We start from the raw sequence: 56,812 nt of genomic DNA, 5'->3' as shown, positions 1-56,812 counted from the left end.
TCTCGGTGCTGGAGCTGATCGGCGAGAAGATGCCCGTCTCCATCTCCCTCGGCCTGTGGATGACGCTCATCACATATCTCATCTCCATCCCGCTCGGCATCGGCAAGGCCATGCGCGACGGCTCGCGCTTCGATGTGTGGACCTCGGCGGTCATCATCGTCGGCTATGCCATCCCGTCCTTCCTGTTCGCTATCCTGCTCATCATCCTGTTCGCCGGCGGCTCCTTCCTCGATCTGTTCCCGCTGCGCGGCCTCACCTCCGAGAATTTCTGGCAGATGAGCTGGCCCGAGCGCATCGCCGACTATGCCTGGCACCTCGTGCTGCCGCTCACCTCCATGGTGCTCGGCGCCTTCGCCACCATGACGCTGCTCACCAAGAACTCGTTCCTGGAAGAGATCCGCAAGCAATACGTCACCACAGCGCGCATGAAGGGCCTGTCCGAGAGCCGGGTGCTCTACGGCCACGTGTTCAGGAATGCCATGCTGATCGTCATCGCCGGCTTCCCCAGCGCCTTCATCGCCGCCTTCTTCTCCGGCTCGCTGCTGATCGAGACCATCTTCTCGCTGGACGGCCTCGGCCTGCTCGGCTTCGAGAGCGTGCTCAACCGCGATTATCCCGTCGTGTTCGCCACCCTCTATATCTTCTCGCTGGCGGGGCTCATCGTCGGCCTCATCTCGGACCTCACCTACATGCTGGTCGATCCCCGGATCGACTTCGAGACGCGGGAGGTCTGAGCCATGGATGCCGTCCCCGTGCTCCAGCCCGGCGCGCCCACCGATGTGCCCGCCGCCCGCGACACCGCCCATGGCCCGCTGCCGCCTCCGGGCGAGAGCAAGCCGAAGGGCCGCTTCGCCCTCTCGCCGCTCAACCGGCGGCGGCTGGCGAATTTCCGCGGCAATGGGCGCGGCTACTGGTCGTTCGTGGTGTTCATGGTGCTGTTCGTGCTCAGCCTGGGCGCCGAGTTCATCGCCAACGACAAGCCCATTCTCGTCTCCTATGACGGCGGCTATTACTTCCCCGTTTTCCGCGCCTATCCGGAGACCGCGTTCGGCGGCGACTTCGAGACGGACGCGGACTATCGCGACCCCTTCCTTCAGAAGCTGATCGCGGAGAAGGGCGGCTGGATGGTGTGGCCCTTCATCCGCTTCTCCTATTCCACCCACAATCTGGACCTGCCCACCCCCGCGCCCTCGCCGCCCACCTGGATGCTCACCGAGGCCCAGTGCAAGGCGGCGGCGGAGAAGAAGGGTGTGTCCGGCTGCGCCGGGCTGGAGATGAACTGGCTCGGCACGGACGACCAGGGCCGCGACGTGGTGGCCCGCCTCATCTACGGCTTCCGCATCTCCGTGCTGTTCGGCCTCGCGCTCACCATCGTCTCGTCCGTGGTGGGCGTGGGGGCGGGCGCGGTGCAGGGCTATTTCGGCGGCTGGGTGGACTTGCTGTTCCAGCGCTTCATCGAGATCTGGACGGCCATCCCCTCGCTCTATCTCCTGCTCATCATCTCCTCGGTGCTGGTGCCCGGCTTCTGGGTGCTGCTCGGCATCCTGCTTTTGTTCTCCTGGGTGTCGCTGGTGGGGCTGGTGCGCGCCGAATTCCTGCGCGCGCGCAATTTCGAATACGTGCAGGCGGCGCGGGCGCTCGGGGTCGGCAACCTCACCATAATGACGCGGCACATGCTGCCCAACGCCATGGTGGCGACGCTGACCATGCTGCCCTTCATCCTGTCATCCTCGGTGATGACGCTGACCGCGCTGGACTTCCTCGGCTTCGGCCTGCCCCCCGGCTCACCCTCGCTGGGCGAGTTGCTCTCGCAGGGCAAGAACAACATCCAGGCGCCGTGGCTCGGCCTCACCGGCTTCTTCACCGTGGCGGTGATGCTAAGCCTGCTCATCTTCGTCGGCGAGGCGGTGCGCGACGCCTTCGATCCGCGCAAGACGTTCGGGTGAGGGGGAAACCATGACCGCTGAACCCCTCCTCTCCGTCCGCGACCTCTCCGTCGCCTTCCGCCGTGGCGATGGCGCGCCGCCGGCGCTGGCGGTGAAGACCGTGTCGTTCGAGCTCGCCAAGGGCGAGACTTTGGCCCTCGTGGGCGAATCCGGCTCCGGCAAGTCCGTCACGGCGCTGTCGGTGCTGAAGCTTCTGCCCTATCCCTCGGCGAGCCACCCTTCGGGCGAGATCCTGTTCAAGGGGCGCGACCTCCTCACCGTCTCCGAGAGGGAATTGCGCGGCATCCGCGGCAACAACATCACCATGGTGTTCCAGGAGCCCATGAGCTCGCTGAACCCGCTCCACACCATCGAGCGGCAGGTGGGGGAGATGCTGATCCTCCATCGTGGCATGTCCGGCCATGCCGCCCGCGCCCGCACGCTGGAGCTGCTCGCCGAGGTGGGCATCCCCCAGCCGGAGGAGCGGCTCTCCGCCTATCCGCACCAATTGTCCGGCGGCCAGCGCCAGCGCGTGATGATCGCCATGGCGCTGGCCAACGAGCCGGACCTGCTCATCGCGGACGAGCCCACCACGGCGCTGGACGTGACCGTGCAGGCGCAGATCCTGAAGCTGCTGAAGGAGCTTCAGGCGCGGCTCGGCATGGCCATGCTGTTCATCACCCATGACCTCGGCATCGTGCGCAAGATCGCCGACCGGGTGTGCGTGATGCAGAAGGGCGAGATCGTGGAACAGGGCGGGGCGGAGGAGACCTTCCAGCATCCGCGCCACCCCTACACGCAGGCGCTGCTAAAGGCCGAGCCCAAGCCCGACCCGGCCCCCATCGCGCCCGACGCCCCCCTCGTGATGGAAGCGAACGACCTCAAGGTCTATTTCCCCATCAAGCGCGGCATCCTGCGCAAGACGGTGGGGCATGTGAAGGCGGTGGACGGGGTGTCCATCGCCATCCGCCGCGGCGAGACGCTGGGCGTGGTGGGCGAATCGGGCTCGGGCAAGACCACGCTCGGACTCGCGCTGCTGCGGCTCATCTCCAGCGCCGGGCCCATCGCCTTTCTCGGCAAGCCCATCGATGCCCTGAGCTTCAAGGCCATGCGGCCGCTGCGCTCGGACCTCCAGATCGTGTTCCAGGACCCCTTCGGCGCGCTCTCGCCGCGCATGTCGGTGGCGGAGATCGTGGGGGAGGGGCTACTGGTCCACCAGCGCCAGCTCTCGGCGGACGAGCGGGACGCGCGGGTGGTGGCAGCACTCGCCGACGTGGGGCTCGATCCCGAGACGCGGCACCGCTATCCGCACGAATTCTCCGGCGGCCAGCGCCAGCGCATCTCCATCGCCCGCGCCATGGCGCTGGAGCCCTCCTTCGTGGTGCTGGACGAGCCCACCAGCGCCCTCGACATGATCGTGCAGGCGCAGATCGTCGACCTGCTGCGGGCGCTGCAGAAGAAGCGCGACCTCACCTTCATGTTCATTTCCCACGATCTGCGCGTGGTCTCGGCGCTGGCGAGCCGCATCCTCGTCATGCGCAACGGCAAGATGGTGGAGGAGGGGCCGGCGCACGACGTGTTCGAGCATCCCCGGGAGGATTACACCCGCGCCTTGTTCGCGGCCGCCTTCAATCTCGACGCCACCGGCCACGGCGTGGTGCGCCAGTGACGGTGATGGAAGATCGCCCCGCGCGCGTGGACGTGGAAGGCCCCGAGCTGCTGGCCAAGGGCTTCCGCCCCTATGAGCGCTACCGCCTTGTGCTGCACCATGCGGACGGCACCAGCGACCATCAGGTGCGCGACATCGTGCGCGGTGGGAAGGTGATTGCCGTGCTGGGTTACGATCCCGAGCGCGACCTGGTGGTGTTGATCCGCCAGTTCCGCCTGTCCGCGCACCTTTCCAGCAACCGGGGCGATCTGGTGGAGATCGTCGCCGGCATGGTGGAGCCGGGCGAGGCGCTGGAGGACGCGGCCCGGCGCGAATGCGTGGAGGAGGCGGGCGTCGCGCCCCGCGCGCTGCTCCCCATCCTGACCTTCACGCCCAGCCCCGGCATCACGGACGAGCTGGCCTTCATCTTTCTCGGCGTCCTCGATGCCTCCCGCCTGCCGGAGCGGGCGGGGTCGCGGGAGGAGACGGAGATGACGCAGCCCTTCGCGCTGCCAGTGGACGAGGCCCTCGCCGCGATCGCCGAGGGGCGCTGCCTCAACGGCGTGCTGATCCTCGCCTTGCAGTGGCTGGCGCTCAACCGCGCGCGGCTGCCGGAGTTGATCAAGGCGGCTCAGTGATAGGTCGCCAGTCGGCGCGCCTTTTTCGCCGTCATGCCCGGGCTTGTCCCGGGCATCCACGTCGAGCCGCTGGTGCACCGGCTTGGAAGGGGGCTCCCGGCCCAACCACGTGGATGGCCGGGACAAGCCCGGCCATGACGGTCTGTGTGGGCTGGAGAAGCAAACGCGGGTCTCAGGGATGGTTTCCGCGCATCCCCCACCCTCACGCATGCGGCTCCAGCCGCGCCAGATCGAACGCCGCCACGTCCTTCAGCAGCTCCACGAAGGCGCGGGAGCCGTATTCGAAGGCGGCCTCGCCCTTCAGCGCGGTGGCGTGGGTGGCGTCGCCCATGGCGCCGTCGGGGCTGAGATCCTCCGCCAGCCAGCCGAAGCCGACGGGGTGGTTGGCGCGCAGGCGCTGGAACTCGCTCTCCATGGCGATGGAATAGGGCGGGAACGGCCCGGCGTGGCTCATGTCCACCAGTTCGGGGCGGAAGGCCAGCATCAGTGAGGTCTCGATCTCCCCGCCATGGATGCCGTGCGCCCGCTCGTGGTCGGAGAACAGGCCCACGGGGTAGCCGAAGCGGTGCATGGAGCAGGTGACGGCCAGCATCTTGTGGTCCACCCGCAGCGTGCGCGCCACGAGGTCGATCACCGGCACGTTTCCGCCATGGGTGTTCATGAGCACGAGGCGGCGCACGCCGGCGCGGGCGAGGCTGCGGCCCAGATCCACCCAGGCGGCGATGGCGGTGGCGGGCGAAAGCGTGAGCGTGCCGGCGAACGAGATGTGCTCGTCGGACTTGCCCACCGCCTGGACCGGCAGGAACACCGCATCCACCTCGCGCGGCACCATGAAGGCGATGCGCTCCACATAACCCTCGGCGATGAACAGGTCGGTGCCCAGCGGCAGATGGGGGCCATGCTGCTCCACGGCGGCGACGGGCAGGACGGCGACCATGCGGGTCTTGTCGAGCGCTGCGAGTGCCGGTGAGGAAAGTTCAGCCCATTTCAGAAACACCGTCCGCCTCCACGCCCCCCGGCGCGTGCTGCCGCGCCACCCTACCTCCATGGGAAGGAAAAGCCGCATGATGTCAAGGGTCTGGGAGGTGGCGCCGGCGGCGCGGGCGCCCAGCAGGGGAACGGCCCGTGAACCGCGGCCGCGACGTGATTCGGTCTCGCCCCGTTCGCCGATTGTCCGCCGGCCCCCTTTCGCCATGGCCCTCCCGTCCCGATATGATACAGGACACCTCCTTTAAGTGGATTGCGCCTGAGCCGATGGACGACGTCACCCGATGGGCCGTGCTGCCGCGCAATCTGAGGGCGCGGGGGGTGAGCGCGGTTCTTGGCCCGACCAATACGGGCAAGACCCACCTCGCCATCGAGCGGATGCTCGGCCATGAGAGCGGCATCATCGGCCTGCCGCTGCGCCTGCTCGCGCGCGAGGTCTACCAGCGCATCGTCGACCGTGTGGGCGCGGAGAACGTCGCCCTCATCACCGGCGAGGAGAAGATCAAGCCCAAAGGGCGCCACGGGGCGGGCCCGCGCTACTGGGTCTCCACCGTGGAGGCCATGCCGCGCGATCTCGACGTGGCCTTCGTCGCCATCGACGAAATCCAGCTCGCCACCGACCTCGACCGCGGCCATGTCTTCACCGACCGCATCCTGAACCGGCGCGGCCGGCACGAGACGCTGCTGCTCGGCTCGGCCACCATGCGCCCGCTGGTGGAAAAGCTCATTCCCGGCGTGAACGTGGTGGTGCGCCCGCGCCTCTCCACCCTCACCTTCGCCGGTGAGCGCAAGATTTCCCGCCTGCCGCGCCGCTCGGCCATCGTCGCCTTCTCGGCGGACGAGGTCTATTCCATCGCCGAGTTCATCCGCCGCCAGCGGGGCGGGGCGGCGGTGGTGATGGGCGCGCTCTCGCCACGCACCCGCAATGCCCAGGTGGAGCTCTACCAGTCCGGCGACGTGGACTATCTGGTGGCCACCGACGCCATCGGCATGGGCCTCAACCTCGACGTGGACCATGTGGCCTTCGCCTCGGACCGGAAGTTCGACGGTTGGCAGTATCGCAAGCTCAATCCCTCCGAGATGGCGCAGATCGCCGGGCGCGCCGGGCGCGCGACGCGGGACGGCACGTTCGGCACGACGGGGCGTTGTCCACCGTTCGAGGAGGAACTGGTCTCGCGGCTGGAGGAACATGTGTTCGACACTGCGAAGGTGTTGCAATGGCGCAACGCCGTCGCGGATTTCCAGTCTCCCACCGCGCTCCTCGCCTCCCTTTCGCGCCTGCCGAAGGAGGAGGGCCTGACCCGCGCGCCCACCGCCGATGACGTTGCGGTGCTTGAAATCATGAGCCGGGACATGGAGGTGACGGGTCGTCTCGACGGCGCTGCCGACGTGGAACGGCTGTGGGATGCCTGCCAGGTGCCGGACTATCGCAAGGTGTCCCCGGGCGCCCATGCGGAGCTGGTGGGAACCCTTTTCGGGCACATAAAAGGGGGTGGCCGCATCCCCGATGACTGGTTCGCGCGTCAAATCGCCTTGACCGATCGCGCAGAAGGCGACATCGACACGTTGTCGAACCGGATTGCGCAGGTGAGGACCCTCACCTTCGTTGCGAACCGGCCCGACTGGCTCAGGGATCCGGAGCACTGGCAAGGCGTCACGAGAGGGGTCGAGGACAAGCTGTCGGATGCGTTGCACGAAAGGCTAGCCCAGCGTTTCGTGGATCGGCGGACCAGCGTGCTCATGCGGCGCCTGCGAGAGAACACGATGCTCGAAACTGAAATCAGCAAGACCGGTGACGTTACCGTCGAAGGCCACGTCATCGGCCACCTCCACGGCTTCCAGTTCGCACCCGACCCCGCAGCCGCGGCCGGGGGCGAGGAGGCCAAGGCATTGCGCGCCGCCGCCCAGCAGGCACTGGCCGGCGAGATCGAGCAGCGCGCCCAGCGCCTGTCGCAGGCGGTGGACGAAGCCTTCGTCCTCACCTTCGATGGCACCATCCGCTGGACGGGCGAGGCGGTGGCCAAGCTCATCCCCGGCGACGAGGTGCTGAAGCCGCGCTTCAAGATCATCGCCGACGAGCATCTCACCGGCCCGGCCCGCGACCAGGTGGAGGCGCGCCTCACCCTGTGGGTGGCCGCCCATATCGAGAAGCTACTCGGCCCGCTGATGAAGCTCGGCACCGCCGAGGACATCACCGGCATCGCCCGCGGCATCGCCTTCCAGATCGTCGAGAGTCTCGGCGTGCTGGAGCGCGCCCGCGTCGCCGACGAGGTGAAGGGGCTGGACCAGGCCGCCCGCGCCACGCTGCGCGGCCATGGCGTGCGCTTCGGCGCCCATCACATCTATCTGCCGGCTTTGCTGAAGCCCGCCCCGCGCGCGCTGGCGGCGGAGCTTTATGCGCTGAAGCACGGCGGCCTCGCCCAGAAGGGCCTCGACGAGCTGCCCCACCTCGCCGCCTCCGGCCGCACGTCGATCCCGGTGGACCACGAGGTGCAGAAGGGGCTCTATCGTGCCGTCGGCTTCCGCGTGTGCGGCGAGCGTGCGGTGCGCGTGGACATTCTGGAGCGGCTTGCCGACCTCATCCGTCCGGCGCTGGCGTGGCGGCCCAACTCCCCCGGCCCCAAGCCGGCCGGGGCGGTGGATGGTCGTGGCTTCACTGTCACCGTGGGCATGACCTCGCTGGCCGGCTGCTCGGGGGAGGATTTCGCCTCCATCCTGAAGTCGCTGGGCTACCGCATGGAGCGCCGCCTCCCGCCGCCGCCGGAGGCCGAGGCCCCCGCCGCCGCGCCGGAAGCGGCCCCTGCGGAACTCGCCCCGCTGCCGGAAGGCGCCATCGAGGCCGACCTGCTGTTCGACGCCCCCGCGGAAGCGCCGGCGGCCGAGCCTGTCGGCGAGGATGCCGATGCGCCGGCCGAATCGGTGGACGAGGCCCCCGCTGACGAAGTGGCTGCTGATGAGGCGCCCTCTGACGAGGCGCCCGCCGACGTGGTTCTTGCCGATGCGGCCGAGGCCGAGGCTGCCGCCGAGGCGGTCGAGGTGTCCGGCGATCCCACCGCGGCGGAAGTCGCGGCCGAGGTGGAGACATCTGCTGCCCCCGGTGGCCCCGAGGCCATCGAAGGTGCCGTCGAGGTGTTGGCCGAAGCTGCCGAGGCTGCTGCCGCCGATGCCGCTCCCGCCGAGCCCGAGATGATCGAGGTGTGGCGTCCCGGCCGTCCGCCCGGCGCGCCGCGTCGCGAGCGTCCGGCCGGCGAAGGCCGCCGCTTCGGCGATCGTCCCGGCGGCGAGCGTGGCGAGCGCGGTGGCGAGAAGGGGGGTGGTCGCGGCGAGCGTCGCGATGGCCGTCCGCCCCACCGCCGTCCCGAGCATGCCCCCGCCGAGGCCGGTGCGCCCGAGGGCGAGCGCGCGCCGCGCCCGCCGCGCGGTGATCGTCCGTTCCGCGGGCCGCGCGAGAACGAGGGCAACCGCGAGCATCGCGGCCCCCGTCCCGAGCAGCGCGCCGACAATCGTCCGGCCCATCAGGAACGCCGCCGCGAGAAGCCGGCCGATCCCGACAGCCCCTTCGCCGCCCTCGCCGCGCTCAAGGCGCGGATGGAGGCGGAGAAGAAGGGCGGCTGATCCAAGGGCGCGCCATGTCCGATCCGGCGGAGCGACAGAGGCTCGACCGCTGGATCTGGCATGCCCGGGTCGTCCGCAGCCGGGAATCGGCCGCGGACCTCGTGCGCTCCGGCCATGTGCGGCTCGACGGCGCACGGGTCACCAGCCCCGGCCACATGGTGCGGGCGGGGCAGGTGCTCACCATCGCCCTCGACCGGCAGGTGCGGGTGCTGCGGGTGACAGCCTTTGCGGAACGCCGGGGAGATGCTACATCCGCCCTCGCGCTTTTCGAAGAAATAACAGAAGCGTGACGGGGATTGGGGGCTGCGGCGCGCGCAGTTTTAACGGCCTGTGACCTGCCGCCGCTTGCGTGGCGCGTGCGCGTGCGCTACCCGAGCCCCTCGAAAGGGATTGCCCATGACCTACGTCGTCACCGAGAACTGCATCCGCTGCAAATACATGGATTGCGTGTCCGTGTGCCCGGTGGACTGTTTCTACGAGGGCGAGAACATGCTCGTCATCCACCCCGACGAGTGCATCGACTGCGGCGTCTGCGAGCCGGAATGCCCGGCCGAGGCCATCAAGCCGGATGCCGAGCCGGGGCTGGAGAAATGGCTCGCGCTCAATGCCGAATACGCCAAGACCTGGCCCAACATCACCCTGAAGCGCGACGCCCCCGCCGACGCCAAGGAATGGGACGGCAAGCCCGGCAAGGAAGAGCTGTTCTCCCCGGAACCCGGCCAGGGCGACTGAGCGGACGTGCGGCGGGACGGCCAGAGTGCGTCCCGATCCTGTCCGGTCGACATACAATGCGAGCGATACCCAACCGCGGCCACAACGGTGGTCGCCACGGGTATCGGCCATTACGGGCGCGCTGTGCCTTGCGATGGTGCTCGTTGTCTTTTTCGAGCTGAACGCCGCTGCGGTCCTGCTGGCGTTTCCGGTCCTCGGCTTCCTGGCCAGCGCGATGATCGCGGTTCCGATCCTCTTGTGGAGACGACGTCCCCGTCAGGCGCTGGCCTGCATCCTTGGCGTCTCAGCCGTGCTCGCCACCCTGTTCGGTCTGCCCGCCGTTGGTGCAGCCGCGCAGACCTTCTGGTTTCGCGTCCACCTTCCCCGCTATGAGCGGATGATTGACGAGGCGCGCGCCAAACGCCCGGCATCGCCTGTCCGGCTGGTTCTGGAATGGCGCGACCTGTCCCTGTTCGTGACGGCGACGCTCATCGAAGTGGTCGTCTATGACGAGACCGATGGTGTCCGGACCGACCCCTGCCCGGTGCTTGATCGCAAGAGTTGCCCCGTTGCGCCGGGCGGTCACGTCAAGGCCGGGAGCATGGACTTGTCTGTCGAGCCCATCGAGGGGCACTTCTACAGGGTCACCGAGAGCTGATCCCCCTCAGGGCAGCGCTTCCAGCTGGAAATATTGCGAGAGCACCAGCTTGCCGTCGGCGTCCAGATAGGCGCGGCCGAACTTGGCGGCCTGCAGCCTGTCGGTCTCCTGATAGATGGTGCCTCCCAGCGGGGGCAAAGCGTTGGGGCGGGCGCAGGGAATGTCGAGCGTCACCTTCTGCCCGACCGAGTAGGCCGTGCCGCGCTCCACCAGCTTCACCGTTCCCGTCACCCCGCAGGTGCCGAACGCGCGCGGCGTGATCGCCACCGATTCCACCTCCAGCACGATGACGCTCTTCGCCCCGTCGCGGGCGGTGGCATAGACCTGCGGCGACATCAGCGCCAGCGCCGGCGCCGCGCCGCCGAGGAGCAGCAGGCCGGCGACGGCGGCGTTGCGGAGGCTCTTGCGGAGGGAGCGGCGGAGCGCTTGCGGCGCGGACCCCGCGACGCATCTGTGGTCCGTCCTGTGATCCATTCGATCCTCCCGCCCGATTATCGCCCGTGCCGTCAGCATCCGATGCGGCACCCTGCGCTTCTTGCGGTCAGTTCTGGAGCGATTTCCGTCCTTTTGCAAAGACGCCTTTCGCAGGGGAGGGGGCCGGCCGCTCAGCCGGGCAATGCTGCGGCATCGACCGCCTGCTGGTGCTCGGCGGCAAGCTTTGCGTCCAGCTCCGCCACCTTCAGAGCCGCCGGACGCTCGATAATGCGCCGGACGTAATCGGCGATCACGGGCGTCTCCGGCACCAGCTTGAACATCACGCCCCAGTGGAAGGCGTTGCCCCAGAGGATATCGGCCGCCGTGCAGTGGTCGCCGAGGAGATAGGGCTTGCCGGTCAGCTCGCGCGTCACGGTGTCGAGCATGGTCTCGAAGTCGCCATAGGGGCACATGGAGGCCGGGCCGGCCTCGCGCTCCAGAGCCCGGTCCATGAGGGCGGGCTCGTAGCAGGCGGCGTAATAGACCAGCCAGCGCAAATACGCCCCCCGGCCCGGCGCGCCGATGGCGGGCGCAAGGCCGGCCTCGGGGAAGGCGTCGGCGAGATGGATGAAGATCGCCACCTGTTCGGTGACGAGTTCGCCCCGGTGCAGGATGGCCGGCACCTTCCCCATGGGATTGATGGCGAGATAGGGCGGCTGGCGCTGCTCTCCGGCCTTCATGTTGAGCACATGGAGGCGGTAGGGCGCGCCCAGCTCCTCCAGCAGGGTGAGCGCGCAGGAGGCGCGGGTGTTGGGCGAGAAGAACAGGGTGACGGTGTCGTCGGCGGTCATGGAAGCTCCTGTCGTCAGCACGTGTGACGCCACCCCTCTAACCGGCCAAGGCTGACATCTTCTGTCAGGTTTGCTAGCACTCTTCCCATGCGTGCCAGCCGTCTCCTGTCGATCCTCATGGTGCTCCAGGCCCGCGGGGCGGTCACCGCCCAGGCCCTCGCGGAGGAATGCGAGGTTTCGCTGCGCACCATCTATCGCGACATCGACGCCCTGAGCGCCGCCGGCGTGCCGGTTTATGCCGAGCGCGGCGCGGGCGGCGGCTACCGGCTGCTGGAAGGCTATCGCACGCGGCTGAACGGCCTTTCCGCGCAGGAGGCGCAGGCGCTGTTCCTCTCCGGCCTCGGCGAGGCGGCAACCGCGCTGGGCCTCGGCGCGGTGCTGGCCGCGGCGCAGACCAAGCTCACCGCCGGCCTGCCCGCCAACCTGCGCAGCGCCGCCGCCCGCATGCGCGCGCGCTTCCACCTCGATGCGCCCGGCTGGTTCTATGAGGCGGAGGAGCCGCCCTTCCTCCAGGCTGTCGCCGCGGCGGCGTGGGAGCAGCACCTCATCGAGATCCGCTACCAGTCGTGGCGGGCGGAGAAACGCCGGCGCGTCGCGCCGCTCGGCCTCGTGCTGAAAAGCGGCGCCTGGTACCTGGTCGGCTCCGTCGAGGGCAGCGTGCGGACCTATCGCATCGGCCGCATCCGGGAGCTGGAACCCCTTGCCGAGCGGTTCGAGCCGCCTGTCGGCTTCGACCTTGCCGCCTGGTGGGGCGAGAGCACATGGCGGCTGGAGGCGGAGATGTACCCGAACCGGGCGACGGTGCGCCTCTCGCCCCTCGGCCTGCGCATGCTGGAGCACGTCACCCCCAGCTTCTCGCGGGCGGGCATGGTGGTGGGGGAGCCGGACGCCGAGGGCTGGCGGATCGTCACGCTGCGGGTCGGCTCGCTCTGGGAGGCCTCGAGCGAGCTGATGCGCTTCGGCGCGGAGGCGGAAGTGCTGGAGCCGCCGGAATTGCGGGCGCGCGTGATGCAGACGCTGGAGCAGATGCGGCAGCGCTACACGCCCTGAGCGAGGCGTGGCCTTGTCCGCGATTCAGACGTGTCCGGCCGGGCCTCCGCCGCCCGCCCCGGCGACGCTGGGGTGTGTCGGTACGGCATCACATCGCCGAAATTGAACAAGCGGCAGCTTGGCCTGGTGGAAACACGACCTTGGCCGTGGTCCTCTGCGGCGGGATCGGGCGGTATCCTCTCACAGTCTGGCGGGGACCATCGCCCTTCCAAGGGGGCTGCCTTGGGGGGACACAGCATGATTTCACGTTCGTCGATTGCCCTTGCCGCGTTGCTTTCAACCGTCTCGTTCGGCGCGCTGGAGACCGCCCAAGCGCACGAATTCTCCAGTTTCTACGTGTTCGGCGACAGCCTGAGCGACGCGGGAACCTATTACGTGGTGATCGACGGCCAGCTCCAGTCGGTGCGGTTCACGGTGAACCCCGGCCAGGTGTGGGACATGCGGGTGGGCGAGCATTACGGCTTCGACGTCTCGCCCTATCTCGCCATCGACACGGTGAACGGCACCAGCACGGTGGTGGGCGGCAACAATTACGCCCAGGGCGGCGCCTGCGTGGATTCGGGCTACGCCATCCCCAAGTGCCTGGCCTACAAGTATAATACCCTCGGCGAGACGCAGCAGCTCGAGGCCTATCTCGATTCCACCGGCGGCGTGGCCCGGCCGAACGCCCTCTATTCCATGTGGGCGGGCGCCAACGACATCTTCACCCAGGCCATCCTGCTCGACCTCGGCGTCATCAGCGAGGAGAAGGCCATCGAGCATGTGGTGGCCGCCGCCAACCAGCACGTGGAAAACATCCACACGCTCTCGAAGGCCGGCGCGCGCTACATCATCGTGCCGAACCTGCCGGACATCTCCAAGGCGCCCGTCACCGGCGTGCTGCCCGAGGGGCCGTTCTTCAGCGCGGCCGTCACCGCCTACAACGCGACCCTCTACAAGGACCTGCGCCACCTCGGCGGCTCCAACATCATCTTCGTGGACGACTATGCGCTGGTGAACGAGGTGATCGCCAACCCGCACATGTACGGCTTCACCAACGTGACCGACCGGGCCTGCCAGCAGGAATTCTCCATCACCTGCACCACGAACACCCTCGTGGCCCCGAACGCGCAGAACGACTACCTCTTCGCCGACGTCGTGCATCCGACCCCCGCCGGCCATGCGCTGCTGGCTGAATACATCGAGTCCATCATCGATGCGCCCGGCCTCATCGGCATGCTGGCGGAAAGCCCGATCTATGTGGGCCGCGGCATCTACCGCACCCTCGACACCCGCATCGGCACGGGCACGCCCAAGGGCTTCCAGCTCTACACCAACATCGATTACAGCACCTACAGCCTCGACCCGACCCGCGACCATTCCGGCTCGGACGGCAGCGCCACGGCCGGCTATGTGGGCCTCGAATACGGCTTCGGCAACGGCATCAGCGTCGGCGCCCTGCTGAGCTTTGCCAGCGGCAGCTACAATTTCAGCGCGCTGAGCGGCGGCTACGACGCCGACATGTTCAACGGCACGATCTACGCCAATGCCCGCTTCGGCGGCGCCTTCGCCCAGCTCTCCGGCACCATCGGCTCCATCGACTACAATTCGATCCAGCGCCAGTTCGCGCTGGGCGCGTCCCTGCGCACCGACATGGGCAATACCAGCGGCGTCTATTACGGCGCCCGCCTCGCCACCGGCTACGACTTCACCTTCGGCCAGGCGACGCTCACGCCGCTGGCGCAGCTCACCTACCAGCAGGCGACGGTGGACGGCTACGCGGAGACCGCTGGCAATTCCAGCGCCATGTCGTTCGGCAACCAGCTACGCGAGCTGTTCTATGTGACCCTCGGCGGGCAGGCGAGCTATGCCTTCGTGGTGTCCGGCGTCACCATCCGCCCCAATGTGCAGGCGAGCTGGAACTACGACTTCCTGAACCAGGACCGCTCCGTCACCGCCGGCCTGCTCACCGCGCCCGTCACCTTCGCCATGCCGGTCTACCAGCCGGGCCGCTCGTGGACCAACCTCGCGGCGGGTCTCACGGTGGAGGCGGCCAACGGCCTGTCGTGCAACTTCACCGTGGGTGAGCAGCTCGGCCAGGACCAGGTGTCCAGCGCCTATGTGAACGGCGGCATCGTCTACAAGTTCTGAGGCTCAGGCCCCCGCCGGGGCCATTCTCACGGGATCGGGGTGCGGTGCGCGGCGCCGTGCCCCGATGCCGTTTCAACACGGCATTTCATGGCGCGCGATTTGCCCTTATAAGGCGCCCATGCTCGACCAGACGCCCAACGCCGCCCTCGCGGACCTGCCCGATTTTGCCCGCCGGCGCACCTTCGCCATCATCTCCCATCCGGACGCCGGCAAGACCACGCTGACGGAAAAGCTTCTGCTTGCCTCCGGCGCCATCCGCATGGCCGGCCACGTGAAGGCGCGCGGCGAGCGCCGCCGCACGCGGTCCGACTGGATGGAGATCGAGCAGCAGCGCGGCATTTCCGTCACCTCCTCGGTGATGACGTTCGAGCGCGACGGCATCGTCTTCAACCTGCTCGACACGCCCGGCCACTCGGACTTCTCCGAAGACACCTACCGCACCCTCTCGGCCGTGGACGCGGCGGTGATGGTGATCGACGCCGCCAAGGGCATCGAGAGCCAGACCCGCAAGCTGTTCGAAGTTTGCCGCCTGCGCGACATTCCCATCTTCACCTTCGTCAACAAGGTGGACCGGGAAAGCCTCGATCCCATCGCGCTGATGGACGAGGTGTCGTCCACTCTCGCGCTGGACCTTACCCCGCTCACCTGGCCCATCGGCATGGGCGTGGATTTTCGCGGCCTCATCGACATCGCCAACAAGCGCGCGCTGCTCGCCACCGAGCGCGGCGGCCCGCTGGTGCGCGAGGTGCCGTTCGAGACGCCGGAGGACCTCATCGGCCTCGACGGCGTGGAGGAGCGCATCCTCAACGAGGCGGTGGAGAGCCTGACGCTGGCGCTGGGCGTGCTGCCGCCGTTCGATCTCGCGGCCTTCCGTGAGGGCCATCTCTCGCCGGTCTATTTCGGCTCGGCGTTGAAGGAGGCGGGGGTGGCCGAACTGTTGTTCGGCCTCGGCTCCGTCGGCCCCAGCCCCCTGCCGCGCTCCGCCGCCGGCGACCGCACCGTGGAGCCGGCCGAGGATCTCGTCTCCGGCTTCGTCTTCAAGGTGCAGGCCAACATGGACCCGAACCACCGGGACCGCGTGGCCTTCGTGCGCCTGTGCTCCGGCCGCTTCAAGCGCGGCATGAAGCTGTTCAACCCGCGCGAGAAGCGCAACATGGCCATCGCCAACCCCATCTTCTTCTTCGCCCAGGAGCGCGAGACGGTGGACGAGGCGGTGGCCGGCGACATCATCGGCATTCCCAACCACGGCATGCTGCGCGTGGGCGACACCCTCTCCGAGGGCGAGAGCATCAAGTTCGAGGGCCTGCCGGACTTCGCCCCGGAAATCCTGCGCCGCGTGCTGCTCTCCGACCCCATGAAGGCCAAGCAGCTGCAGAAGGCGCTGCAGGACATGGCGGAAGAGGGCGTCGTACAGGTGCTCAAACCCGTCAGCGATCCCGCGCCCATCGTCGGCGTGGTCGGCACCCTCCAGCTCGACGTGCTCGCCGCGCGGCTGGAGAAGGAATACGGCGTGCCGATCCGCTACGAGACCACCTCCTTCGTCACCGCCCGCTGGATCGTCGGCGAGCGGACCGAGGTGGAGCGTTTCCTGGAACTCAACCGCTCCTCCACCGCGCGCGACCGCGACGACGCGCCGGTCTATCTCGCCCGCAGCCAGTGGGTGCTGGACCGCGCCATCGAGGAGTGGCCCAAGCTGAAGTTCGTGGCCGTCAAGGAACGCGCCTGATCCCTTTCCCGCACTGATATCCGGGCGCGTGCCGACGCTGCCCCACCGGAGGATGACATGACCGACGCCGCCCGCCTTTCCGCAATCATCGACGACGCCTTCGAGAAGCGCGCCGAGATCGGCTTTTCCACCACCGGCACCGTGCGCGACGCGGTGAACGAGGCCCTCACCCTCCTCGACAGCGGCGCCGCCCGTGTCGCCGAACAGGGCGCCAACGGCGCCTGGACGGTGAACCAGTGGCTCAAGAAGGCCGTTCTGCTCTCCTTCCGCCTGAACGACATGGAAGCCATTCCCGGCGGCCCCGGCGGCGCCCATTGGTGGGACAAGGTGCCCTCCAAGTTCGCCAACTGGGGTGAGACCGAGTTCCGCGCCGCCGGCTTCCGCGCGGTGCCCGGCGCCGTCGTGCGCCGCTCCGCCTTCATCGCCCCCAATGTGGTGCTGATGCCCTCCTTCGTGAATCTCGGTGCCCATGTGGGCGAGGGCACCATGGTGGACACCTGGGCCACGGTCGGCTCCTGCGCGCAGATCGGCAAGAACGTGCATCTCTCCGGCGGCGTCGGCATCGGCGGCGTGCTGGAGCCGCTCCAGGCCGGCCCGGTCATCATCGAGGACGACTGCTTCATCGGCGCCCGCTCCGAGGTGGTGGAAGGCGTGGTGGTGCGCCGCGGCTCCGTGCTCTCCATGGGCGTGTTCATCTCCGCCTCCACCAAGATCATCGACCGGCAGACCGGCGAAGTGTTCATCGGCGAGGTGCCGGCCTATTCCGTGGTGGTGCCCGGCGCGCTCCCCGGCAAGCCGCTGCCCGACGGCACGCCCGGCCCCTCGCTCTATTGCGCGGTGATCGTGAAGCGCGTGGACGAGCAGACCCGCTCCAAGACCTCCATCAACGACCTCCTGCGCGATTGAGATCGCGCCGGCCGGGGAGGGGCCACGGCGGTATTTGCCGCCGCCCTGCCGAGGCTGTGGCGCGGCGGATGCGACCTGTTGGCAAGGCGGAGATTCCGGCTTGCCAACCAAGGCCGAGCCGCTATATTCCGCCGCCTCGCCTGGATGCGACGCCCTCGCGGCACGCTCCCTTCCCCGAGCCTTCTTGGAGACGACCGGCGAGACCCGGCCCCGCCCCTGCGGCGATGGCTGGAAACAGGGGCGACGAGATTGCGGGCCTTCAACCAGCCCGCCACAAGATCGTAACCCCGGTGTTCCGCTTGCGCCCCGGTGCATGCGGCTGAAGAGATGACCGAGTGTTTGAAGGCGCACAGATCGCCTTCGGCGGCCATCTTCGAGTGAAGTTCTGCGTGCGCCTGGCGCATGCGGCTGGAGAGGTGGCCGAGTGGTTGAAGGCGCACGCCTGGAACGCGTGTATACGGGAAACCGTATCGAGGGTTCGAATCCCTCTCTCTCCGCCAGTTTCAATAGCTAAACATTTGCAAATTAAACAGTAATTGATGTGGGGAGAAATCCTGCCCTAGCACGTGCGTTAGCTCGTGGTGGTCCATGGTGGACACAATCGGGATTTGCCGGAATTACGCGGGAAGAGGCGGGACGGCGGCCGGTCAGGCCTCCTCCCATGCCCGGACAAGTGGTGTCGCTCATCATGAGCTTCCAGAAATTCTGGGACTAGCGTACGGCCAAGTGCATGGTTCGCGGCTGGGCGAGATTTCCGAGGCGTCGTACCGCAGCCCCGACATGGATCGCGCCCGGTCGACGGAGGCGTGACGAGCGACGTGCGGTGACCGATCGTCAGGATTCCAATCCATCGCCCGCGCCGAAGGCAAGGCGCAGGGTGTGGGTGCGGACATCGGGCGGCCAGCCGGCCGTCATCTGCTCCAGGCCGGCCCGGTCGTCGGCAAACAGGGCGCGGGTGGCCTCTTCATAGTCTGGCAGGTCCCCCGCCAAGGCCTGCATGAAATGATAGGCCGCGGTCTGGGCGGCGCGCCGCTGCCGCTGTGGTGCATCCCGGCGCCGCGCCTCGTCCACCAGGCGGCGCAAGGTGGCGGAGGCGCCGCTCGGCTGGGCGGCAAGCCAGTCCCAGTGTCGGGGGAGCAGCGTCACTTCGCGGGCGACGACGCCGAGCTTCGGGCGGCCGCGGCCCTTGGCGGGCGCGTTGGGGACGGGAGTAGCCGGCGTGCCGGGGACATCAAGCCGGGAGAGGATTTCGGCGTCGCTGCCGCGCAGGTCGAGATCGATGAGCCGGCCGCTGGCATCGTCGAAGACGAGGACGTTCTCTCCGGTCTCGATGGCCGCCTTCACTGCAAGCGCCACCTCGGCAAGGGGACCGCGCCTCAGGAGGCGCGGTCCGGCAAAGGCGGTGCATGAACGGGCCGGGGAGAGGGACACGGGCTGACTCCTGCGAAGGACGGAAAAATACCCGGATGAAAAACTCTGTCCAGCCCGAACGTCATTCGCAGGTGGTGAGCGTCACCGGATCGGCCTCGGGCGGTACGAATTCGGCCATGGGGCGACAGGTGCCGGCGATGCAGACCTGCCAGTCGGCAGTGGCGCCGGAGCGGCGCAGGATCACCTCCCGCTGCGGCGCCAGCACAGGATGGGCGACGTAGAAGCGCCCTTTCAGCACCGCGCCGTCCGGCGGCTCCATGCCGGCGCCCGAGCCTTCGACGCGAACCTCGGTCAGTTCGAGGCCGCCAGGGGTGGCGCGCCAGTCCTCCTGCCATACGCTCTTCTGCACCGAATGGGTCCAGGCGAGCGTGATGGCGGCGGCGAGCCTTACCACCGTCGCTCCCGAGACGAGGCAGGCGAAGACCACGTCTCAGGCCGCGACCGGACGCGTCCGGCTTCTCCAGTAGTGCCAGCCGATGAATGCGGCGGAGGCGGCGAAGCCGACCTCGTCGGTCATGGGCAGCGCGAGAATGAGCAGCGCCGCGGCAGAAAAGGCGATGATCCGCTCGAGGATGTTCAGCGGCGCCAGGAGATAGCCGGTAGCCGTGGCGGCCCATAGGATGATGGCGACCACCGCCTTCACGAAGACATAGGCGACCGCCGGCCAGAAGCCGATGATGTCGGCCATGGGATCGCCGTTCTGCAGCATTAGCGCGGGGGCATAGACCGCCATGAACGGCACCACATAGCCCGCCACTGCAATGCGCGTCGCGATCCAGCCGATGGTCTGCCCGGATGCGCCCGCGATGGGCGCCGCCGCGAAGGCGGCCAGCGCAACGGGCGGGGTCAGATCGGCCATGATGCCGAAATAGAAGACGAACATGTGGGAGACGATCAGCGGCACCCCGAGCGCCAGCAGCGCCGGGCCGGCGATGGACGCGGTGATGATGTAGTTCGGGATGGTCGGCAGCCCCATGCCGAGGATGAGGCAGGCGATCATCGTGAGCACCAGCGACAGGAACAGCGAGTTCTTGCCCACTTCCACCACGAAGGTGGCGAAGGTGGTGGCGACGCCGGTCAGGGTGAACACGCCGATCATGGTGCCCACCAGCGCGCAGGCGATGCCCACGGGCAGCGCATTGCGGGCGCCGTCCGCCATGCTCTCGATGCTGATGCGCAGCGTCTCGCGCCCGCCCTTCACAAAGAATAGGATCGCGACCAGCACCGCGATGACCGTGGCGACGCCGTTGATGCCGTACTCGACAAAGCTCGCCGCCGACAGGCCGAGCACGATCCAGAACACCACCCTGAGCCCGTAAGGCCCGATCAGCCGGGCCACCGGCGCGCCGAGCACGATCAGGGCGGTCAGCGCGAGGCCCACGGTGCCGGCGAACAGCGGCGTGTAGCCGGAGAACAGCAGCCACACCAGGGCCGCCAGCGGCAGGATGAGGTACCAGTTGTTTCTGAGCGCCAGCCAGGCATTGGGGCACTTGTCCTTCGGCAGGCCGGAGAGGCCGTCCTTGCCGGCCTCCAGATGCACCATGGCGAAGACCGTGAAGAAGTAGAGGAAGGCCGGGATCACCGCCGCGGTTGCGATGGTGGCGTAGGGGACATCGATGGTCTCGGCCATGATGAAGGCGACGGCGCCCATCACCGGCGGCATGATCTGACCGCCCATGGAGGCGGTCGCCTCCACCGCGCCAGCGAACGCGGGCTTGTAGCCGAAGCGCTTCATCAGCGGGATGGTGAACTGCCCCGTAGTGACGACGTTGGCGACGCCGGAGCCGTTGATGGTGCCCATCAGTGCGGAAGAAATGACCGCCACCTTGGCCGGTCCGCCCTTGGCATGGCCCACGGTGCCCATGGCGAGGTCATTGAAGAGCTGGATCATCCCCGCGCGCTCGAGGAACGCGCCGAAGAGGATGAACAGGAAGATGAACGAGGAGGAGACATAGGTGGGCGTGCCGTAGATGCCTTCGGTGCCGAGGAACATCTGGTCCACCACCTGGACATAATCGAAGGGGCGGTGGTCGAGCGGGGCGGGCAGGTATTCGCCGAACAGGCCGTAGAGAATGAAGCCTCCGCACATGATGGGCAGGGCGGCGCCCATCAGCCGCCGAGACCCCTCGAACACCAGAGCTACGGCAATCGTGCCCACCACGATGTCCATTGTGGAGGGGTCGCCCGCCCGCTGGATCAGCGCGGCGTAGAATACCCAGTGATAGAGCCCGACGACGAAAGAGAAGATGCCGAGGCCCCAGAGCACGAGGCGTTCGGTGCCGGTCTTGTGGTTGGCTGCGATGGCGAAAACCACCAGGAGCAGGAAGCCCACATGGACCGAGCGCACGATCTGGCTCGCCAGCGGGCTCCAGGCCGCCGTGATGACCTGGAAGGTGGAGAAGGCCACCGCGATCCAGAACACAGCCCGGCCCCACGCTCCCGGCCCCCAGGTGAGGTCGAGCAGCGCGTCGTCCACCACCACCGGGGCGCCGTGCTCGGGATTGTTCACGTCGTGGCTCACCGGCGGGACGGTCTGCGGCGTGTGGAGCGAGGAGGTCATGGGTCAGGGCTCGCGGCGGCTGGCACGGTCTGGAACGGGAAACGGCGGCGCTGGAGCGCGCCGCCGGCAAGGCAATCGAGCGGGCGTCTAAACCCCTCGGATCAGGGCGTGACGCCCTTTTCCTTGAAGAACTTCTCGGCGCCCGGGTGGAAGGCGACCGGCGACCCCTTCATGGCATTGGCGAGGGTGATGGACTTCGCCGCCGAATGGGCCGCGGCGAGTTCCGGCAGGTTCTCGTAGATGGCCTTGGTGATGGCGTAGACCTCGTCGTCCTTCAGGTCGGAGCGGGTGACGAGGAAGTTCGGCACGGCGGCCGTGGCGACGTCCGCGCTCTGGCCCTCATAGGTGCCGGCGGGGATGGTGGTCTTGAGATAGGGCGCACCGATCTTGTCGATCACCGTGCCGGGCACTTCCACCACCACGATGGGCACCGAGTTCGCGAGGTCCTTGATGGAGGCGACGCCGAGGCCTGCGGACTGCAGCGTGGCGTCGAGCTGGCGATTCTTCATCAGCTCCACGGACTCGGCGAAGGGCAGATATTCGATCTTGCCGAGATCTTCGTACTTGAGGCCGGCCGCATTGAGAATGGCGCGGGCGTTGAGTTCCGTGCCGGACTTGGGCGCACCCACGGAGAGGCGCTTGCCCTTGAGATCGGCGATGGTCTTGATGCCGGAATCCTTCGAGGCGACGATCTGGATATAGTTGGGATAGATGCCGCCCAGAGCCCGCACCTTGGTGAGCGGAGCCTTGAAGCCGGCCTCTTCCTTGCCGGCCGCGCCGTCGGCGAGGCTGTCCGCGAGGGTGAAGGCGACCTCGCCCTTGCCCTGCTGCATAAGGTTCAAATTCTCCACCGACGCCTTGGTGGCCTGCACCGAGGGGCGGGTGCCGGGCACCTTCTCGCCGATCACCTTCGAGATCGCGACGCCGAGCGGATAATAGACGCCGGATGTCCCGCCGGTGAGGACGTTGACGAACTCGGCGCGCGCCGCGGCGGGAGAGAAGGCGAGCGCGCAGGACAAAGCGGCTGCGGCGAGATGGGCGGGTCGAAAGACTTTGGCTGCGGCGGACAGGCGCTGCATTGGCGTGCTCCCTTTTTATCGATCGTTGCAGGGAGGCTACCGTCTCGTACCGTAAAGGCCAGTGCCTTTCTGACTCTTGCGACTAAAGTCGTAGATGCGGTTCCGGGGTATGGCCAAGCTTGATGGGTCTCACCCCCTCCTTGCCAGCATCGGCCAGTAGATGATGACGAAGCCGGCGAATGCGGCGCACCAGCAGAATGCAGCAACCAGCATGAGAGGCGCCGTCCACTGGGGGAGCAGGGCCATGGCAATGCGGGCCATAAGCGCTGCGGCGACAAGGAGATAGACCGCGACGGTGCCGGGCGTCGCGGCGAGGGCCTGGCCGGAATGGCCGAGGGTTGCCCGTGTCATCATCGCCAAAGTCATGCCGCCGATGCCGCCGATGGCCCAGATGTGGAGCCCGATGGCTGGGGGGACTTGGTCCGGCATGAGCGCCGACGCCCCAGCCGCCAGAAAGCCCAACGCCACCAGCAGGAAGGCGCCGTGCAGCACCAGAACCAGCGGATCGGCGAAGGTCCGCCAGCCCCGCCAGCGGGCGAGCCGGGCCAGGGATGCAAGGCCGGCGGCGAGCAAGGCGAGGCCAGTCAAGCCCTTGTCCGGAAAGGCAATCCAGGCGACGAGGGCCAGCGCTGACAGGGCGAGGGCGTAGGCATCCCAGCGGTCGAACGGGGCGGGACGCTTCGCCTCACCGCACCGGGCCAGCCAGTTGCCGGTGAAGCTCGGCACCACGCGGCCGCCGAAGAGGAGGATCAGGAAGACGATCAGCGCCAGCGCCGCCCGCCCGGCATGGTCGGCATCACCGGTGAAATGGGCCTCCAGATGGAAGGCGAGATTGGCGCCGGCGAGCAGCCCCACCACAGCTATAACCTTGAGATTGCGCCAGTTTTTCCCCACCGCGATCTCCCGTGCCACCACCAGTGCGAAGACCACGAGGAAGGCGACGTCGATGACCGCCGCCGTCGCCCAGCCGATGCGGGCGGAGACGAGCACGGCGGCGCGGCCCGCAAACCAAAGCAGGGCAAGGCTTCCCAGCGCCGTCCCGGCGACCGGCAGGCGGCCGGTCCAGTTGGGGATCGCGGTGAGGAGGAAGCCGGCGATGACGGCCGCGCCATAGCCGAACAGCATCTCGTGGGCGTGCCATTCGACAGCAGAAAATGCTGTTGGAAGAATGACTTCTCCGAGGAACACCGCCGGCCAGACGGCGATGGCGACAAGGGCGAACAGGCCGGCGCCGAGGAAGAAGGGGCGGTAGCCCCGGCTCAGCAGGGGCGCGCCGGTGAAGGCGCGGAAAGTCGCGGCGGTGTGCATCTCTATGTTCCTGAAATAAATGAAGAATTTCCATCAGCCGCCGAGCGCGGACATGTGCCGGGACAGGGCCGGGGCGCCGCCGCGGGTGATGACGAAATCGTGCCCACGGGGCTTCGCGCGGATGGCGCCGGCGATGGCCTCCGTCATCGCGGCCTCACCGCCGGTACGCAGGCAAGTCTTTAGATCCACAGCATTTTCCTGACCGAGGCAAGTGTAGAGAACGCCCGTCGCGCTTACCCGGATACGGTTACAGCTCTCGCAGAAGGAGTGGGACAGGGGGGTGATGAAGCCGATGCGGCCGCCGGTCTCGGTGACCCGGGCGTAGCGGGCCGGGCCGCCGGTGCGATCAAGCGTGTCGACCAGGGAAAAGTGCTGCTCGATCAAGGCTCTGAGCTGGTCGAGGGGGAGATATTGGTCGACCCGGTCCACGCCCACGTCGCCCAGGGGCATGGTCTCGATGAAGGTGATGTCCATGCCGTGCCGGTGGGCGAATTCTATGAGTTTCACCACCTCATTCGGTGTGGAATCGGCGAGTGCCACCACGTTCAGTTTCACAGTCAGTCCGGCAGTCAGCGCGGCGCGGATGCCGTCCATCACGATGGGCAGCGATCCGCGCCGGGTGACCCGCTGAAAGGTATCCGGATCCAGTGTATCGAGGGAGACATTCACCCGCCGCACCCCGAGGCGGGCGAGGTCGTCCGCGTGGCGGGCGAGCTGGGTGCCGTTGGTGGTCAGCGTCAGCTCCTTCAGCGCGCCGGAGGCGAGGTGGCGGGAGAGGGAGGCGACGAGGTCCATGATGCCCCGCCGCACCAGCGGCTCGCCGCCGGTGAGGCGCAGCTTGGTGACGCCCTGGCGGATGAAGGCGGTGGCGAGGCGGTCCAGCTCCTCGATGGAGAGCACCTCGTTGCGCGGCAGGAAGGTCATGTCCTCCGCCATGCAATAGACGCAGCGCAGGTCGCAGCGGTCGGTCACCGAGAGGCGCAGATAGGTGATGCGGCGGCCGAACAGGTCGATGAGCGAGCAGGGGGAGGCCGGCGCAGGGCAGGGGGCGATCTGGGTGGGCATGGGTCAGGCCTCCTCCGCCGCGCGGGCAGATGGCGAGGGAAAGGCGCCGCAGGCACAGGCGCCCACGCCACAGGTCCCGAGTTCGGGGAAGGCCTCCGCGTCCATCTCCAGGAAGGCGGCGATGGCGTGCCGCCGCGCGGCGGTCATGGGCTCGAAGGGGGCGCCGATCAGCGTGTCGAGGGCCGGCAAGGCGGCGAAGTCCTCGGGCGAGGAGATGGTGGCGCCGAGGTCGCGGAGCAGCCCGTCGCCGATGCCGTAGATCCAGCCGTGCACCGTGACCTGATGGCCGCGCGCCCAGGCGGATTTCATCACCGGCGTGGCGGCGAGGCGGCGCATCTGCAGGGCGACGTTCAGCTCGCACATGCGGTCGATCTGCCGGGCGGCATCGCCGGCCGCCACGATCTCCCGGCGGTGGCGGCAGTAGAGGTCGACGATGGGGGCGAGCCAGTGGTCCACCAGCGCGCCGCCGCCCGCCCCAGCGGCATTCTCCAGCGCCCGTCGCACGCCGCCGCAGCCATAATGGCCGCAGACGATGACATGGCGCACGCTGAGCACTTCCACGGCGAATTCCAGCACCGCCAGCATGTTCATATCGCTGGAATGGATGACGTTGGCGATGTTGCGGTGGACGAACACTTCGCCGGGATCGAGACCCACCACGTCGTTGGCCGGCACCCGGCTGTCGGAGCAGCCGACCCACAGGAAGCGCGGCGCCTGCTGCTCCGCGAGGCGGCGGAAGAAGGTGGGGTCCTGCTCCGTCTTCGCGCGCGCCCAGGCGAGATTGTTGTCGAACAATTCGTCGAGGATGCCGTCCGGGCGGGGGCGCTCAGCCGTGCCCATGGTCGCCCCCACCGTGCCCTCCACCCCCGCAGCCGCCACCCCCGCCGCAGCCGCAGCCCTCATGGGCAGCGCCTTCGGCTTCGCGGGCGGCGGCGGCCGCATCGTCCTTCAGCGCCCATTCGGTCATGGTCCGAAGGCAGGTGGCGGCGGGGTCGGTGCTGCGCTCCAGCGCGGTCATCAGCGCCAGCCAGTCCTCGTCGCCCGCATGGTCGCCGAAGCGGGCGCAGGCGGAAGCGGCATAATCCGCCGCGCGCTCCCCATAAGGTGCCCCGGCCGCATCGGCGCGGGCGACGAGGGAGAGGTCGCCGAGGCCGATGAGCGTCTCCTGTGCGAAGCGTTCATCGCGCAGGCGCCGCAGCAGGCTTCCGAGCAGCATGGCGGCCCCCTATTGCACGAGGGGCGACTGCGCCCCTTCCATGGAGATGCCGCGAATGTCGGCGCGGCCGATGAGCAGGCTCACATACTGGCGCATGGCGGCGTGCCAGGAGGACAGCTCCAGATGGCCGGCAATGGCCTCCCTCACCATCTCGAACGGCAAGGCGCGCCCCGCCACGCGATGGGCGAGGCGGACGATGTGGAAGCCGTAGCGCGTCTCCACCGGCACGGGGTGGAGCGCGCCCGGCTCCATGGCCGCCAGCGCCGTCTCGAACTCCGGCACCGTCTGGCCCCGGCCGATCTGGCCGAGGCTGCCGCCCACCTCGCGGGAGGGGCAGGCGGAGGCCTCGCGCGCGGCGGCCTCGAACACCACGGCGCCGGAGAGAAGGCCGGTGAGCAGGGCTTCGGCCTGGTCCCGTGCCGCCTGCCGGGCGCCCGCATCGGCGGGGTCGGCGGCGATGAGGATGTGCGCCACCTCGTAGAGGTCGCCGGTGCGGAAGAGGGCCGGGTTGCGCGCGAAATAGCGCCGGCAGGTGTCCTCGTCCGCCGTGGGCACCTTCACCTCTTCCTCGAGCAGAGCGCGGATGACCGCCTCTTCCTCGGTCTCGCACCGGTCCTCGTCGTCCTCCTCCGGCACGGCGGCGATGCCGAGACGGTCGGCCTCGGCGAGGAGCAACTGGCGCACCACGAGGGCATGAGCGGCGGCCTGCCATGCGGCGGCGGGGTCGGCGGCCGCATGGTTCTGCGCCTCGTGGGCGATGTCGGCGCGGGAGATGGCGATGCCATCCACGCGGATTTCATGCGGCCGGCGGCCGGCGGGGCGGGGGGCGGTGAGGGTGACGATCTCGACCATGGCCTTCACTCCGCCGGATTGCTGAGGGGGCGGGCGGCGGGGCGCACGGCTGCCGTCGCCGGCAGCGGGCGCGCGGCGACCGGCTTGCGCACGGGCCGGCGCGAGCGCACCACCTGATAGCCGGGCCGGCCGAGATACCAGACCGGCGCGCTCCACACATGCACGAGGCGGGTGAAGGGAAAGACGAGGAAGATCGTCATGCCCAGCACGAGGTGCGCCTTGAAGATGGGGCTCACGTCCGCGACATAGGCGGCCGCCGCCGGCTGGAGGGTGAGGATGCCCTGCGCCCAGTTCATGAACTTCACCATCTCGTGCCCGTCCATGTGATGGAGCGAGACGAAGATGGTGGAGAGGCCGAGGGTGAGCTGCACCCACAGCAGCAGCAGGATGGCGGTGTCGCCGAAGCTGGAGTTCGCCCGGATGCGCGGATCGAACAGCCGGCGGTGGGCCAAAAGCGCGATGCCGATGAAGCACATGACCCCGGCGATGCCACCCACCGTGATGGCGAGGCCCTGCTTGAAGGAATGCGAGATGCCCAGCGCATCGAACACCCAGATGGGGGTGAGGAGGCCGCCGGCATGGCCGATGAAGATGACGAGGATGCCCACATGGAAGAGGTTCGATCCCCAGCGCAATTGCCGCTTGCGCAGCAGCTGCGAGGAGCCGGTCTTCCAGGTGTATTGCTCGCGATCGAAGCGGATGAGGCTGCCGACGAGGAACACCGTGAGGCACAAATAGGGATACCAGCCGAACAGGGCGGAATTGATGGCCTGGGACATGGTCGTCTCCTTCAGGCGGCAGGTTGGCGCGCGGGATGGCGCGCGTCGCGCTGGGCGGCGCGCAATTGGGTGCGGAAGCGATCGACGCCGCAGGAGGCGGCATCGCCGGGGCCGAAGGTAACGGCGGTCTCCTCCCACTCCTTGTCGAGGGCCGTGAGGTCCAGCGCGTCGAGGTCGAGGGCGGCGCGGTCGTCGGCTTCGCCCTCGGAGGTCGGGTTGGGCGCCGTCACCGTCTCGGCGCCGGCAAGGTGGCGCACGGCGGCGAGCACGGCGGCATAGAGCGAGCCGCGCTCGCCAAGGCGCTCTTCCAGCGTGGCGAGGATGTGGTCCACGTCGGCGAGCAGCCCCTGTGCCTCCGCCTCCGGACGGGTGGCGAGGAACTCCAGGAACAAGGGCAGGAAGTCCGGCAGCTCGTTGGCGTCGATGGCGAGGCCGCCCTGCGCGTAGAGCGCCGCGAGGTCCACCATGGCCTGCCCGCGGTCGCGGCTCTCCCCGTGCACATGCTCGAACAGGTGCAGGGACAGGCGCCGCGTGCGGTCGAAGAGGCTCACATAGGCCTCCTGCAGGTCGTAGAGGTCTTCGCCGGCCAGCGACCGCATCAACGGCATGAGGCCGAGGCGGGTCGCGGCGTCGAGCCGGCCGTCTTCGGTGAGCGCCTCGGCGAGGTGGGGCGCCGCATCCTGCAGCGCCGCCTCGGGATAGAGGAGGAGGCGGGAGAGGGCCTTGAGGGTGAGATTGTCGGCCATCACTCGACCTCCATGGGAGTCTTGGTGCGGCGGCCGGGCGTGTGGGTAGGGCTGCCGAACAGGTTCACATCGCTGTCCCCGCCCGAGCAGCCATTGCCGAAGGAGAAGCCGCACGAGCCGCGCAGGTCGAACGGGTCTTCCCCCGCCTCGCGGTGGGCGGTGGGGATGACGAAGCGGTCCTCGTAATTGGCGATCGCCATCGTCTGGTACATGTCCTCGATGTCCGCGCCGGTGAGGCCGACCTTGGTGGCGATGCCCCCATCGATGCGCCCGTCCACCGTCTTCGCCCGCATGTAGGCGCGCATGGCGAGCATGCGTTCCAGCGCCAGGGCGACCGGCTCCTCGTTGCCGGCGGTGAGCAGATTGGCGAGGTAGCGCAATGGGATGCGCAGCGAGCGCACATCCGGCATCTCGCCATCCATCCCCATCTTACCGGCCGTGGCGGCGGACTGGATGGGCGAGAGCGGCGGCACGTACCAGACCATGGGCAGGGTGCGGTATTCGGGATGGAGCGGGAAGGCGACCTTCCACTCCATGGCCATCTTCCAGATGGGCGAGACCTTCGCCGCCTCGATCCACGCCTCCGGCACGCCATCGGCGCGAGCCTGGGCGATGACGGCAGGGTCTTTCGGATCGAGGAAGAGGTCGAGCTGGGCCTGGTAGAGCTTCTTCTCGTCGGCCACCGAGGCCGCGTCCTCGATGCGGTCGGCGTCATAGAGCAGCACGCCGAGATAGCGGATGCGCCCGACGCAGGTTTCCGAGCACACGGTGGGCTGGCCCGCCTCGATGCGCGGGTAGCAGAAGATGCACTTCTCCGACTTTCCCGAAGACCAGTTGTAGTAGATCTTCTTGTAGGGGCAGCCCGACACGCACATGCGCCAGCCCCGGCACTTGTCCTGATCGATGAGGACGATGCCGTCCTCCTCCCGCTTGTAGATGGCGCCGGAGGGGCAGGCCGCCGCACAGGTGGGGTTCAGGCAGTGCTCGCACAGGCGCGGCAGGTACATCATGAAGGTGTTTTCGAACTGGCCGTAGATGTCGGCCTGCACGCCTTCGAAGTTCACGTCCTTGCGGCGCTTGGCGAACTCGCCGCCCAGGATCTCCTCCCAGTTGGGCCCCCACTCGATCTTCTCCATCCGCTCGCCGGAAATGAGGGAGCGCGGGCGGGCGGTGGGGAAGGCTTTCGATTCCTTGGCGGTGTGCAGGTGCTCGTAATCGAAGGTGAAGGGCTCGTAGTAATCGTCGATCTCCGGCAGGTCCGGATTGGCAAAGATGTTGGCGAGCATCCGCCACTTGGCGCCGATGCGCGGCTCGATCTTGCCGTTCGCCTTGCGGCGCCAGCCGCCGTTCCACTTCTTCTGGTTCTCCCACTCGCGCGGGTAGCCGATGCCGGGCTTGGTCTCCACATTGTTGAACCAGGCGTATTCGACGCCCTGGCGGCTCGTCCACACGTTCTTGCAGGTGACGGAGCAGGTGTGACACCCGATGCACTTGTCGAGGTTCAGCACCATGGCGATCTGGGCGCGGATCTTCATTGGGCCATCTCCTTGCCGGAAGCGGCCGGAAGCTCGTCCTCGAGCCAATCGACCTTGTTCATCTTGCGCACCACCACGAACTCGTCGCGGTTGGCGCCGACGGTGCCGTAATAGTTGAAGCCGTAGGATTGCTGGGCATAGCCGCCGATCATGTGGGTCGGCTTCAGCACGGTGCGCGTCACGGAATTATGGATGCCGCCGCGCTTGCCGGTCATTTCCGAGCCGGGGGTGTTAATGATCTTCTCCTGCGCGTGATACATCATGGCCATGCCCGGCATGACGCGCTGGGAGACCACGGCGCGGGCGGTGAGCGCGCCGTTGGCGTTGAACACCTCCACCCAGTCATTGTCGGCAAGGCCGGCCGCGCGGGCGTCGTCCTCGCTGATCCAGATCACCGGCCCGCCCCGGTTGAGGGTGAGCATCAGTAGATTGTCAGTATAGGTGGAGTGGATGCCCCACTTCTGGTGCGGGGTGAGGAAGTTGAGCACGATCTCCTGATTGCCGTTGGGCTTGGCGCCGCGATGGCCGGTGATGGTCTTCAGGTCCACCGGCGGCTTCCAGGTGACGAGCTCCTCGCCGAAGGCCCGCATCCACAGATGGTCCTGATAGAGCTGCTGGCGGCCGGTCAGCGTGCGCCAGGGGATCAGCTCGTGGACGTTGGTGTAGCCGGCGTTGTAGCAGACCTTCTCGCTCTCGATGCCCGACCAGGTGGGCGAGGAGATGATCTTGCGCGGCTGCGCCTGCACATCGCGGAAACGGATCTTCTCGTCTTCCTTGGGCAATGCGAGATGAGCGTGCTCGCGGCCGGTGTTCTTGGAAAGCGCTTCCCACGCCTTCACCGCCACTTCGCCATTGGTCTCCGGCGCCAGCATGAGGATGACCTCGGCGGCGTCGATGTCGGTCTCGATCTTGGCGAGGCCCTCGGCCGGGCCGTCGCGGTGGGTGCCGTTGAGGGCCTTGAGCGCCTCCACCTCATGCCCGGTCTTCCAGGCGATACCCTTGCCGCCATTGCCGATCTTCTCCATCAGCGGGCCCAGCGCGGTGAAGCGGGCGTAGGTCGCCGGATAGTCGCGCTCCACCACGGTGACGGTGGGCATGGTCTTGCCGGGAATGGGCTCCACCTCGCCGTTGCGCCAGTCCTTCACATCCAGCGCCTGCGCGATCTCGGCGGGCGTGTCGTGGAGGATGGGGGTGAGCACCGTGTCCTCTTCCACGCCCAGCACCTCGGGCGCGACGGCGGAGAAGGTGCGGGCGAGGCCCTTGTAGATGTCCCAGTCGGAGCGCGCTTCCCATGCCGGGTCCACCGCCGCCGAGAGCGGATGGATGAAGGGGTGCATGTCAGAGGTATTGAGATCGTTCTTCTCGTACCAGGTGGCGGTGGGCAGCACGATGTCCGAGTAGACGCAGGTGGTGGACATGCGGAAGTCCAGCGTCACCAGAAGATCGAGCTTGCCGGTGGGGGCTTCCTCATGCCACGCGACTTCCGTGTTGCGCACCGCGCCCTCGGCGCCGAGGTCCTTGCCCATCACGCCGTGCTGGGTGCCGAGCAGGTGCTTGAGGAAGTATTCGTGCCCCTTGCCCGAAGACCCCAGCAGGTTGGAGCGCCAGACGAAGAGGTTGCGCGGCCAGTTGTCCGGGTGGTCAGGATCGTGGCAGGAGAGTTCCAGCTCGCCGCTCTTCAGCGCAGAGGCCACATAGTCCTTCACCTCCTTGCCGGCGGCCTTGGCCTTGGCGGAGATGGATAGTGGGTTCTGCCTCAGCTGCGGGGCGGAGGGTAGCCAGCCCATGCGCTCAGCGCGGACATTGTAGTCGATGAAGCTCTTGTCCCATTCCCCCTTGGGCGCGGTGGGGGAGAGGATTTCGCCGGCGGTCAGCGTCTCATAGCGCCACTGGTCCGTGTGGGCATACCAGAAGGAGGTGGCGTTCTGGTGCCGGGGCGGTCGCGACCAGTCGAGCCCGAAGGCGAGCGGCTGCCAGCCGGTCTGCGGCCGCAGCTTTTCCTGCCCCACATAATGCGACCAGCCGCCGCCCGACTGGCCGATGGCGCCGCAGAACACCAAGAGGTTGATGACCCCCCGGTAGTTCATGTCCATGTGATACCAGTGGTTCATGGCCGCGCCGATGATGATCATCGAGCGCCCGTTGGTCTTCTCCGCATTGGTGGCGAACTCGCGCGCCACGGTGATGATGGCATCGCGCTTCACGCCGGTGATGCGCTCGGCCCAGGCGGGGGTGAAGGGCACGTCCTCGTCATAGGAGACGGCGACGTTGCCGCCGCCGAAGCCGCGGTCGAGGCCGTAATTGGCCATCATGAGATCGTAGACGGTGGCGACCTTCATCACGCTGCCATCCGCCCCCTGGATGAGGCGGACGGGCAGGTTGCGCGTCAGCACCTCCCCATGGTCGGTGGAGACGAAATGCTCGGTGGCGCGGCCGCCGAAATAGGGGAAGTCCACGGCCGCGATCTCGTCCGCATGGTCGTCCAGCGAGAGGCGCAGGCGCAGGGGGCGGCCGGCGCCGTCCTTCTCCTCCAGGTTCCATTTTGCCTGCTCGCCCCAGCGGTGGCCGATGGAGCCGACGGGGGCGACGAGATCGCCGCTCGCCTCATCGAAGGCGACGGTCTTCCACTCGGGATTGTTGGTTTCGCCGAGGCCGCCGGGGAGGTCTGATGCGCGCAGCATCCGTTCCGCCACGAGCCGCCCCTCCTGCTCCACCAGCCGCACGAGGAAGGGCATGTCCGAATAGCGGCGCAGGTAATCGTCGAAATAGGGCACCTGCCGGTCGAGGTGATATTCGCGCAGGATCACATGGCCCATGGCCAGCGCCAGCGCGGCGTCGGTGCCCTGCTTGGGGTTCAGCCAGATGTCGGCGAACTTGGTGGCCTCGGCATAATCAGGCGTCACCACCGCGCTCTTGGTGCCCTTGTAGCGCACCTCGGTGTAGAAATGGGCGTCCGGCGTGCGCGTCTGCGGCACGTTGGAGCCCCACACGATGATGAAGCCGGCATTGTACCAGTCGGCGCTCTCCGGCACGTCGGTCTGCTCGCCCCAGGTCTGGGGGGAGGCCGGCGGCAGGTCGCAATACCAGTCGTAGAAGGAGAGGCACACGCCGCCCAGCAGCGAGAGATAGCGCGCGCCCGCCGCATAAGAGACCATGGACATGGCCGGGATGGGCGAGAAGCCCGCCACCCTGTCCGGGCCGTGCTTGCGAATGGTGTGGGCGTTGGCGGCGGCGATGATCTCGTTCACCTCGTCCCAGGTGGCGCGCACCAGCCCGCCATGGCCGCGGATGGAGGTGTAGGAGGCGCGCTTTTCCGCGTTCTCGACGATGGAGGCCCAGGCGGCGACCGGCGGCAGCTTCGCCCGCGCCTCGCGCCACAGCTTCAGGAGGCGCCCGCGCACCATGGGGTGCTTCACCCGCGCGCCGGAATAGAGATACCAGCTGTAGGAGGCGCCGCGGGCGCAGCCGCGGGGCTCATGGTTGGGCAGGTCCGGGCGGGTGCGGGGATAGTCCGTCTGCTGGGTTTCCCAGGTGACGATGCCGCCCTTCACATAGATCTTCCACGAGCAGGAGCCGGTGCAGTTCACGCCGTGGGTGGAGCGCACGATCTTGTCGTGCTGCCAGCGCTTCCGGTAGCCGTCCTCCCACGAGCGGTCCTCGTGGGTGACGATGCCGTGGCCATTGGAGAAGGGCTCGGTCTCGCGGCGGAAGAAGGTGAGCCGGTCGAGGAAATGGGACATGGGGATGCCTTCGGTTTTACCGTCGGCCTCGGTCGATGACCGATGCCAAGTGGGTTCGCTCAAGCGCCGCGCGGGCTTGGCCAAAGGTCCGCGAGCCGGGCTCGCAGGCCTTTGGAATTACGCGGCTGCAGCCGGACGGTGGGTGGCGCGCGGGGCGATCCCGCGCTCGATGTCGTGGAGGAGGCCGCCCTTGCGGGTGTAGACGGCCCACGTGATGACCAGGCAGCTCACATAGAAGCCGAGGAAGGCCCAGAGCGCCGCCTCCGGCGAGCCGGTGAGCGCGATGGAGGTGCCGTACCCCTTGGGGATGAAGAAGGCCCCGAAGGCGGCAATCGCCGAGGTGAAGCCGGTGATGGCCGCCGCCTCCTTCTCCGCCTGCTTGCGACGCGCCTCCGCATCGGCGTCGGGCATCAGGCGCTCCATCTCCTTGGCCATGATCGCGGGGATCATCTGGAAGGTGGAGGCGTTGCCGACGCCGGTGGCGAAGAACAGCAGCAGGAAGGCCGCGAAGAAGGCCGAGAAGGCCCAGGGCTCGGCGCGCATGCCGATGGCCCACAGCACGCCCGAGACACCCGCCATCATCAGCACGAAGACGAAGAGCGTCACCCGTCCGCCGCCGTAGCGGTCCGCCAGCCATCCCGTGCCGGAGCGGGCGAGCGCGCCGACCAGCGGGCCGAGGAAGGCGTAGGAGAGCGCGTTCACCTCCGGGAAGAGGATGTTGGTGAGCAGCGGGAAGCCCGCCGAATAGCCGATGAAGGAGCCGAACGTGCCCGTATAGAGCCAGCACATGATCCAGTTGTGCTTGCGCTGGAAGATCACCGACTGCTCGCGGAAGGAGGCGCGGGCGTCGGCGATGTCGTTCATGCCGAACCACGCGCCGAAGGCCGAGAGCACGATGAAGGGCACGAAGACGAAGCCGGCATTCTGCAGCCACATGGGCGCCGGCCCCGCCGCCGCCTTCACCAGCGCCGGATCGCCGCCGAACTTGCCGAACAGGCCCATGGTGATGACCAGCGGCACCACGAACTGCACCACGCTGACCCCGAGATTGCCGAGGCCGGCATTCAGCGCCAGCGCGTTGCCCTTCTCCGCCTTGGGGAAGAAGAAGGAGATGTTGGCCATGGAGGAGGCGAAGTTGCCGCCGCCGAAGCCGCACAGCAGCGCGAGGATGAGCAGCACCACATAGGGCGTGTCCGGGTTCTGCACCGCATAGCCGATGCCGAGCGCGGGGATGATGAGCGACCAGGTGGTGAGCGTCGTCCAGAGCCGTCCGCCGAAGATCGGCACCATGAAGGAATAGAAGATGCGCAGCGTCGCGCCGGTCAGCCCCGGCAGAGCGGCGAGCCAGAACAGCTGGTCGGTGGTGAATTTGAAGCCCACCAGCGGCAGCTTCGCCACCACCACCGACCACACCTGCCAGATGGCAAAGGAGAGCAGCAGCGCCGGGATGGAGAGCCACAAATTGCGCCGGGCGATGGCGCGACCGGTGGAGGTCCAGAAGGCCTTGTCCTCGGGCCGCCAGTCGGTCAGCACCGCGCCGGCCTTGCGGGCGGGCAGGGCAGGGGCGGGGGTTCCGGGGGCGGGCATGCCCTGCATCTCCGGCAGTTCGGGCAGGCTCGCGAGAGCGGAGGCGGAGGCCTCCTTTTCCATGTGGCGGATGGCGAGGTGCATCCAGGCGAGGGCGCCGACCGCGATGACGAACAGCAGCATGAAACAGCTGGTCCACAGGCCGGTGAGGTCGTTGAGCACGCCGAAGGCCAGCGGCAGCACGAAGCCGCCAAGGCCGCCGATCATCCCCACGAGGCCGCCCACGGCGCCCACATTGTTGGGGTAATAGACCGGGATGTGCTTGTAGACCGCCGCCTTGCCCAGCGCCATGAAGAAGCCGAGCACGAATACCGTGACGGTGAAGCCGGCGACGCCCATTTCCATGTGGAAGGTGATGGGCCCGTTGATGCCGCGCACCACATAGTCCGTGGGCGGATAGGACAGCACGAAGGTGGCGGCCACTGAGACCAGGAAGGTCCAGTACATCACCCGCCGCGCGCCATAGACGTCGGAGAGATGCCCGCCATAGGCGCGGAACAAGCTCGCCGGCACGGAGAAGGCGGCGGCAATCATGCCCGCCTGCTTGATGTCGAGGCCGTAGACCTTCACCAGATACTGCGGCAGCCACAAAGCCAGCGCGACGAAGGCGCCGAAGACGAAGAAATAATAGAGCGAGAAGCGCCACACCTGGACGTTCTTCAGCGGCTCCAGCTCCAGCCACGCGCTCTTCGGCTTGATGCCGAGGCGGCGGCGCTCCACCAGCACCGGATCGTCCTTGGTGGTGACGAAGAAGAGGACGGCCATCACCACGAGGGCGGCGGCCCACACCTGCGCCACCATCTGCCAGCCGAAGGCGACCAGCACGAAGGGGGCGAGGAACTTGGTCACCGCCGCGCCCACATTGCCGGCGCCGAAGATGCCGAGCGCGGTGCCCTGCTTGCCCGCCGGATACCAGCGCGAGACATAGGCGACGCCCACCGAGAAGGAGCCGCCGGCGATGCCGACGCCCAGCGCCGCCAGCAGGAACTGCGGGTAGGTCGCGGCATAGGTGAGGAGGAAGGTGGCCACCGCCGCGGCCAGCATGGTGAGGGCGAAGACGACGCGCCCGCCATACACATCCGCCCACACGCCCAGCGCCACGCGGATGAGCGAGCCGGTGAGGATGGGCGTGCCGATGAGCAGGCCGAACTCGGTGTCCGAGAGGCCGAGATCCTGCCTGATGCGGATGCCGATGATGGAGAAGATCGTCCACACCGCGAAGCACACGGTGAAGGCGAGGGTGCTCATGGAAAGGGCGCGCCGCTGGTCGCTTTGGCTCGCCTCGAAAGGGGTGTGCATGGCTTCAACCCGCCAGTTGCAAAGTCGCGGCCGGGCCGCGCGTCGCAAACCTGCGGCGGGGGCGCCGTGGCTTCTTTGATCTGTATCAGTAATAGACTTCGGTCATCAGAAATCAGGAGGTACTTATTCGATAAGTCGAAGATAAATGTCTTTCTTCTGTTCTGTGATTTACAAGCTTTGACGTGGCAATTGACATTTGTCAATCCGCCGGCCTGATGGCATGGTAGGGGTGACGAAAAGAGGTGTGCATGAGGCCCGACGACGCCGCCGTCATCAGAAGCCTGCCGCTGTTCGCCGATGCCCGCGAGGAGACCTTCGCGGAACTGGTGCGCACGGCCTTTCTCCAGCGATTCCCGCCGGGGGTGACGCTCATCAACGAGAATGACGAGGCGGATTTCCTGCACGTGGTGGTGGAGGGGCAGGTGGAGCTTTTCGCCACCTCCGGCGAGCGCGAGACCACCATGAGCATCGTCGAGCCGGTGGGCACCTTCATCCTCGCCGCCGTGCTCAACGCGCGCATCTATCTCCAGTCCGCCCGCACCCTGCAGAAATCGCAGGTGCTGATGATCCCGGCGGAGAAGGTGCGCGATGCGCTGGGCACGGACGAGGCCTTCACCCGCGCCGTCGTCACCGAGCTGGCCCGCGGCTATCGCCGGGCAGTGAAGGAGGTGAAGGGCCAGAAGCTGCGCACGGGGGCCGAGCGCCTCGCCAACTGGCTGCTTCAGCGCGCCGAGGCGGAGCGCGCGGACCGCATCACCCTGCCGTTCGAGAAGCGCGTGCTCTCCTCGCTGCTGGGTATGACGCCGGAAAATCTCTCCCGCGCCTTCGCCGTGCTGAAGACCCATGGCGTCACCAGCCGGGGCGCCGTCATCACCCTCGCCGATCGCGCGACGCTTGCGGCCTTCGCGCGGCCCGATCCGCTCATCGACGGGCCGGAGTGAGGGGCTCTCCAACGCACCAGACCCGCCGTGGCTCTTGATTAAGACCGCCCGTCTTGCCCATGGTGCTCCCGGCCGGTGACTCACCGTGCACGGGCAGGGGGAGATCCATGGCGGCGACGCGGTTCCACAGGGTGGTGATCTTCCTCCTGTTCGCCATCACGGTGGTGAACTACATCGACCGCGCCGCCATCTCCTATGCCATCCCGGCCATCGAGCAGCAGCTGGGGCTCTCCAAGGCGGCCGCCGGCACCATCCTCGGGGCGTTCGGCCTCGGCTATGCGGTGACGACGCTCATCGGCGGCTTCGCGGTGGATCGCTACGGCGCGCGCATCATGCTGAGCATCGCGGCGGTGCTGTGGAGCCTGTCCATCGGCCTCACCGGCCTCGCCTCCGGCTTCCTCACCCTCTATCTCGCGCGCACGCTGCTGGGCATGGCGGAGGGGCCGAACTTCTCGGCCGTCACCGGCGCGGTGGAGCGCTGGCTGCCACCGGCCCGGCAGGCGAGCGCGCTCTCCTATGCGCTGGTGGCGGTGCCGGTGGCCCTCGCCTGCGGCGGGCCGATCGTGACGCAGCTTCTGGCGGCGCTGGGCTGGCGCGGCACGTTCGCCGTACTGTTCGCACTCTCGCTGGTCTGGGTGCCGCTCTGGTACGTCCTCTTCCGCGACGACCCCGCCCAGTCGCGCCATGTGAATGCGCAGGAACTGGCCTTCATCCGCGCGGGCCAGAAGGCGGAGGCCGCGCCTGTCCGCCGCTGGCCGCGCATGAGCGAGGTGCGGGTGCTGCTCACCAACCGCACGCTGCTGGTGAATTACTGGGCCTTCTTCGTCTTCGGCTATTTCCTGTTCTTCTTTATGGCCTGGCTGCCGAGCTATCTCCAGCAGTCCTACGGGCTGAACCTTGCCGCCGTGGGCGCCTTCACCGTGCTGCCCTGGCTCTGTGCCGCCGTGGCGCTCTGGACGCTGGGACGCTGGTCCGATCACCTCCTGAGGACCACCGGCCGGCTGCGCGTGTCGCGCTCCTATCTCATCGCGGGCACGCAGCTGGTGGCGGCCCTCGCGGTGGTGCCGGTGGCGTTCAGCGCCAGCCTGCCAGTGGCCATCGCCTGTATCTCGCTGGCGGTCGCCGCCTCCATGGGGGCGAACGCCGCTTATTTCGCGGTGAATGTGGACATCGTGCCGGAGAAGGCGGCCACCGCTTTGGGCATCATGGATTTCTGCTTTGCGCTGGCCGGTTTCGTGGCGCCCGTCATCCCCGGCTTCGTGCTGTCGCTGCGCGGCTCGTTCGCGGACGGCTTCGCCCTGATGGCGGTGCTGGCGCTCTCGTCCGTCGTTCTCGTCCTCGCCTTCCACCAGCCGGACGAGGACCGCGCGATCCCCTGAGGCGTCAGCGCCGCGCGCGCATCACCGCTGCGAAAGCGAGCAGGATGGCGGAGGTGGCGATGCCGGCCGTCACCACGCCCGCAGGGGTCCAGCGGGCGGTTCCCTGAAGGGTGATGCTCTTGCCGACCTTCAGGTCCCACGTCGCCTTCATTTCCTCGGGGTGATAGGGGGTGGCGGGGGGCGCGTCGCGGGTCTCGCTCATGGTGTCTCCCCTTCAGCGTCCGGCATTCATGGCGTTCAACACGGCCTCGCTCGGCCAGCAATCCACCTTGAGCCCGGCGGATTTCTGGTAGGCGCCGAGCGCCGCGCGCGTCTGCATCCCGGCCTTGCCGTCGATCTTGTCGGAATAGAGCCCCAGCCGGGCCAGATGCTTCTGCATGGCCTCCACCGATTTCGTCTTGAGCTGGGAGGAGGCGGACCACGGCGTGCGGAAGGGCGAGGGGTCGGTCATGCGGTCGGAGAGGTGGCCGACGAACAGCACGTAGAGGTCCGAGAAATTGTACTGCTTGATGACGAAGTAGTTCGCCGTGGTGAGAAAGGCCGGGCCGTAGGTGCCCTCCGGCTGCAGCAGCGAGGCGGGCTGCGCCACCTCGGTGGCGGAGAGGCGGCGGACGGGGGCGTAGCGGGCGCGGATCCACTCGGCGATGGGCTGCTTGAACTCCGGCACGCCCATGGTGCAGTCGGCATTCACCGGCGCCAGCACCTCATAGGCCCAGCGCACGCCCGGCTGCCACCCCTTGTCGGCGAGCTGCTTGGCGGCGGAGGCGAGCGCATCCGGCACCGAATGCCAGATGTCGGCATGGCCGGTGCCGTCGAGATCGACGCCGTGCTTCACATAGTCGGAGGGCAGGAACTGGGTGAGGCCCGTCGCCCCGGCCCAGGAGGCGCGGAAATCCTTCCGGCTCACATCGCCGTCGTTCAGCATCTTCAGGGCGAGGATGAACTCGGTGCGGTACTGGTCCTTGCGCCGGCCGGCATAGGCCTGCGTCGCCAGCACCTTGAGCGCGTCGTGGGGCGAGGTGTAGCGGCCGAAATCGGTCTCCCGGCCCCAGATGGCCAGCACCACGGGGGCGGGCACGCCGAACATGGCCTCGATGCGGTCGAGGGGCGCCTTGTATTTCTGCATCAGCCGCTGCCCCTCGGCGGCGAGGCGGGCGATGGTGGCCTCCTTCACATAGGCCGCCGGCACCTGCACGAACTCGGCCTGTCCGCCGGCACCGGTGGAGGGGCGGCCGGGCAAGGCGAGGTCGGGCAGCTTGTAGTCGGGCTCGAGGCCCGCCGTCTCCCGCTCGAAGGTCGCGCGCGTTACGCCGGCCGCCTGCGCCTCCGGCCACAGGGAGGCGATGAACTGCGTGAAGGCGCCATCCGCCGCCCGCGCCGGCGCGGAAGCGGCGAAGGTAAGGGCCAAGGTCCAGGCGATCAGCCCGGCAAGGAGGCAACGGCAACCGGCAGGCAAGGGGCGGCTCATCGATCGGAGGAAGCAGCGCCGGAGGGTACCATGACCCGCCGCCGCCGCCAAAGCGGGCCGCCGCCCGCTCGTCCCCGTGCGCTGCCGCCCTCAGACGGTCAGCACGTCCGCATAGATCTTCTCGGCGAAGCGCTGGGAATTGGTGGCGGGCTTGATGACCTGCACCAGCTTCAGTTCGTCGGTATAGGCCGCGAGCTGGGTCTTGAGGTCGGCGCCCACCGGCGCATGATGGTGGTCCTGGCTGTTCAGCATGGCCACGAGATCGTCGATGGAGCCCTTGCCGCCATAGCCGGAGAAGGTGCGGGCGGCGAGTTCCGGGTCGGCGCCGACCTTGTGCGCGCCTTCCAGGATGGCACGGGTGAGGGCGGTGGCCACCGGCCGCTCGTCGCGGATCAGGCTGCCGCGCACGCCGATGATGCAGCAGGCGCGATCGGCGTACTTCTCCGAGAGGTTGGTGGCGATCTCGGTGAGCTTGCCCTTGGATTCCTTGATCCAAATCCAGGTGCGCGGATCGGCGTCCGCCAGCGCCTGCGCCTCGCCCTTGTCGATGGCGAGCGGCAGCGCCTCCAGCGGATACTGGCGCCACTCCACGTCCTTGAACGGATCGACGCCGCGCTCGGCGAGATAGATGGAGAAGAAGTTCTTGCCGGGCGAAGCCTGGTCGGAGATGGCGATGGTCTTGCCCTTCAGGTCCGATACCTTGGTGACGCCCGCGCTGGCATCGCCCAGCAGCCGCAGGCAGCCGCCGTGAACGCCGGCGGTGATCTTCACGTCGAAGCCCTGTTCCAGCGGCTTCAGCCAGCGCAGCGCCATGCCGATGCCGGCGTCGGCCTTGCCGGTGGCGATGGCTTCCAGCAATTGCTCGGTGGAGCTGCCGAAATTGACGAAGTCCACGTCGAGGCCGTGGCGGGCGAAGATGCCCGTCTCCTTCGCCACCGGCGCGGCGGCGGTGCAGATGGCGCTGGCGTTCCAGGCGAGCTTGAGCGGCCGCAGCGGGCCGGTGGGCGCGGCGCCCTCCGCGGCGGTGAGGCAGAGCGGGAAATCCGGCACCGTGCTCGCCGGCGCGCGCATCAGGTTGGCGGCGAGCACCCGCCCGCCGGCGGCACCGGCGAGGGTCGCCGCACCCGCGGCGAGGCCATAGCGCAGCAGGCTGCGGCGGGAGGCTGAGCGGGGGGCGTCTGCGGCGTCCGTGTTCGGGTCGTGGGTCATGGCGGGCTCCTGAAATCACTTGGATGAATGCGAGGGGTGCCCGAGGGCGGGCGAAGGGCTCACCAGGTGGCGTCGAGCCCGAGGAGGCCGAGGAGGTGGTGGCGCAGTTCGGCGAGGCGCGGGTCGCCGCGATGGCGCGGATAGGGCACGTCCACCGCCACGTCGGCCTTGATGCGGGCCGGCCGCTCGGAGAAGACGATCACCCGCTCGGCGAGGAACAGGGCCTCCTCCACATCATGGGTGACGAGGAGCGCGGTGAAGCGGGCGTCCTGCCACAGCTTCAGGATCTCGCCCTGCATGGTGATGCGCGTCAGGCTGTCGAGCTTGCCCAGGGGCTCGTCGAGCAGCAGCAGGCGCGGCTCGTTCACCAGCGCGCGCGCCAGCGCCACGCGCTGGGCCATGCCGCCGGAGAGCTGGCGCGGATAGGCGCTGGCGAAGCCCGACAGGCCGACGAGGGAGAGCGCATCGCCGACCCGCCGCCGCTGGGCCTTCAACAGGCCGCGCGCCTCCAGCCCCAGCGAGACGTTGGCCTCCACCGTCCGCCACGGATAGAGCGTCGGGTCCTGGAACACGAGGATGCGCGAGGGGTCGGGGGCGGTGATGGCCGTCCCGTCCACCGCGAGCTGGCCGGTGACCGGCTGGTCGAGCCCGGCGAGGAGCCGCAGCAAAGTGGACTTGCCGCAGCCCGACGGCCCGAGCAGCGTGACGAACGAGCCGGGCTCGGCCGAGAAGCTCACGTCGTCCAGCACGGGCAGGGGCGCGCCCTCCAGCTGGAAGGCATGGCTCACATGCTCCACGTCGAGACGCAGGCCGGAAGCCGGGGCGGGCGCGGGCGCGCCGGCGGGGGAGGAGAGGGCCACGCTCACCACCGCACCAGCTCCTTCTGCCAGGCGAGGGTCCGGTCGCGCAGCCGGAACAGCAGGGTGACGAGGCTGGAGCACATCAGCGCCATCACCAGCAGCGCCGCATACATGTTGGCGTAGGCGGCCCAGCCCTGGGCCCATTGCAGGTACCAGCCGAGGCCCGCTTTCACCCCCAGCATCTCCGCCACCACCAGCACCGCGAACGAGGTGCCGAGGCCCATGAACAGGCCGACGAAGACGTGGGGCAGCGCGGCAGGAATGGCCACCTTCAGCACCAGGAAGCGCTGGCTGGCCCCGAGCGTGCGGGCGATGTCGTAATAGTCCTTGTTGACCGAGGAGATGCCCGACCAGGTGAGGATGGTGACGGGAAAGCCGGTGGCGAGCGCGAGCAGGAACACGCTGGCGCTCCACGAGGAGGGAAACAGGAAGAAGGCCACCGGCAGCCATGCGGTGGCCGGCAGCGGACCGATGAAGCGCAGCACCGGATGCGCCCAGTAGCCGGCGATGCGCCACCAGCCGATGGAGACGCCGAGCGTGATGCCCACGGCGGCGCCGATGGCGTAGCCCCAGGCCAGAAGTTTCAGGGATGCGACGACGCTGAGGCCGAGTTTCGGCCAGTCGTCGAGATAGACTTCCAGCAGCGCCTGCGGTGGCACGAAGAAGGGGCGCGGCAACAGTTCCAGCTTCGCCGTCACCGCCTCCCAGGCGATGAGGCCGAGCGGCAGGATGAGAAGCCACGGCCCCCAGTGCCGCAGCGCCTTCAGCCGCAGCCCCGCCACGGGTCCCGCCAGCGCTGCGAGGAGGATGAGCCCGCCGATGCCGGCGAGGCCGAAAGCGAATTCCCGCGTATAGGCGAAGTCGTCCGCATCCGGCACGAGGCCGGCATAAGCGGCGGCCGCGAGCCAGACGCTGCCGGCCGCCAGCCCCGTGTGCCAGAGCGGCACCCGCTCCGCGTGATCGCGGGTGCGACGGCGCGGAACGCCGGCGATTGCGGGCGTCTCGATCAGCTGATCTGTCATCGGTTGGTCTCGCCTGCGGCTGGTATCGGAAGAACGGGCACAGCGCGGATGCGAAGGCAGGGCCGCGCGCGGACAGCTAGGAGTTGAATCAATCTAGTAATTTTATGGAAATTATAGAAAATGAGTCAAGCGCCAATCTGCGCCATTCTCGGCCGTGCAGCAGGCTGGGTGCGGTGCCGGCCCGATGGGACTGGCACGGCGGGTGCTTGCCTTGTCCGTAGACCCGGATCGCGGGCGGGGGAGGGCCTGCTCTGGCGCCTTCCCGACATTGGCGGCCCGCAGAGGCAGAGGCGGTTTCATGGCCATAGAGGCGGTGCTGATCGACATCGAGGGCGTGCTCGGCCCCCTGTCCTTCCTCGATGAGACGCTGACGCCCTATGCCAGCGCGCGGCTCGGCGCCTTCATCACCGCGCATGGCGAGGAGGACGAGGAGATCGAGGAGGCGCTGGACGAGGCCGGACGGCTCATGGGCGGCTTCTCCCTCAAGCCCGCCGAGGCGGGGGCGCTGCTGCTGCGTTGGATGAAGCAGGGCCGCAAGCCGACACCGCTTAAAACCATCCAGGGCCGCATCTGGCAGGAGGGCTACGCATCTGGCGCCTTCCGCGCGGAGGTCCATGGCGATGCCGGGCCGAGCCTTGCCGCCTGGAAGGCGCAGGGGCTCCGGCTGTTCACTTTCTCCTCCTCCTCGGAACTGGCGCAGAAGCTCTGGCTTTCTTCCGCCGGTTCGGACGCGGAGAGCCTTCTGGATGGCTTCTTCGACACCCGCATGGGCCAGAAGGTGGAGGAGGAGGCCTACAAGGCCATCGCCCAGGAGATCGGCCTCGCCCCGGCGCAGATCCTCGTGCTCTCGGAAAATGTGGACGAGCTGGACGCCGCCGCCTCCGCCGGCCTCGCCACAATGCGGATCGCGCGGGCGGGTGGCGACAGCGGAAAGCACCCGGCGGCGGCGGACCTTGCGTCCATCATCCTGCCGTGAGCCGGCGGGCGGGCACCTGAGCTATGGCGCACTTCACCGTGGAAACCCGCAGCGGCGCCCGTCACGAGGTGACGGGGCGCGATGGCGCGACGCTGCTGAAGGCGATCCGCAAGGCCGGCATCGAGGAACTCACCGCCCAGTGCGGCGGCGGCTGCGCCTGCGCCACCTGCCATGTCTTCGTCACCCTCCCGGAGGGCGGCACGGCACCCCCGGTCAGCCCCGGCGAGAGCCGCATGCTCGCCACCAGCCACAACCGCACCCTCGCCTCCCGCCTCGCCTGCCAGCTGAAGCTGGAGACCGCGCTGGACGGCATGCTGGTGGTGCTCGCCCCCGAGGAGGCGGGCGACTTTTGAGGGCTTCAGCCGAGGGCGAAGGCCGGCAGATCGGGGCGCCCCGCCGTCGCTTCCACCAGCCGCCTCCCCGCCCTCACTCCACCGCGAGGCGTTCGGCGAGTTCGCGCACGTCGTCCCAGTCGAGGCGATGGGGCGTGCCGCTGGTGTCCACGTCCACGCCCTCCGCATGGACGGCGGCGGAGAAATCGCCATCCATGCCGATGGGGCTGAGATAGAGGACATCCGTGCGTCGGTAGTCGTGCGCCACGGCGGTGAAGGCGCGCGACAGGGTGCGCCCCTCCTCCAGTGTGAGGTCGTAATGCAGCGCCTCGCTCAGCGTCATGCGCAGCATGTCGCCGAGGAGGCGGTGGGGCACGCGCCGGACGAAGGGATAGGTGACGGTGGGGCTGGCCATGGCGCAATCCTCGCCGCTCAGATCGGCCGGACCTCTTCCGCCTTGGCGACGAAGTCCAGCGTGTCCGCCGCGTCGAAATCCTCCACGGGCACCGCGAAGGCGAAGCGGTTCGCGTACCAGAAATTGCCGAAGGGCAGGAACAGGCTGCCGGAGGCGAAGGTGGCGAGCGGCGTGTCGCCCGCCTTCAGCACCGCCTCGAAGCCGGGGCCGGCCTCGGCTGCGGCGGTGTTGTCGCCGAACACCTCGAACTGCACGACGAGGCGCACCAGCGGCGCGCCCGCCTCTTCCGTCTTGATCGCGATGACCTTCAGGTCCTGGAAGCGCCGGCCGATGGTGCCGTCCGCCAGCAATTGCGGGAATTCGTGCACGCGCCCCTTCTTCACCGCGAGGCCTTCTGCTGGTAGCACGCCGAGGTCGGCGAGCCCGGTGGGCTTGGCGGGGGCCAGTGTCACGCTGGTGCGGGTTTCCTGCAATGCCGGCAAAATACGCTCCTGTCGGGCGGGTCGTTGGAAATGCGACAAAAATCGACATTGCCCGGCCAGAAGCACATTGCGCGCCAGATCGCCCTCAGCTGCCGCGATAGGTGGTGTAGGCGCCGGGCGAGAGGAGGAGCGGCACGTGGAAATGCTCCTCCGGATTCCACACGGTGAAGGCCACGCGCACCTTGCCGAGATAGGCGCGGGCGGTGGTGGAATAGCCATGGCGGGCGAAATAGGTGGGCGTGTCGTAGCGCCACTCATAGGTGCCGGCGGCAAGGTCACCGCCACCGAGGAGATGGTGGTCGCAGGCGCCGTCGGCGTTGGTGACGAAGGAGGTGAGGCGGGTCATGCCGCCGTCGCTCTCCCGCCGCCACAGCTCCACGCCCAGCCCGCCGGCCGGCGCCGCGCGCACGGTGTCGAGCACATGGGTGGAGACGCTGCCCGTGGGCGCGGCGCGCACGCGGTCGAGCAGCCGCATCCACGAGATGGCCGCGACCTCCGCCAGCGCCTCCGTCCGCTCCGCCTCCGGGCTCGCCGCGAGGCGCCGCTCGAAGGTGGCGAACAGGGTCTCCAGCGAGGCCTTGCGCACCGCGAGGATGAAGGGATAGCCGAAGCGCGCCTCGTAGGCGGCGTTCAGCCGGTCCAGCCGGGCGCTGATCTCGGCATCGAGCGCATCGAGGCCGAGGGCGGTCTGCTCGGCGGTGGATTCCGCCGTGGTGCCGCGCCGGAGCGTCTCGGGGGAGAGGCGGGGATGGCCGTTGAGGAAGTCCGCAAGGGCCGGCGCCGGCAGCGCCTCGATGCCGGCGAGCATCGCCTTGTGCAGGGCGGTGAGGGTGGCGAAGGGGCGCGCGGCGGCGGCGTCGCGTGCCACCCACGGGGCGTTCTCGAACACCGGGCCGAGGGCCGCCGCGAAATCGGCGGCGGTCATGGCGTTCAGCGCGTCGAGGCGCAGGAGGTCGTTCTGCACGTCCCGTCTCCCGGTCATTTCATGAAGCGTGAGAAGCCGGCGACGCGCTCCATCAGCACCATCATCAGCACGGTGGCGATGATGATGACGCCGCAGGCGGAGGCGGCCCGGCTGTCGAGCTGATTCTGGATGATGTCCCACAGATAGATGGGCAGCACCTGCGTGCGGGCATCCTGGAGGAACAGCGACACCGGCACGTTGTCGAACGAGGCCATGAAGGCGATGAAGGCGCCGGAGGCGACGCCCGGGCTGATGAGCGGCAGCGTCACCGTCCGGAAGGTGTGGAGGCGCGATGCGCCGAGGCTGCGCGAGGCGTCGAGCAGGGCCGGATCGAGCTGGGCGAGGCTGGCGAGCGTGGTGCGCAGCACGAAGGGCACGCACACCACGATATGGCCGATGGCGAGCGTGAGCGTCGAGGGCCGCATCCCCAGGATGGAGAACAGCATCAGCGCCGCGAAGCCGAACGCCAGCGCCGGCAGGATCAGCGGCGACAGGAACAGCGTCTCCAGCCCCCGCGCCAACGCCCCCTCGCTGCGGGCGATGCCGAGCGCGGCAGCCACGCCCAGCACGACGCAGGCGGAAACGCTGATGACCGCCACCTTCAGGCTCACCCACAAGGCGGCCTGCAATTCGTTGGCGTCGATGAGCGCCGCATACCAGCGCAGCGAATAGCTGGCGGGCGGGAAGTGCAGCGCCTCCTCTCCCGTAAAGGAGAGGATGAGGATGACCAGTGTCGGCCCCGCCAGCACGATGACGGAGATGAGGGAGAGGAGGCCGAACAGGGCGTTGAAGGAGAGGGTCTGCCAGTCGCGGAGCATGGCGTTTCTCCTAGCCGTAGAGCCGGGCCGCGCGGCTGCGCGAGAGCGCCACCAGCATGGCGACGATGAGCAGCACCGAGACCATGAAGATGACCGAGACGGCGGCGGCGAAGGGCCAGTTCTGCAGGTCCATGGCCTGCTGGAAGATCATCATGGGCATGAAGAGCAGCCGCGAGCCGCCGATGAGCGACTGGGTAACGAAGGCCGTCACGCAGGCGGTGTAGGTGAGGATGGTGCCGGCGATGATGCCGGGCAGCGACAGGGGCAGCGTGACCTTGAAGAAGGTGCGCCAGGCTCCCGCCCCCAGCGCCTGCGAGGCGCTTTCCAGATTGGGATCGATGCGCTGGAGCGTGGTGATGAGCGGCAGCACCATGAGCGGCATCTGCACCTGCGCCAGCACGATGACGACGCCGGTCTCGCTGAACAGCAGCTTGAGCGGCTGGGCGGAAAGGCCGAGGGCGAGGATCGTCTCGTTGACGATGCCGTGGCGGCCGAGAATGACGATCCACGCGAAGGTGCGCACCACCACGCTGGTGACGATGGGCAGCACCACGAGGAAGATCAGCACCGCCTGCCAGCGGGCCGAAACCTTCGTGCACAGCCACGCCAGGGGATAGCCGAACAGCAGGCAGAGGAGCGTCGCCTTCGCGCCCACCAGCAGGGTGTCGCGCAGCACGGCGAGGTTGAGCCCGTCGGAGAGGAAGGCGGCATACTGGCCGAGGCCCAGCGTGCCGGTCATCTGCCGCTCGGTCTCGAAGCTGATGGCGACGAGCAGGCCGAGCGGCGCGATGAAGAACAGCGCGAAGAAGGCCGCAAGCGGCAGCGCGAGCGCCCAGTCCCTGGGTTTTGGATCGAGGGCGCCCGCCATGGTCACACCCGGATGTCGCGGTTGAACTGCTGGGTCCAGGCGGCGCGGTTCTGGTTCACCTTGGCCCAGTCGAAGAACACCATCTTGTCGAGGTCTGCCGGGGTCTTGGCGATCTTCTCCGCCACCAGCCCGGCATAGGGCACCTTGCTTGAGGTGGGGATCACGTTCCACGGCGACTTCTGCATCTCGCTCTGCACGTCGGGCGAGATCTGGCTGTCCACATAGGCATAGGCCAGCTCCGGCTTCAGCGCGCCGGCGACGATGTGCATGGTGGTCTTCCAGGCCGGGGTGCCGGTATCGACGCGGACGAACTCGATGGGCACGCCCTTGGCTTTCAGCTCCTCGGCGAAGTTGAAGTTCTGCACGCCGATGTCGATCTCGCCCTGCTGGAACAGCGCGCCGTGGGCGCCGAAATTGGCGGAGACGGCGGCGAGGTTCGGCAGCAGCGTCTTCAACTTCTTGAAGCCCGGCTCCATGTTCGCCTCGGTGCCGCCGGCCAGCCGGTTGATGTCGAGCAGGAAGGCGAGGCCGAGGGTGGAGGCGAGCGAGGTGATGCCCACCCGGCCCTTATATTCCGGCTTCCAGAGGTCATCCCAGGAGGTCGGCGGGGTCTTCACGGTCTTCGGATTGTAGGCGATGCCGATGGCCTGCATGGTGATGGCCGGGCCATAGGCGCCCTGGAACTTGGGGTTCAGCGCCGCGAAGTTCGGCGACTTGGCCGGGTCGTACTTGGCGATGAGGCCGGCATCGATGGCTTCCAGCGCCGGGCCCTCGTCCAGCATGGCCACGTCGAAGGGGGGCTGGTTGCCCTTGGCGGCGGTGAGCTTGGCGATCTGCTCGGTGGCCAGCATGGGCGACTGCACCACGCTCGCCCCGGTGCGCTTGACGAAATAGGGCGCGAGGATCTGCTTCTGCACATTGGCCCAGGTGCCGCCGAAGGTGGCGGCCACCAGCTCGTCCGCGGCGAAGGCGTCGCGCGGGGCAAAAGCGAGGCCGGCGGCCGCCGTCGCGGAGGCGAGGAAGGCTCGCCGGGACATCTCGAACGTCATGCTCAATTCCCCTTCTTGTGGGTGTCGCCCGAATGGTCCGGGAACAGGCCGGTGATGCGGTTCGGCTTGAGGTGGAGGAAGACCGGGCCAGACAGCGGGGCATCGGCCTCGCGCTCCTGCACCACCTTCACCGATGAGCCGTCGATGAGCGTCACCTCGTAGATGAGGGCGGGGCCGATGGGCATGACGGCGGTGATCTCGGCGCCGATGGCTCCCGCGCCGCCGGTGGCGCTCACGCGCATCCCCTCGGGGCGCACCGCGACGAGAACCGCCGCGCCCACGGACAGGGTTGTCTCCCGTCCGGTCTCGATGACCATGCCATCGGCCAGCCGCACCGCCGCGCCCGAGGCCGAGATGCCAGCCACCGTGGCCCTGAGCAGGTTAGCCGTGCCGACGAAGGTGTTCACGAACAGGGAGGCCGGCCTGTCGTAGATGTCCGAGGGCGGGGCGAACTGCTCGAGATTGCCGCGCGAGAGCACGGCGATGCGGTCGGACATGCCGAGCGCTTCCTCCTGGTCGTGGGTCACCATCACCGTGGTGATGCCCGACTGGCGCTGGAGGCGCTTGATCTCGATCTGCATGTCCAGGCGCAGATTCTTGTCGAGGGCGCTGAAAGGCTCGTCCAGGAGGAGAATGCGCGGGCGGATGGCGAGGCAGCGGGCGAGCGCGACGCGCTGCTGCTGGCCGCCGGAGAGTTCGCGCGGGAGGCGGTCGCGGAAGGCGGCCATCTGCACCACGTCCAGCATCTCGGAGACCACCGCATCGGTCTCCGCCTTCGGCCGGCCGGCGGCGATGGGACCATAGGCGATGTTCTGCGCCACGCTCATGTGCGGGAACAGGGCATAGTTCTGGAACACGATGCCGATGCGCCGCCGGTTGGTGGGCAGATGGGAGATGGAGGCGCCATCCACCAGCACGTCGCCGGAGGTCTGGCGCAGGAAGCCGGCGATGATCTTGAGCAGGGTGGTCTTGCCGCAGCCCGACGGGCCGAGCAGCGAGACGAGTTCGCCGGGGCGGATGTCGAGATCGATGGCATTCGCGGCCACCACCTGCCCGAACGCGTGGGAAATGCCCCTCAGCGTCAGCGCGTGCCCGGCGGACTGGCTCATGGTGAAAGCCTCAAAGGTGCATTCGGATCGGGACGCCCCATCGCCCGCGACGCCAAGAGTGTCGCCGTGCGGGGCATTGCCGTCCATCGCAGATTTGATACTTTTCCATACGCAAAATGCGTATGGAGGCGATGGTGCCGGCATCCCTTGTTCCCGCGGCCCTGCGCTATGCCGAGCAGGTGGCGCGCTCCGGCTCCATCCAGCGCGCGGCCAAGGACCTCAACGTCGCCGCCTCCGCCATCAACCGGCAGGTGCTGCAACTGGAGGAGACGCTGGGCGTGCCCCTGTTCGAGCGGGTGGCGAAGGGCATGCGCCTCACCCCTGCCGGGGACGCCCTCGTCACCCTCGCGCGCCGCTGGATGGCGGACGAGCGGCGCACCGCCGCCGAGCTGCGCCAGCTTCAGGGGGTGAATCAGGGCCATGTGCGGGTGGTGGCCATGGACAGTCACGTCAACGGCATCCTGCCGGCGCTGATCGCCGATCTCGACGCCCGCCACCCGCGCATCTCGCTGGACGTGGAGGTGGCGAGCACGGATGCCGCCGTCGCCGCCCTGTTGGCCGGGGACGCGGACATCGCCGCCATCTTCAATCTCTCGCCCCGGCGCGACATCCATGTGCTTTGGTCGGCGGAGCTGCCCTTCGGCTGCGTCATCGCGCCGGATCATCCTCTGGCGAGCCGCGGCTCCATCAGCCTTCAGGAGGTGGTGGCCCATCCCATCGTGCTGCAAAGCCGTGCCTTGATGATCCGTCGCTATCTCGAGGCGCGGCACGGCTGGCTGTTCACGCAGGAGCGCAAGACGGTGGAGACCAATTCGCTCCAGCTGGTGAAGATCCTCGCCCGCGAGAAGGGTTATGTGGCCTTCACCTCGGAGCTCGACGCCGCCCCCGAGCTGATCGCCGGCACGCTGGTGTTCCGCCCGGTGCGCGACAAGGGCGCCGAGCCACAGATGGTCGCCATCGCCATGGACGGGCGAAAGCCCCTGACACGAGTGGGACGCATCGTGGCCGAGGCGCTGGAGGGGTTGATCGGCTCCACCATCGCCGATGTGCGTCGCGCCGAGGGCCAGGAGCCCACGGGATGACGCTGTGGCATGCCGCCGGCCTTGCGATATCCATCTCGGGCGTGGCCGTGACGCCATGAAGCAGGTGGCGGCCGGAAGGTGATATCCTATTCTCCATAACGGTTGACGGGACGGGCAAGAGGCCGGTCATCGGTGTCAGGCGGGGGCCGACGTGACACATGAGAGCGCGGCGGAGGCAGGCATCGCCTCGCAATCCCGCTGGATCCTTCCCAACGGGTGCGACGGACTGCAGCTGCCGCCGGAAGACCGCGATCTGCCGCCGGATGTGGCCGACGTCCGGTATCCGCAATTCTTCCTGCGCCCCGGCCTCGAGGTCTACACCTTCGCCGCGAAGGTCCGATCGCCGGTGGCGTTGACCTATGAGGTGCTGTCGGGCGAGCCCTATCTCTGGCTGGCGATGAATTTCTCCGGCCGGAACCAGTATCTCCACCAGACCGGGCTCGATGGCCCCGTGCTTCCCCACAGCAGCCACTGTGCGCTCCTGCGGGATCCCCTGACCACCTTCGACTATGCGGCGGGCGAGCACCGGACGGCGGGAATGGCCGTGACGCCGGCGCGGCTGCGCGAGATGCTGCAGGGGCAGCGCCTGTGCGGCGCCATCGATGGGTTTCTGGAGGGCACCTTTGACCCCACGGTGCTCTCGCCCCGCCCCTCGGCGGCGCTGCGGACCATCGCCGAGCAGATGGGCAGTCATCCCTACCATGGCGCGATGGAGGCCGTGTATCTGGAGGGCAAGGCCTTCGAGATGCTGGCCGAGATGCTGCGCATGGTCTTCGACGAGGGGGGACGCGCGCATGGCGGCGTGGCGCGCGGCCAGGCGCTTGCCGCCCGCGACCTCATGCTCGCGGACATCGCGCATCCGCCCCGGATCGAGGATGTGGCCCTCGCCGTCGGCCTGTCGCAGCGTCGGCTCAACGAGGTGTTCCGCGAGGTGTTCGAGGCCTCGCCGCTGCAATGCATGGTGCGCTGGCGCCTTGATCTGGCGCGGCAGTTGCTGGCCTCGGGCGAATTGAGCGTGAAGCAGGTGGCCCATCGGCTGGGCTATGCTCATGTGAGCAACTTCTCCCTCGCCTTCACCCGCCGCTTCGGTCATCCGCCTTCGGGGGAGCGGGACATGGGGCGGTCCGCCCGCCGCTGATCGTCATATCCCTTCGGCATTTCCGCATATGCCAATCGGGTGGAGGGCGCCCCCCTCATCCCATAAATTGCGGCGGCGCCACCATCGGCCGGTCCAACGTTGATTCAGGTCACGGATACTCCGGCAATTCTCGCGAATATTGCAGGCATTGGAGGGGGGCATATGAAACTCAAAGTCATGCTTTTGGGCGCAGCAGCCATCACCGCGGGGCTCGTTGCCTGCCTCGATACCAGCCATGTCGCCATGGCGTGCAGCCTCATCCTGTGGAACACCAACGGTCAGGCGGTGGTGTCGGGGCGCACCATGGACCTCTACATCGACGACAAGCCGCGCCTCGTCTATTTGCCGCGCGGCATCGCCCGCCGCGGCGTTCCGGATGCCAATGCGGCGACCTGGACGTCGAAATACGCCAGCGCGGTCCTGACCGGGCTGGACACGGCCACCAGCGATGGCATCAACGAAGCCGGCCTCAGCGCGCATCTGCTCTATCTGCACGGGGCCGAGCACGAGCCCGCGGACCAGCGGCCCGGCGTCTCCAACCTGCTGTGGCCCCAGTTCGTGCTGGACAATTTCGGCAGCGTTTCCGAGGCCCTGGAAGGGCTGAAGAAGGTGCGCGTCGTCTCGACGGTGGCGCATGGGCGCGAATGGCCGCTGCACCTCGCCATCGAGGATGCGTCGGGCGACAGCGCCGTGCTGGAGTTTGTCGGCGGCAAGCTGGAAATCCATCACGGCAAGGACGTGACCGTGATGACCAACGAGCCGCCCCTCGACGAGCAGCTCGCCAACCTCAAGCGCTACAAGCTGTTCGGCGGCAATCTCGCGATGCCCGGCGACATCGACCCCATGAGCCGCTTCGTGCGGGCCTCGTCCTACCTCAAGACCCTGCCCAAGCCGGCCGGGACCGAGGAAGCGCTGGGTCACCTCACCGGCGTGGTGCGCACGGTGGCCGTGCCGTTCGGCGCGGTGGACACATCTGGGGGTGAATCCGCGGACGCCTGGCCGACCCGCTGGGCGACGCTGAGCGATCACACCCACAAGGTCTATTATGTGATGCCGGTGAACAGCCCGAACGTGTTCTGGGTAGACCTCGCCAAGTTCAAGCCGGACTCCCGGGAAATCCTCGCGGTGGACCCCTATGCCGCCGGGCTGAGCGGCGACATCTCCGGCAGCCTCAAGAGCTTCGGTTCCATCGACAAGGCCTTTCCGCAGGGTTACTGACATCGCTGGGCGCTGCTTGGCTGGCCGTCCCGCATCCATGGCGGAATGCGGGGCGGCAGACGGCGAAAGGCAGGCTCCGATTGCTTTCGGCGTGCCGGAAGTTTCAGGTGTCGCGCCTTTCGCCTGTCCCATTCGGGCCGGCGGAGGGCGGCGGCGCTGCTGCCGTTAAGGCAAGGCGGAGGGTGTCATGTTTCGCTTCGCGCGGCGGGCAGTCGCGGTCCTGCTGGTGCTGGCGTGCGCCGCTGTCCTCGCGCTGGTGCTGGCGGCCAACCTGCCGCAGGCGGAGGGACTGCGCCGGTCGCTGGCGGAACAGGGGCTGACCCATCTGTGGGGCGAGCCCGTCAGCGTGCGCGGGGCGGTGAGCGTCAGCCTCTGGCCCAATCCGGCCGTCGATATCGACGGCGTGGAGGCGCACGGCATCGATGGCGCCCACGCCCGGACCGATCATCTCGCCATCGCGATCCCGCCCTATCTGGAGCTTCTGACCGGCGGCCTGCGCTACAGCCTCGACGTGGCGGGCGGCGCGTTCGACGTGCCGCTGGACGGCGCCGAGCAGGCCCGGCCCGGCTCCCTGCTCGAATCCCCCATCTACGTGCTGTCCCTGCTGCCGCACCTCACCATCCGCGACACCGTGGTGCGGTTCACCGACGCGATGACCGGCTGGCAGTTCGAGCTCAAGGTGTCGAACCTCAAGAGCGCGCTGGATGCGGGGCGCAACGTGCTTGTTGCCGATGCCGCGCTGAACGGCCAGCCCCTGACCCTCGCCTTCGCCTTCGACCTCGAGGTGGAGAAGGAGGATCGCAAGCACCCCTATGGCGCGCAGATCACCCTGTCGACCCCCGGCGGCGCGGACAAGCCCGCCCTTGGTCTCACAGCCCGCCTCGACGTGCGCGCGCCGACGAAGCATTTCGACCATGACCTCGTTATGAAGCTCGATGCCGAGGCCGGCAGCCTCGCCACGGCACTCGTCCTCGCGGGCGTCGCCCCCTCCATCGACGGCACCGGCAAGGTCACCGCCCGCCTCAAGGCCGAGCCGGACCGGCTCGCCTTCCACGATCTTAACCTCGCCCTCACTCTGGTGGACGGCGAGCGCATCTCCGTCACGGGCCAGGCCGACGACCTCGCCACCCTCGCCGGCGCCGACCTCAAGGTGGTGGCCGATCTCGAGACCGCCGCGCCCCCCGCCGTCTCCCTGCGCGAGATCGTCGTCACCCGCCTGACAGGGGACTTCCGCAGCCGTGCCGAAGGCATGATGCTGGACGAGATCCTCATCTCCACCAATGCGTTCGACCAGAGCCTGAGGGAGATCGGCCCCATCAACGTGCGCTCGGTCACGCGCGACGCGACGGGGCACGTGGCCTTCCGCGGCATCTCGGTGATTGCTGGCCCGCCCAGCCGCCCCATCGCCCGGCTGGAGGGCAATGTGGACGACATCCTCGGGTTCGCCGGCGTCGAACTGGCGGGCGGTGTGGACATTCCGGTCGCCAGCATCCTGGCGCTGCCGCCCGAGGCCCAGGACAAGCTGGGACGTGTCGTCGGCAGCCTCTCCATGTCGGATGCCGGAGGCGGGCTGGGGGTGGATTCCTTCGCCGCCCGCATCGAGGGCAGCGACCTGATCTCGGCGACGCTCGCCCTCGTGCTGGACGATCTCGGCAAGCCGGGCGTCGCGGCCACCACCCAGGTGGATTCGCGGCTCAAGGTGCCGAACTATTCCGCCTTCGCCGCCGCCTTCGGCGACACGTCCGATTTTCGCGGGCAGGTGACGTTCGAGGGCCGCCTCAGCGGCAACACCGATGCGCTGACCATGGAGGGGCGCACCGACATCGGCCGCACCCGCATCGACGGCACCCTCTCCAGTCTCGCCGCGCCCGGCGGCCGGTCGGTGGTGAAGGGCACCATCACCTCGCCGCTGGTCTATGCCGACGAGCTTCTCGCCTTCATGCGTCCGGAAGGGCAACGCCGTCGCAAGTCGGTCAAGGTGATCGGCAACCGGGAGCCGGAAGGCGGCAGCCAGATCGACTTGATCGCCACGACGGATGCGGACGTGAACATCTCCGCGACGCGCCTGCAGGGTGGGGGCGACAGCGCCACCGGCGTCAAGGCCCGTCTCGTCGTGAACAACGGCGCCCTGCGGGTCGATCCGCTGCGCATCGGCTATCGCGGCGGTGTCATCTCCGCCGTCATGGCGAGCGAGGGGCGCTCCGTGCTGCGCACCAAGGGCTCCGGGACGGGCTGGCCGCTGGCGACCTTGTTCGGGCTCGGCTCGCCCATCTCGGTGTCCGGCACCCTGAGCGTCGTCTTCGATCTCACCACCCGGATGGATGCGGACAACCCGATCGCCACCCTCGGCGGCACCCTCACCGGGCGCGTCGGCCGCGGCCGCATCGGCACCGGGCTTCTGGACCTCGCCGGCGTCGGCATTCTCGCGGGCATCTTCACCTCCTCCGTGCAGAAGGGGGAGAGCGTGATGCGCTGTGCCAAGGTGCCCCTCCAGTTCCACAAGGGCGTCGGCCGCACCAATCCGGTGATCGTGGTGAATACCGAGAACGTTCAGGCGCTCGGGCGTGGCACGGTGGACCTGGTGCGCAACCGCATCGACCTGCGGGTGGCGCCACGCCCGATCACTGCGCCCGATGGCCCGCCCGGCCACAGCTTCACCGTGAAGGGCTCGCTCAGCAGCCCCACCATCGCGATGGCCTCCGCCGGCAACGAGCCCCACGGCCGCTACAGTTGCGAATGAGGCGGCTGGCTTTCGGCTGCGGACCTGCCGGTTGTCGCCTTGGAAATAATAAATCGATCGTTTAATCTTTGAATCGCCGGCAAGGTCCGGCGACACAGCCGCCGTACGCCATCCTCAGGAGCGACCCATGACCGAGCAACCGCCCGCGGCCCCGCGCGGCGCGCCCCCGCATGCCGAAAGCCTCCCCCTCACGATCACCCGCCACGGGTCTGTCGCGGTGGTTCACATCGACCATGCGCCGGTGAACGCGCTGTCGCGTGGCGTGCGGCAGGGGCTGCTGGATGCG

General features: G+C 68.3%; 48 protein-coding genes, 1 tRNA gene and 1 pseudogene (1 of these 50 cut by a window edge). 21 read left to right on the top strand and 29 right to left on the bottom strand.

Annotation, left to right across the window (positions count from 1 at the left end; translation table 11 throughout):
- The 4 genes in view from FHT36_RS05710 to FHT36_RS05695 are tightly spaced (at most 10 nt apart) and all read left to right on the top strand, a layout consistent with a single transcriptional unit that may run on beyond the window.
- Positions 1 to 734, top strand: partial view of a microcin C ABC transporter permease YejB gene (locus FHT36_RS05710; RefSeq protein WP_024277367.1) — the 3' portion only. It extends 379 nt beyond the left edge of the window; 734 of the gene's 1,113 nt are visible here — the last part of the coding sequence; the start codon falls outside the window, past its left edge; the stop codon is at positions 732 to 734.
- Between the two features lie 3 nt (positions 735 to 737).
- Positions 738 to 1,946, top strand: a complete 1,209-nt coding sequence (locus FHT36_RS05705) for an ABC transporter permease (protein ID WP_246702061.1) — start codon at positions 738 to 740, stop codon at positions 1,944 to 1,946.
- Positions 1,947 to 1,956: 10 nt separating this feature from the next.
- On the top strand, positions 1,957 to 3,594 hold the full coding sequence (locus FHT36_RS05700; RefSeq protein WP_169121570.1) for an ABC transporter ATP-binding protein: 1,638 nt from the start codon (positions 1,957 to 1,959) through the stop codon (positions 3,592 to 3,594).
- A 5-nt stretch (positions 3,595 to 3,599) separates the two neighbouring features.
- On the top strand, positions 3,600 to 4,211 hold the full coding sequence (locus tag FHT36_RS05695; RefSeq protein ID WP_169121569.1) for an NUDIX domain-containing protein: 612 nt from the start codon (positions 3,600 to 3,602) through the stop codon (positions 4,209 to 4,211).
- Between the two features lie 202 nt (positions 4,212 to 4,413).
- Here FHT36_RS05695 and FHT36_RS05690 read toward each other — a convergent pair whose 3' ends face one another.
- Positions 4,414 to 5,277, bottom strand: coding sequence for a creatininase family protein (locus FHT36_RS05690; RefSeq protein WP_407077059.1), 864 nt, complete (start codon positions 5,275 to 5,277; stop codon positions 4,414 to 4,416).
- 188 nt (positions 5,278 to 5,465) lie between these two features.
- On the opposite strand from FHT36_RS05690, the gene FHT36_RS05685 reads away from it, so the two are divergent.
- From FHT36_RS05685 to FHT36_RS05670, 4 genes are all read left to right on the top strand, one after another.
- Positions 5,466 to 8,813 carry a helicase-related protein gene (locus tag FHT36_RS05685; RefSeq protein WP_210257600.1) on the top strand — a complete coding sequence of 1,116 codons (3,348 nt, stop codon included), beginning with the start codon at positions 5,466 to 5,468 and terminating at the stop codon, positions 8,811 to 8,813.
- A gap of 14 nt (positions 8,814 to 8,827) precedes the next feature.
- Positions 8,828 to 9,103 carry an RNA-binding S4 domain-containing protein gene (locus FHT36_RS05680; protein ID WP_169121567.1) on the top strand — a complete coding sequence of 92 codons (276 nt, stop codon included), beginning with the start codon at positions 8,828 to 8,830 and terminating at the stop codon, positions 9,101 to 9,103.
- Between the two features lie 106 nt (positions 9,104 to 9,209).
- Positions 9,210 to 9,545 (top strand): ferredoxin FdxA, encoded by a 336-nt coding sequence (fdxA, locus tag FHT36_RS05675; protein ID WP_024277374.1) that lies wholly within the window; start codon positions 9,210 to 9,212, stop codon positions 9,543 to 9,545.
- A gap of 133 nt (positions 9,546 to 9,678) precedes the next feature.
- Positions 9,679 to 10,182, top strand: coding sequence for a hypothetical protein (locus FHT36_RS05670; protein ID WP_169121566.1), 504 nt, complete (start codon positions 9,679 to 9,681; stop codon positions 10,180 to 10,182).
- A 6-nt stretch (positions 10,183 to 10,188) separates the two neighbouring features.
- Here the strand turns inward: FHT36_RS05670 and FHT36_RS05665 are convergent, their stop codons facing one another.
- Together FHT36_RS05665 and FHT36_RS05660 are read right to left on the bottom strand one after the other, a co-directional pair.
- A complete protein-coding gene (locus FHT36_RS05665; RefSeq protein WP_169121565.1) occupies positions 10,189 to 10,656 on the bottom strand; it encodes a hypothetical protein in 468 nt (155 codons plus the stop codon).
- A gap of 131 nt (positions 10,657 to 10,787) precedes the next feature.
- A complete protein-coding gene (locus tag FHT36_RS05660; RefSeq protein ID WP_169121564.1) occupies positions 10,788 to 11,447 on the bottom strand; it encodes a glutathione S-transferase family protein in 660 nt (219 codons plus the stop codon).
- 87 nt (positions 11,448 to 11,534) lie between these two features.
- On the opposite strand from FHT36_RS05660, the gene FHT36_RS05655 reads away from it, so the two are divergent.
- From FHT36_RS05655 to FHT36_RS05635, 5 genes are all read left to right on the top strand, one after another.
- Entirely contained in the window at positions 11,535 to 12,497 is a 963-nt protein-coding gene (locus tag FHT36_RS05655) for a YafY family protein (protein ID WP_169121563.1), read from the top strand.
- A 237-nt stretch (positions 12,498 to 12,734) separates the two neighbouring features.
- The gene (locus tag FHT36_RS05650; protein ID WP_169121562.1) at positions 12,735 to 14,627 is read left to right on the top strand and encodes an autotransporter domain-containing protein; all 1,893 of its coding nucleotides are present in this window, start codon (positions 12,735 to 12,737) and stop codon (positions 14,625 to 14,627) included.
- A 118-nt stretch (positions 14,628 to 14,745) separates the two neighbouring features.
- Entirely contained in the window at positions 14,746 to 16,353 is a 1,608-nt protein-coding gene (locus FHT36_RS05645) for a peptide chain release factor 3 (RefSeq protein ID WP_169121561.1), read from the top strand.
- Between the two features lie 57 nt (positions 16,354 to 16,410).
- Positions 16,411 to 17,259, top strand: coding sequence for a 2,3,4,5-tetrahydropyridine-2,6-dicarboxylate N-succinyltransferase (gene dapD / locus FHT36_RS05640; RefSeq protein WP_169121560.1), 849 nt, complete (start codon positions 16,411 to 16,413; stop codon positions 17,257 to 17,259).
- Between the two features lie 410 nt (positions 17,260 to 17,669).
- Positions 17,670 to 17,759, top strand: a tRNA-Ser gene (locus tag FHT36_RS05635).
- 334 nt (positions 17,760 to 18,093) lie between these two features.
- Here FHT36_RS05635 and FHT36_RS05630 read toward each other — a convergent pair.
- From FHT36_RS05630 to FHT36_RS05565, 14 genes and pseudogenes are all read right to left on the bottom strand, one after another.
- Positions 18,094 to 18,690, bottom strand: a complete 597-nt coding sequence (locus FHT36_RS05630) for a DUF2239 family protein (protein WP_169121559.1) — start codon at positions 18,688 to 18,690, stop codon at positions 18,094 to 18,096.
- Between the two features lie 61 nt (positions 18,691 to 18,751).
- The gene (locus tag FHT36_RS05625) at positions 18,752 to 19,117 is read right to left on the bottom strand and encodes a DUF1850 domain-containing protein (RefSeq protein ID WP_169121558.1); all 366 of its coding nucleotides are present in this window, start codon (positions 19,115 to 19,117) and stop codon (positions 18,752 to 18,754) included.
- 3 nt (positions 19,118 to 19,120) lie between these two features.
- Entirely contained in the window at positions 19,121 to 21,250 is a 2,130-nt protein-coding gene (locus tag FHT36_RS05620; protein ID WP_169121557.1) for a TRAP transporter permease, read from the bottom strand.
- 101 nt (positions 21,251 to 21,351) lie between these two features.
- Positions 21,352 to 22,329 (bottom strand): TAXI family TRAP transporter solute-binding subunit, encoded by a 978-nt coding sequence (locus FHT36_RS05615; RefSeq protein WP_169121556.1) that lies wholly within the window; start codon positions 22,327 to 22,329, stop codon positions 21,352 to 21,354.
- A 129-nt stretch (positions 22,330 to 22,458) separates the two neighbouring features.
- Entirely contained in the window at positions 22,459 to 23,637 is a 1,179-nt protein-coding gene (locus tag FHT36_RS05610) for an NnrS family protein (RefSeq protein WP_169121555.1), read from the bottom strand.
- A 33-nt stretch (positions 23,638 to 23,670) separates the two neighbouring features.
- Positions 23,671 to 24,702, bottom strand: a complete 1,032-nt coding sequence (gene moaA, locus FHT36_RS05605; protein WP_169121554.1) for a GTP 3',8-cyclase MoaA — start codon at positions 24,700 to 24,702, stop codon at positions 23,671 to 23,673.
- A 180-nt stretch (positions 24,703 to 24,882) separates the two neighbouring features.
- Positions 24,883 to 25,542 (bottom strand): annotated as a pseudogene (locus tag FHT36_RS05600) (carbonic anhydrase); the annotation flags it as partial.
- Entirely contained in the window at positions 25,529 to 25,918 is a 390-nt protein-coding gene (locus tag FHT36_RS05595; protein ID WP_169121553.1) for a hypothetical protein, read from the bottom strand. The pseudogene FHT36_RS05600 and the gene FHT36_RS05595, both read right to left, overlap by 14 nt.
- 9 nt (positions 25,919 to 25,927) lie before the next feature.
- Complete coding sequence (locus FHT36_RS05590; RefSeq protein WP_169121552.1) at positions 25,928 to 26,770, bottom strand: peptidylprolyl isomerase; 843 nt, start codon at positions 26,768 to 26,770, stop codon at positions 25,928 to 25,930.
- A 5-nt stretch (positions 26,771 to 26,775) separates the two neighbouring features.
- Positions 26,776 to 27,549 carry a respiratory nitrate reductase subunit gamma gene (gene narI / locus FHT36_RS05585; protein ID WP_169121551.1) on the bottom strand — a complete coding sequence of 258 codons (774 nt, stop codon included), beginning with the start codon at positions 27,547 to 27,549 and terminating at the stop codon, positions 26,776 to 26,778.
- Positions 27,550 to 27,560: 11 nt separating this feature from the next.
- The gene (gene narJ, locus FHT36_RS05580; RefSeq protein WP_169121550.1) at positions 27,561 to 28,295 is read right to left on the bottom strand and encodes a nitrate reductase molybdenum cofactor assembly chaperone; all 735 of its coding nucleotides are present in this window, start codon (positions 28,293 to 28,295) and stop codon (positions 27,561 to 27,563) included.
- Entirely contained in the window at positions 28,295 to 29,830 is a 1,536-nt protein-coding gene (gene narH, locus FHT36_RS05575) for a nitrate reductase subunit beta (protein WP_169121549.1), read from the bottom strand. Before narH ends, narJ begins: the two co-directional genes overlap by 1 nt.
- The gene (locus FHT36_RS05570; protein ID WP_169121548.1) at positions 29,827 to 33,570 is read right to left on the bottom strand and encodes a nitrate reductase subunit alpha; all 3,744 of its coding nucleotides are present in this window, start codon (positions 33,568 to 33,570) and stop codon (positions 29,827 to 29,829) included. The genes narH and FHT36_RS05570 overlap by 4 nt, the downstream gene beginning before the upstream one ends.
- A 117-nt stretch (positions 33,571 to 33,687) precedes the next feature.
- Positions 33,688 to 36,456: an MFS transporter gene (locus tag FHT36_RS05565; protein WP_169121547.1), complete on the bottom strand. Its 2,769-nt coding sequence runs from the start codon at positions 36,454 to 36,456 to the stop codon at positions 33,688 to 33,690.
- A gap of 248 nt (positions 36,457 to 36,704) precedes the next feature.
- On the opposite strand from FHT36_RS05565, the gene FHT36_RS05560 reads away from it, so the two are divergent.
- Together FHT36_RS05560 and FHT36_RS05555 are read left to right on the top strand one after the other, a co-directional pair.
- A complete protein-coding gene (locus FHT36_RS05560) occupies positions 36,705 to 37,397 on the top strand; it encodes a helix-turn-helix domain-containing protein (protein WP_169121546.1) in 693 nt (230 codons plus the stop codon).
- Between the two features lie 107 nt (positions 37,398 to 37,504).
- The gene (locus tag FHT36_RS05555) at positions 37,505 to 38,776 is read left to right on the top strand and encodes an MFS transporter (RefSeq protein ID WP_169121545.1); all 1,272 of its coding nucleotides are present in this window, start codon (positions 37,505 to 37,507) and stop codon (positions 38,774 to 38,776) included.
- A gap of 4 nt (positions 38,777 to 38,780) precedes the next feature.
- Here FHT36_RS05555 and FHT36_RS05550 read toward each other — a convergent pair whose 3' ends face one another.
- The 5 genes from FHT36_RS05550 to FHT36_RS05530 all read right to left on the bottom strand — a co-directional run bounded on the left by FHT36_RS05550 (position 38,781) and on the right by FHT36_RS05530 (position 43,335).
- Positions 38,781 to 38,978 (bottom strand): hypothetical protein, encoded by a 198-nt coding sequence (locus FHT36_RS05550; protein WP_169121525.1) that lies wholly within the window; start codon positions 38,976 to 38,978, stop codon positions 38,781 to 38,783.
- A 12-nt stretch (positions 38,979 to 38,990) separates the two neighbouring features.
- The gene (locus FHT36_RS05545) at positions 38,991 to 40,244 is read right to left on the bottom strand and encodes a lytic murein transglycosylase (protein WP_169121544.1); all 1,254 of its coding nucleotides are present in this window, start codon (positions 40,242 to 40,244) and stop codon (positions 38,991 to 38,993) included.
- A gap of 90 nt (positions 40,245 to 40,334) precedes the next feature.
- Positions 40,335 to 41,453, bottom strand: coding sequence for an ABC transporter substrate-binding protein (locus FHT36_RS05540; protein ID WP_169121543.1), 1,119 nt, complete (start codon positions 41,451 to 41,453; stop codon positions 40,335 to 40,337).
- 59 nt (positions 41,454 to 41,512) lie between these two features.
- Positions 41,513 to 42,313 (bottom strand): ABC transporter ATP-binding protein, encoded by an 801-nt coding sequence (locus tag FHT36_RS05535; protein WP_169122176.1) that lies wholly within the window; start codon positions 42,311 to 42,313, stop codon positions 41,513 to 41,515.
- 2 nt (positions 42,314 to 42,315) lie between these two features.
- Entirely contained in the window at positions 42,316 to 43,335 is a 1,020-nt protein-coding gene (locus FHT36_RS05530) for an ABC transporter permease (RefSeq protein WP_169121542.1), read from the bottom strand.
- A gap of 298 nt (positions 43,336 to 43,633) precedes the next feature.
- Between FHT36_RS05530 and mtnC the strand changes: the two genes are divergently transcribed.
- Positions 43,634 to 44,311, top strand: coding sequence for an acireductone synthase (gene mtnC, locus FHT36_RS05525; RefSeq protein WP_169121541.1), 678 nt, complete (start codon positions 43,634 to 43,636; stop codon positions 44,309 to 44,311).
- A 23-nt stretch (positions 44,312 to 44,334) separates the two neighbouring features.
- Positions 44,335 to 44,664: a 2Fe-2S iron-sulfur cluster-binding protein gene (locus FHT36_RS05520; RefSeq protein WP_169121540.1), complete on the top strand. Its 330-nt coding sequence runs from the start codon at positions 44,335 to 44,337 to the stop codon at positions 44,662 to 44,664.
- Between the two features lie 73 nt (positions 44,665 to 44,737).
- Here the strand turns inward: FHT36_RS05520 and FHT36_RS05515 are convergent, their stop codons facing one another.
- The 7 genes from FHT36_RS05515 to FHT36_RS05485 form a co-directional block, all read right to left on the bottom strand.
- Positions 44,738 to 45,058 carry a hypothetical protein gene (locus tag FHT36_RS05515; protein ID WP_169121539.1) on the bottom strand — a complete coding sequence of 107 codons (321 nt, stop codon included), beginning with the start codon at positions 45,056 to 45,058 and terminating at the stop codon, positions 44,738 to 44,740.
- Between the two features lie 17 nt (positions 45,059 to 45,075).
- Entirely contained in the window at positions 45,076 to 45,510 is a 435-nt protein-coding gene (locus FHT36_RS05510) for a hypothetical protein (protein ID WP_348644382.1), read from the bottom strand.
- A 115-nt stretch (positions 45,511 to 45,625) separates the two neighbouring features.
- Positions 45,626 to 46,504 carry a 2-oxo-4-hydroxy-4-carboxy-5-ureidoimidazoline decarboxylase gene (uraD, locus tag FHT36_RS05505; protein WP_169121537.1) on the bottom strand — a complete coding sequence of 293 codons (879 nt, stop codon included), beginning with the start codon at positions 46,502 to 46,504 and terminating at the stop codon, positions 45,626 to 45,628.
- A gap of 14 nt (positions 46,505 to 46,518) precedes the next feature.
- Positions 46,519 to 47,322, bottom strand: a complete 804-nt coding sequence (locus FHT36_RS05500; RefSeq protein ID WP_169121536.1) for an ABC transporter permease — start codon at positions 47,320 to 47,322, stop codon at positions 46,519 to 46,521.
- Positions 47,323 to 47,332: 10 nt separating this feature from the next.
- Complete coding sequence (locus FHT36_RS05495) at positions 47,333 to 48,190, bottom strand: ABC transporter permease (RefSeq protein WP_169121535.1); 858 nt, start codon at positions 48,188 to 48,190, stop codon at positions 47,333 to 47,335.
- Between the two features lie 2 nt (positions 48,191 to 48,192).
- Positions 48,193 to 49,239, bottom strand: coding sequence for an ABC transporter substrate-binding protein (locus tag FHT36_RS05490; protein WP_169121534.1), 1,047 nt, complete (start codon positions 49,237 to 49,239; stop codon positions 48,193 to 48,195).
- A gap of 2 nt (positions 49,240 to 49,241) precedes the next feature.
- Positions 49,242 to 50,348 (bottom strand): ABC transporter ATP-binding protein, encoded by a 1,107-nt coding sequence (locus FHT36_RS05485; protein ID WP_169121533.1) that lies wholly within the window; start codon positions 50,346 to 50,348, stop codon positions 49,242 to 49,244.
- A gap of 134 nt (positions 50,349 to 50,482) precedes the next feature.
- Here FHT36_RS05485 and FHT36_RS05480 point away from each other — a divergent pair, with 134 nt between their 5' ends.
- The 4 genes from FHT36_RS05480 (at position 50,483) to FHT36_RS05465 (ending at position 56,526) form a co-directional block, all read left to right on the top strand.
- A complete protein-coding gene (locus FHT36_RS05480; protein ID WP_169121532.1) occupies positions 50,483 to 51,430 on the top strand; it encodes a LysR family transcriptional regulator in 948 nt (315 codons plus the stop codon).
- 151 nt (positions 51,431 to 51,581) lie between these two features.
- Entirely contained in the window at positions 51,582 to 52,568 is a 987-nt protein-coding gene (locus FHT36_RS24815) for an AraC family transcriptional regulator (protein WP_169121531.1), read from the top strand.
- Between the two features lie 162 nt (positions 52,569 to 52,730).
- A complete protein-coding gene (locus FHT36_RS05470; RefSeq protein WP_169121530.1) occupies positions 52,731 to 53,786 on the top strand; it encodes a linear amide C-N hydrolase in 1,056 nt (351 codons plus the stop codon).
- 187 nt (positions 53,787 to 53,973) lie between these two features.
- Entirely contained in the window at positions 53,974 to 56,526 is a 2,553-nt protein-coding gene (locus FHT36_RS05465; protein ID WP_169121529.1) for an AsmA-like C-terminal region-containing protein, read from the top strand.
- Positions 56,527 to 56,812: the final 286 nt, after the last annotated feature.

Source organism: Xanthobacter sp. SG618 (genome assembly GCF_012932745.1).
GTDB lineage: Bacteria > Pseudomonadota > Alphaproteobacteria > Rhizobiales > Xanthobacteraceae > Xanthobacter > Xanthobacter flavus.
Note: the sequence above shows the minus strand (reverse complement) of the source record. Positions and strands in the feature narration are given on the sequence as shown.

What these genes read in the sequence shown, in the direction of transcription:
- FHT36_RS05620 (WP_169121557.1), bottom strand. Translation starts at nt 21,250, where the DNA reads ATGACCTCCTCGCTCCACACGCCGCAGACCGTCCCGCCGGTGAGCCAC.
- dapD (WP_169121560.1), top strand. Translation starts at nt 16,411, where the DNA reads ATGACCGACGCCGCCCGCCTTTCCGCAATCATCGACGACGCCTTCGAG.
- FHT36_RS05695 (WP_169121569.1), top strand. Translation starts at nt 3,600, where the DNA reads ATGGAAGATCGCCCCGCGCGCGTGGACGTGGAAGGCCCCGAGCTGCTG.
- FHT36_RS05645 (WP_169121561.1), top strand. Translation starts at nt 14,746, where the DNA reads ATGCTCGACCAGACGCCCAACGCCGCCCTCGCGGACCTGCCCGATTTT.
- FHT36_RS05570 (WP_169121548.1), bottom strand. Translation starts at nt 33,570, where the DNA reads ATGTCCCATTTCCTCGACCGGCTCACCTTCTTCCGCCGCGAGACCGAG.
- FHT36_RS05655 (WP_169121563.1), top strand. Translation starts at nt 11,535, where the DNA reads ATGCGTGCCAGCCGTCTCCTGTCGATCCTCATGGTGCTCCAGGCCCGC.
- FHT36_RS05705 (WP_246702061.1), top strand. Translation starts at nt 738, where the DNA reads ATGGATGCCGTCCCCGTGCTCCAGCCCGGCGCGCCCACCGATGTGCCC.
- narI (WP_169121551.1), bottom strand. Translation starts at nt 27,549, where the DNA reads ATGTCCCAGGCCATCAATTCCGCCCTGTTCGGCTGGTATCCCTATTTG.
- FHT36_RS05500 (WP_169121536.1), bottom strand. Translation starts at nt 47,322, where the DNA reads ATGCTCCGCGACTGGCAGACCCTCTCCTTCAACGCCCTGTTCGGCCTC.
- FHT36_RS05590 (WP_169121552.1), bottom strand. Translation starts at nt 26,770, where the DNA reads ATGGTCGAGATCGTCACCCTCACCGCCCCCCGCCCCGCCGGCCGCCGG.
- FHT36_RS05530 (WP_169121542.1), bottom strand. Translation starts at nt 43,335, where the DNA reads ATGACAGATCAGCTGATCGAGACGCCCGCAATCGCCGGCGTTCCGCGC.
- FHT36_RS05690 (WP_407077059.1), bottom strand. Translation starts at nt 5,277, where the DNA reads ATGCGGCTTTTCCTTCCCATGGAGGTAGGGTGGCGCGGCAGCACGCGC.
- FHT36_RS05665 (WP_169121565.1), bottom strand. Translation starts at nt 10,656, where the DNA reads ATGGATCACAGGACGGACCACAGATGCGTCGCGGGGTCCGCGCCGCAA.
- FHT36_RS05595 (WP_169121553.1), bottom strand. Translation starts at nt 25,918, where the DNA reads ATGCTGCTCGGAAGCCTGCTGCGGCGCCTGCGCGATGAACGCTTCGCA.
- FHT36_RS05520 (WP_169121540.1), top strand. Translation starts at nt 44,335, where the DNA reads ATGGCGCACTTCACCGTGGAAACCCGCAGCGGCGCCCGTCACGAGGTG.
- FHT36_RS05615 (WP_169121556.1), bottom strand. Translation starts at nt 22,329, where the DNA reads ATGCAGCGCCTGTCCGCCGCAGCCAAAGTCTTTCGACCCGCCCATCTC.
- FHT36_RS05550 (WP_169121525.1), bottom strand. Translation starts at nt 38,978, where the DNA reads ATGAGCGAGACCCGCGACGCGCCCCCCGCCACCCCCTATCACCCCGAG.
- fdxA (WP_024277374.1), top strand. Translation starts at nt 9,210, where the DNA reads ATGACCTACGTCGTCACCGAGAACTGCATCCGCTGCAAATACATGGAT.
- FHT36_RS05610 (WP_169121555.1), bottom strand. Translation starts at nt 23,637, where the DNA reads ATGCACACCGCCGCGACTTTCCGCGCCTTCACCGGCGCGCCCCTGCTG.
- FHT36_RS05465 (WP_169121529.1), top strand. Translation starts at nt 53,974, where the DNA reads ATGTTTCGCTTCGCGCGGCGGGCAGTCGCGGTCCTGCTGGTGCTGGCG.
- FHT36_RS05685 (WP_210257600.1), top strand. Translation starts at nt 5,466, where the DNA reads ATGGACGACGTCACCCGATGGGCCGTGCTGCCGCGCAATCTGAGGGCG.
- FHT36_RS05540 (WP_169121543.1), bottom strand. Translation starts at nt 41,453, where the DNA reads ATGACCCACGACCCGAACACGGACGCCGCAGACGCCCCCCGCTCAGCC.
- FHT36_RS05680 (WP_169121567.1), top strand. Translation starts at nt 8,828, where the DNA reads ATGTCCGATCCGGCGGAGCGACAGAGGCTCGACCGCTGGATCTGGCAT.
- mtnC (WP_169121541.1), top strand. Translation starts at nt 43,634, where the DNA reads ATGGCCATAGAGGCGGTGCTGATCGACATCGAGGGCGTGCTCGGCCCC.
- FHT36_RS05560 (WP_169121546.1), top strand. Translation starts at nt 36,705, where the DNA reads ATGAGGCCCGACGACGCCGCCGTCATCAGAAGCCTGCCGCTGTTCGCC.
- FHT36_RS05495 (WP_169121535.1), bottom strand. Translation starts at nt 48,190, where the DNA reads ATGGCGGGCGCCCTCGATCCAAAACCCAGGGACTGGGCGCTCGCGCTG.
- FHT36_RS05490 (WP_169121534.1), bottom strand. Translation starts at nt 49,239, where the DNA reads ATGACGTTCGAGATGTCCCGGCGAGCCTTCCTCGCCTCCGCGACGGCG.
- narH (WP_169121549.1), bottom strand. Translation starts at nt 29,830, where the DNA reads ATGAAGATCCGCGCCCAGATCGCCATGGTGCTGAACCTCGACAAGTGC.
- FHT36_RS05650 (WP_169121562.1), top strand. Translation starts at nt 12,735, where the DNA reads ATGATTTCACGTTCGTCGATTGCCCTTGCCGCGTTGCTTTCAACCGTC.
- FHT36_RS05555 (WP_169121545.1), top strand. Translation starts at nt 37,505, where the DNA reads ATGGCGGCGACGCGGTTCCACAGGGTGGTGATCTTCCTCCTGTTCGCC.
- FHT36_RS05515 (WP_169121539.1), bottom strand. Translation starts at nt 45,058, where the DNA reads ATGGCCAGCCCCACCGTCACCTATCCCTTCGTCCGGCGCGTGCCCCAC.
- FHT36_RS05670 (WP_169121566.1), top strand. Translation starts at nt 9,679, where the DNA reads ATGGTGCTCGTTGTCTTTTTCGAGCTGAACGCCGCTGCGGTCCTGCTG.
- FHT36_RS05660 (WP_169121564.1), bottom strand. Translation starts at nt 11,447, where the DNA reads ATGACCGCCGACGACACCGTCACCCTGTTCTTCTCGCCCAACACCCGC.
- FHT36_RS05565 (WP_169121547.1), bottom strand. Translation starts at nt 36,456, where the DNA reads ATGCACACCCCTTTCGAGGCGAGCCAAAGCGACCAGCGGCGCGCCCTT.
- FHT36_RS05470 (WP_169121530.1), top strand. Translation starts at nt 52,731, where the DNA reads ATGAAACTCAAAGTCATGCTTTTGGGCGCAGCAGCCATCACCGCGGGG.
- narJ (WP_169121550.1), bottom strand. Translation starts at nt 28,295, where the DNA reads ATGGCCGACAATCTCACCCTCAAGGCCCTCTCCCGCCTCCTCCTCTAT.
- FHT36_RS05545 (WP_169121544.1), bottom strand. Translation starts at nt 40,244, where the DNA reads ATGAGCCGCCCCTTGCCTGCCGGTTGCCGTTGCCTCCTTGCCGGGCTG.
- moaA (WP_169121554.1), bottom strand. Translation starts at nt 24,702, where the DNA reads ATGCCCACCCAGATCGCCCCCTGCCCTGCGCCGGCCTCCCCCTGCTCG.
- FHT36_RS05700 (WP_169121570.1), top strand. Translation starts at nt 1,957, where the DNA reads ATGACCGCTGAACCCCTCCTCTCCGTCCGCGACCTCTCCGTCGCCTTC.
- FHT36_RS05485 (WP_169121533.1), bottom strand. Translation starts at nt 50,348, where the DNA reads ATGAGCCAGTCCGCCGGGCACGCGCTGACGCTGAGGGGCATTTCCCAC.